50 protein-coding genes, 1 tRNA gene and 1 pseudogene (2 of these 52 running past the window's edge) are annotated in these 56,496 nt (G+C 71.8%); 17 read left to right on the top strand and 35 right to left on the bottom strand.

Annotated elements, in window-relative coordinates; genetic code table 11:
- The 3 genes in view from ACFYYH_RS17275 to ACFYYH_RS17265 are tightly spaced (at most 5 nt apart) and all read left to right on the top strand, a layout consistent with a single transcriptional unit that may run on beyond the window.
- Positions 1 to 665 carry the end of a branched-chain amino acid ABC transporter permease gene (locus ACFYYH_RS17275; protein ID WP_388551431.1) on the top strand. 1,126 nt of this gene lie to the left of the window's left edge, so the window shows 665 of its 1,791 coding nt (coding positions 1,127–1,791); the start codon falls outside the window, past its left edge; its stop codon occupies positions 663 to 665.
- 5 nt (positions 666 to 670) lie between these two features.
- Positions 671 to 1,564 carry an ABC transporter ATP-binding protein gene (locus ACFYYH_RS17270; protein WP_388551429.1) on the top strand — a complete coding sequence of 298 codons (894 nt, stop codon included), beginning with the start codon at positions 671 to 673 and terminating at the stop codon, positions 1,562 to 1,564.
- Positions 1,561 to 2,277, top strand: a complete 717-nt coding sequence (locus tag ACFYYH_RS17265; RefSeq protein ID WP_388551427.1) for an ABC transporter ATP-binding protein — start codon at positions 1,561 to 1,563, stop codon at positions 2,275 to 2,277. Before ACFYYH_RS17270 ends, ACFYYH_RS17265 begins: the two co-directional genes overlap by 4 nt.
- Positions 2,278 to 2,374: 97 nt before the next feature.
- Here ACFYYH_RS17265 and ACFYYH_RS17260 read toward each other — a convergent pair whose 3' ends face one another.
- Positions 2,375 to 3,028, bottom strand: a complete 654-nt coding sequence (locus ACFYYH_RS17260; protein ID WP_066954595.1) for an ANTAR domain-containing response regulator — start codon at positions 3,026 to 3,028, stop codon at positions 2,375 to 2,377.
- Between the two features lie 98 nt (positions 3,029 to 3,126).
- On the opposite strand from ACFYYH_RS17260, the gene ACFYYH_RS17255 reads away from it, so the two are divergent.
- Positions 3,127 to 3,201: transfer RNA gene (locus tag ACFYYH_RS17255), tRNA-Leu, on the top strand.
- Between the two features lie 115 nt (positions 3,202 to 3,316).
- Positions 3,317 to 4,099, top strand: coding sequence for a transcriptional regulator (locus ACFYYH_RS17250; RefSeq protein WP_388551425.1), 783 nt, complete (start codon positions 3,317 to 3,319; stop codon positions 4,097 to 4,099).
- A gap of 77 nt (positions 4,100 to 4,176) precedes the next feature.
- Here the strand turns inward: ACFYYH_RS17250 and pyk are convergent, their stop codons facing one another.
- Positions 4,177 to 5,610 carry a pyruvate kinase gene (gene pyk / locus ACFYYH_RS17245; protein WP_388551423.1) on the bottom strand — a complete coding sequence of 478 codons (1,434 nt, stop codon included), beginning with the start codon at positions 5,608 to 5,610 and terminating at the stop codon, positions 4,177 to 4,179.
- 276 nt (positions 5,611 to 5,886) lie between these two features.
- On the bottom strand, positions 5,887 to 6,606 hold the full coding sequence (locus ACFYYH_RS17240) for an SIMPL domain-containing protein (RefSeq protein WP_388551421.1): 720 nt from the start codon (positions 6,604 to 6,606) through the stop codon (positions 5,887 to 5,889).
- A 297-nt stretch (positions 6,607 to 6,903) separates the two neighbouring features.
- On the opposite strand from ACFYYH_RS17240, the gene ACFYYH_RS17235 reads away from it, so the two are divergent.
- Entirely contained in the window at positions 6,904 to 8,715 is a 1,812-nt protein-coding gene (locus ACFYYH_RS17235) for a bifunctional metallophosphatase/5'-nucleotidase (RefSeq protein ID WP_388551420.1), read from the top strand.
- Positions 8,716 to 8,777: 62 nt separating this feature from the next.
- Here the strand turns inward: ACFYYH_RS17235 and ACFYYH_RS17230 are convergent, their stop codons facing one another.
- The 4 genes and pseudogenes from ACFYYH_RS17230 to ACFYYH_RS17215 all read right to left on the bottom strand — a co-directional run bounded on the left by ACFYYH_RS17230 (position 8,778) and on the right by ACFYYH_RS17215 (position 14,748).
- Entirely contained in the window at positions 8,778 to 10,187 is a 1,410-nt protein-coding gene (locus ACFYYH_RS17230) for a lysine N(6)-hydroxylase/L-ornithine N(5)-oxygenase family protein (RefSeq protein ID WP_388551418.1), read from the bottom strand.
- Between the two features lie 370 nt (positions 10,188 to 10,557).
- On the bottom strand, positions 10,558 to 13,068 hold the full coding sequence (gene pepN, locus ACFYYH_RS17225) for an aminopeptidase N (RefSeq protein ID WP_388551416.1): 2,511 nt from the start codon (positions 13,066 to 13,068) through the stop codon (positions 10,558 to 10,560).
- Positions 13,069 to 13,214: 146 nt separating this feature from the next.
- Positions 13,215 to 13,553, bottom strand: a pseudogene (locus tag ACFYYH_RS17220) (chorismate mutase); the annotation flags it as partial.
- 385 nt (positions 13,554 to 13,938) lie between these two features.
- On the bottom strand, positions 13,939 to 14,748 hold the full coding sequence (locus tag ACFYYH_RS17215) for a S1 family peptidase (protein WP_388551414.1): 810 nt from the start codon (positions 14,746 to 14,748) through the stop codon (positions 13,939 to 13,941).
- Positions 14,749 to 15,115: 367 nt separating this feature from the next.
- Here ACFYYH_RS17215 and ACFYYH_RS17210 point away from each other — a divergent pair, with 367 nt between their 5' ends.
- Both ACFYYH_RS17210 and ACFYYH_RS17205 read left to right on the top strand, forming a co-directional pair.
- The gene (locus tag ACFYYH_RS17210) at positions 15,116 to 16,078 is read left to right on the top strand and encodes a hypothetical protein (protein ID WP_388551412.1); all 963 of its coding nucleotides are present in this window, start codon (positions 15,116 to 15,118) and stop codon (positions 16,076 to 16,078) included.
- Positions 16,079 to 16,104: 26 nt separating this feature from the next.
- Positions 16,105 to 17,604 carry an ankyrin repeat domain-containing protein gene (locus ACFYYH_RS17205; protein ID WP_388551410.1) on the top strand — a complete coding sequence of 500 codons (1,500 nt, stop codon included), beginning with the start codon at positions 16,105 to 16,107 and terminating at the stop codon, positions 17,602 to 17,604.
- A gap of 81 nt (positions 17,605 to 17,685) precedes the next feature.
- Here ACFYYH_RS17205 and ACFYYH_RS17200 read toward each other — a convergent pair whose 3' ends face one another.
- The 8 genes from ACFYYH_RS17200 to ACFYYH_RS17165 form a co-directional block, all read right to left on the bottom strand.
- Positions 17,686 to 18,072: a barstar family protein gene (locus ACFYYH_RS17200; protein ID WP_388551408.1), complete on the bottom strand. Its 387-nt coding sequence runs from the start codon at positions 18,070 to 18,072 to the stop codon at positions 17,686 to 17,688.
- A gap of 21 nt (positions 18,073 to 18,093) precedes the next feature.
- Positions 18,094 to 18,483, bottom strand: coding sequence for a ribonuclease domain-containing protein (locus ACFYYH_RS17195; protein WP_388551406.1), 390 nt, complete (start codon positions 18,481 to 18,483; stop codon positions 18,094 to 18,096).
- Between the two features lie 237 nt (positions 18,484 to 18,720).
- Entirely contained in the window at positions 18,721 to 20,247 is a 1,527-nt protein-coding gene (locus ACFYYH_RS17190; protein ID WP_388551404.1) for a DEAD/DEAH box helicase, read from the bottom strand.
- Between the two features lie 91 nt (positions 20,248 to 20,338).
- Positions 20,339 to 20,542: a cold-shock protein gene (locus ACFYYH_RS17185; protein ID WP_015607926.1), complete on the bottom strand. Its 204-nt coding sequence runs from the start codon at positions 20,540 to 20,542 to the stop codon at positions 20,339 to 20,341.
- 195 nt (positions 20,543 to 20,737) lie between these two features.
- A complete protein-coding gene (locus tag ACFYYH_RS17180) occupies positions 20,738 to 21,253 on the bottom strand; it encodes a pyridoxamine 5'-phosphate oxidase family protein (RefSeq protein ID WP_388551402.1) in 516 nt (171 codons plus the stop codon).
- A gap of 332 nt (positions 21,254 to 21,585) precedes the next feature.
- Entirely contained in the window at positions 21,586 to 23,046 is a 1,461-nt protein-coding gene (locus ACFYYH_RS17175) for a glutamate synthase subunit beta (RefSeq protein ID WP_388551400.1), read from the bottom strand.
- Positions 23,039 to 27,598: a glutamate synthase large subunit gene (gltB, locus tag ACFYYH_RS17170; RefSeq protein WP_388551398.1), complete on the bottom strand. Its 4,560-nt coding sequence runs from the start codon at positions 27,596 to 27,598 to the stop codon at positions 23,039 to 23,041. Before gltB ends, ACFYYH_RS17175 begins: the two co-directional genes overlap by 8 nt.
- Positions 27,599 to 28,174: 576 nt before the next feature.
- Complete coding sequence (locus ACFYYH_RS17165) at positions 28,175 to 28,903, bottom strand: VIT1/CCC1 transporter family protein (RefSeq protein WP_388551396.1); 729 nt, start codon at positions 28,901 to 28,903, stop codon at positions 28,175 to 28,177.
- A 203-nt stretch (positions 28,904 to 29,106) separates the two neighbouring features.
- On the opposite strand from ACFYYH_RS17165, the gene ACFYYH_RS17160 reads away from it, so the two are divergent.
- The 7 genes from ACFYYH_RS17160 (at position 29,107) to ACFYYH_RS17130 (ending at position 37,452) form a co-directional block, all read left to right on the top strand.
- Positions 29,107 to 30,369 carry an ADP-ribosylglycohydrolase family protein gene (locus ACFYYH_RS17160; RefSeq protein ID WP_388551394.1) on the top strand — a complete coding sequence of 421 codons (1,263 nt, stop codon included), beginning with the start codon at positions 29,107 to 29,109 and terminating at the stop codon, positions 30,367 to 30,369.
- Between the two features lie 161 nt (positions 30,370 to 30,530).
- Positions 30,531 to 31,940 carry an ADP-ribosylglycohydrolase family protein gene (locus tag ACFYYH_RS17155; RefSeq protein ID WP_388551693.1) on the top strand — a complete coding sequence of 470 codons (1,410 nt, stop codon included), beginning with the start codon at positions 30,531 to 30,533 and terminating at the stop codon, positions 31,938 to 31,940.
- Positions 31,941 to 31,944: 4 nt separating this feature from the next.
- Positions 31,945 to 33,156 (top strand): ADP-ribosylglycohydrolase family protein, encoded by a 1,212-nt coding sequence (locus ACFYYH_RS17150; RefSeq protein ID WP_388551691.1) that lies wholly within the window; start codon positions 31,945 to 31,947, stop codon positions 33,154 to 33,156.
- Positions 33,153 to 34,538 carry an ADP-ribosylglycohydrolase family protein gene (locus tag ACFYYH_RS17145; RefSeq protein ID WP_388551392.1) on the top strand — a complete coding sequence of 462 codons (1,386 nt, stop codon included), beginning with the start codon at positions 33,153 to 33,155 and terminating at the stop codon, positions 34,536 to 34,538. Before ACFYYH_RS17150 ends, ACFYYH_RS17145 begins: the two co-directional genes overlap by 4 nt.
- A complete protein-coding gene (rbsK, locus tag ACFYYH_RS17140; protein WP_388551390.1) occupies positions 34,535 to 35,416 on the top strand; it encodes a ribokinase in 882 nt (293 codons plus the stop codon). The genes ACFYYH_RS17145 and rbsK overlap by 4 nt, the downstream gene beginning before the upstream one ends.
- Entirely contained in the window at positions 35,417 to 36,649 is a 1,233-nt protein-coding gene (locus ACFYYH_RS17135) for a CaiB/BaiF CoA transferase family protein (protein ID WP_388551388.1), read from the top strand.
- A complete protein-coding gene (locus tag ACFYYH_RS17130; RefSeq protein ID WP_388551386.1) occupies positions 36,646 to 37,452 on the top strand; it encodes an HpcH/HpaI aldolase/citrate lyase family protein in 807 nt (268 codons plus the stop codon). Before ACFYYH_RS17135 ends, ACFYYH_RS17130 begins: the two co-directional genes overlap by 4 nt.
- 110 nt (positions 37,453 to 37,562) lie before the next feature.
- On the opposite strand, the gene lgt is transcribed toward ACFYYH_RS17130, so the two are convergent.
- The 11 genes from lgt to hisI form a co-directional block, all read right to left on the bottom strand.
- Entirely contained in the window at positions 37,563 to 38,537 is a 975-nt protein-coding gene (lgt, locus tag ACFYYH_RS17125; RefSeq protein WP_388551385.1) for a prolipoprotein diacylglyceryl transferase, read from the bottom strand.
- Positions 38,538 to 38,606: 69 nt separating this feature from the next.
- Positions 38,607 to 39,635, bottom strand: coding sequence for a DsbA family protein (locus ACFYYH_RS17120; protein ID WP_388551384.1), 1,029 nt, complete (start codon positions 39,633 to 39,635; stop codon positions 38,607 to 38,609).
- Positions 39,636 to 39,711: 76 nt separating this feature from the next.
- On the bottom strand, positions 39,712 to 40,524 hold the full coding sequence (gene trpA / locus ACFYYH_RS17115) for a tryptophan synthase subunit alpha (protein WP_388551382.1): 813 nt from the start codon (positions 40,522 to 40,524) through the stop codon (positions 39,712 to 39,714).
- A complete protein-coding gene (gene trpB, locus ACFYYH_RS17110; protein ID WP_388551380.1) occupies positions 40,521 to 41,759 on the bottom strand; it encodes a tryptophan synthase subunit beta in 1,239 nt (412 codons plus the stop codon). The genes trpA and trpB overlap by 4 nt, the downstream gene beginning before the upstream one ends.
- 356 nt (positions 41,760 to 42,115) lie before the next feature.
- Positions 42,116 to 42,331 (bottom strand): tryptophan biosynthesis modulator TrpM, encoded by a 216-nt coding sequence (gene trpM / locus ACFYYH_RS17105; RefSeq protein ID WP_388551378.1) that lies wholly within the window; start codon positions 42,329 to 42,331, stop codon positions 42,116 to 42,118.
- Positions 42,332 to 42,338: 7 nt separating this feature from the next.
- Positions 42,339 to 43,148, bottom strand: coding sequence for an indole-3-glycerol phosphate synthase TrpC (gene trpC / locus ACFYYH_RS17100; protein ID WP_388551377.1), 810 nt, complete (start codon positions 43,146 to 43,148; stop codon positions 42,339 to 42,341).
- A 115-nt stretch (positions 43,149 to 43,263) separates the two neighbouring features.
- On the bottom strand, positions 43,264 to 43,848 hold the full coding sequence (locus tag ACFYYH_RS17095; RefSeq protein WP_388551690.1) for a DUF2752 domain-containing protein: 585 nt from the start codon (positions 43,846 to 43,848) through the stop codon (positions 43,264 to 43,266).
- 89 nt (positions 43,849 to 43,937) lie between these two features.
- Entirely contained in the window at positions 43,938 to 44,261 is a 324-nt protein-coding gene (locus ACFYYH_RS17090; RefSeq protein WP_388551375.1) for an HGxxPAAW family protein, read from the bottom strand.
- A gap of 108 nt (positions 44,262 to 44,369) precedes the next feature.
- Complete coding sequence (locus tag ACFYYH_RS17085; RefSeq protein WP_388551373.1) at positions 44,370 to 45,074, bottom strand: TIGR02234 family membrane protein; 705 nt, start codon at positions 45,072 to 45,074, stop codon at positions 44,370 to 44,372.
- 14 nt (positions 45,075 to 45,088) lie between these two features.
- Positions 45,089 to 46,591, bottom strand: coding sequence for an anthranilate synthase component I (locus ACFYYH_RS17080; protein ID WP_388551371.1), 1,503 nt, complete (start codon positions 46,589 to 46,591; stop codon positions 45,089 to 45,091).
- Between the two features lie 37 nt (positions 46,592 to 46,628).
- Positions 46,629 to 47,039, bottom strand: a complete 411-nt coding sequence (hisI, locus tag ACFYYH_RS17075) for a phosphoribosyl-AMP cyclohydrolase (RefSeq protein WP_388551369.1) — start codon at positions 47,037 to 47,039, stop codon at positions 46,629 to 46,631.
- Positions 47,040 to 47,123: 84 nt separating this feature from the next.
- On the opposite strand from hisI, the gene ACFYYH_RS17070 reads away from it, so the two are divergent.
- On the top strand, positions 47,124 to 47,756 hold the full coding sequence (locus ACFYYH_RS17070) for a TIGR03085 family metal-binding protein (RefSeq protein WP_388551367.1): 633 nt from the start codon (positions 47,124 to 47,126) through the stop codon (positions 47,754 to 47,756).
- A gap of 23 nt (positions 47,757 to 47,779) precedes the next feature.
- Here the strand turns inward: ACFYYH_RS17070 and ACFYYH_RS17065 are convergent, their stop codons facing one another.
- The 9 genes from ACFYYH_RS17065 to hisD form a co-directional block, all read right to left on the bottom strand.
- On the bottom strand, positions 47,780 to 48,718 hold the full coding sequence (locus ACFYYH_RS17065; RefSeq protein ID WP_388551688.1) for an alpha/beta hydrolase: 939 nt from the start codon (positions 48,716 to 48,718) through the stop codon (positions 47,780 to 47,782).
- 395 nt (positions 48,719 to 49,113) lie between these two features.
- Positions 49,114 to 49,869 (bottom strand): imidazole glycerol phosphate synthase subunit HisF, encoded by a 756-nt coding sequence (gene hisF, locus ACFYYH_RS17060; protein ID WP_388551366.1) that lies wholly within the window; start codon positions 49,867 to 49,869, stop codon positions 49,114 to 49,116.
- The gene (locus ACFYYH_RS17055; protein WP_388551364.1) at positions 49,866 to 50,270 is read right to left on the bottom strand and encodes a RidA family protein; all 405 of its coding nucleotides are present in this window, start codon (positions 50,268 to 50,270) and stop codon (positions 49,866 to 49,868) included. The genes hisF and ACFYYH_RS17055 overlap by 4 nt, the downstream gene beginning before the upstream one ends.
- On the bottom strand, positions 50,267 to 50,992 hold the full coding sequence (priA, locus tag ACFYYH_RS17050; RefSeq protein WP_388551687.1) for a bifunctional 1-(5-phosphoribosyl)-5-((5-phosphoribosylamino)methylideneamino)imidazole-4-carboxamide isomerase/phosphoribosylanthranilate isomerase PriA: 726 nt from the start codon (positions 50,990 to 50,992) through the stop codon (positions 50,267 to 50,269). The genes ACFYYH_RS17055 and priA overlap by 4 nt, the downstream gene beginning before the upstream one ends.
- Before the next feature lie 17 nt (positions 50,993 to 51,009).
- The gene (gene hisH / locus ACFYYH_RS17045) at positions 51,010 to 51,681 is read right to left on the bottom strand and encodes an imidazole glycerol phosphate synthase subunit HisH (RefSeq protein ID WP_388551362.1); all 672 of its coding nucleotides are present in this window, start codon (positions 51,679 to 51,681) and stop codon (positions 51,010 to 51,012) included.
- Positions 51,678 to 51,845, bottom strand: a complete 168-nt coding sequence (locus ACFYYH_RS17040; protein WP_388551360.1) for a hypothetical protein — start codon at positions 51,843 to 51,845, stop codon at positions 51,678 to 51,680. The genes hisH and ACFYYH_RS17040 overlap by 4 nt, the downstream gene beginning before the upstream one ends.
- The gene (gene hisB, locus ACFYYH_RS17035) at positions 51,842 to 52,435 is read right to left on the bottom strand and encodes an imidazoleglycerol-phosphate dehydratase HisB (protein WP_388551358.1); all 594 of its coding nucleotides are present in this window, start codon (positions 52,433 to 52,435) and stop codon (positions 51,842 to 51,844) included. The genes ACFYYH_RS17040 and hisB overlap by 4 nt, the downstream gene beginning before the upstream one ends.
- Positions 52,432 to 53,553 (bottom strand): histidinol-phosphate transaminase, encoded by a 1,122-nt coding sequence (locus tag ACFYYH_RS17030; protein ID WP_388551357.1) that lies wholly within the window; start codon positions 53,551 to 53,553, stop codon positions 52,432 to 52,434. Before ACFYYH_RS17030 ends, hisB begins: the two co-directional genes overlap by 4 nt.
- A complete protein-coding gene (hisD, locus tag ACFYYH_RS17025; protein ID WP_388551355.1) occupies positions 53,550 to 54,899 on the bottom strand; it encodes a histidinol dehydrogenase in 1,350 nt (449 codons plus the stop codon). The genes ACFYYH_RS17030 and hisD overlap by 4 nt, the downstream gene beginning before the upstream one ends.
- A 194-nt stretch (positions 54,900 to 55,093) precedes the next feature.
- Between hisD and ACFYYH_RS17020 the strand changes: the two genes are divergently transcribed.
- Positions 55,094 to 56,496, top strand: the 5' portion of a protein-coding gene (locus ACFYYH_RS17020) for an oxidoreductase (protein WP_388551353.1). It continues 199 nt past the right edge of the window; the window shows 1,403 of its 1,602 coding nt (coding positions 1–1,403); the start codon lies at positions 55,094 to 55,096; the stop codon falls past the right edge of the window.

The following is a 56,496-nucleotide window of genomic DNA, read 5'->3' as shown; positions in this document are numbered from 1 at the left end:
ACGGCTCCTCAGGACCCGACATCACCAACGGGCCCAACGGCATCCCCAACATCCCGGACCTGGAACTCTTCGGCTTCAACCTCGGAGAGCCCCACACGGTCCTCGGAGTCGAACTCGGCAGGTTCTCCAACTACTACCTGCTGATGCTCTTCTTCACGATCATCGTCGTGACCGTGTTCCGCCGCTCCGACCAGTCCCGCATCGGACGCGCCTGGGTCGCCATCCGCGAGGACGAGACCGCCGCACGGGCCATGGGCATCAACGCCTTCCGGCTCAAGCTGCTCGCCTTCGCCCTCGGCGCCACCCTCGCCGGCATGGCCGGCACCGTACAGGCCCACGTGACCTTCACCGTCACCCCCGCCCAGTACAAGTTCGTCGAAGCCGTACCGCCCAACTCTGCCTTCCTGCTGGCCGCCGTCATCCTCGGCGGCATGGGCACCGTCAGCGGACCCCTCATCGGCGCCGCGCTCCTCTACCTCATCCCGGCCAAGCTCCAGTTCATGTCCGACTACCAGCTCCTGCTCTTCGGCATCGCACTCATCCTGCTGATGCGCTTCCGCCCCGAAGGCCTCATCGCCGACCGCAGGAAGCAGCTCGAATTCCACGAAACCGGCCAACTGGACGCGCCCAAGGGCGACGTCGGCCTCAGCAAGGCGGGGGTGTGAACCACATGACCAACGACACCGCCACCACCACCGTGGCCCCCGGGAGCGACACACCGGAACCCGTGCTCCACGCCTCCGGGGTCACCATGCGATTCGGCGGGCTCACCGCCGTACGCGATGTCGAACTCACCGTCAACAGCGGCGAGATCGTCGGTCTCATCGGCCCCAACGGCGCCGGCAAGACCACCTTCTTCAACTGCCTCACCGGGCTGTACGTCCCCACCGAGGGCACCGTCTCCTACAAGGGCGCCGTACTCCCCCACAAGTCCCACCTCGTCACCCAGGCCGGCATCGCCCGCACCTTCCAGAACATCAGGCTCTTCGCCAACATGACCGTTCTGGAGAACGTCCTCGTCGGCCGCCACACCCGCACCAAAGAGGGTCTCTGGTCCGCGCTCCTGCGCGGCCCCGGCTTCAAGCGGGCCGAACGCGAATCCGAAGAGCGCGCCATGGAACTCCTCGAATTCACCGGCCTCGCCGCCAAGCGCGACCACCTCGCCCGCAACCTCCCCTACGGAGAACAGCGCAAGCTCGAGATCGCGCGCGCCCTCGCCAGCGAACCCGGACTGCTGCTCCTCGACGAACCCACCGCGGGCATGAACCCCCAGGAGACCAGGACCACCCAGGACCTCGTCTTCGCCATCCGCGACCAGGGCATCGCCGTCCTCGTCATCGAGCACGACATGCGCTTCATCTTCAACCTGTGCGACCGCGTCGCCGTCCTCGTCCAGGGCGAGAAGCTCGTCGAGGGCACCTCCGAAGTCGTCCAGGGAGACGAACGCGTCGTCGCCGCCTACCTCGGCACGCCCTACGAAGGCGCACCCGGCGCGGACGAAGTCGCCGAAGTGGAGGACGCGGAAGCACAGAGCACGTCCGGCACAGAAGGAGAGAAGCAGTGACCGCACTCCTCGAAGTCGAGGACCTCAAGGTCGCCTACGGCAAGATCGAAGCCGTCAAGGGCATCTCCTTCAGCGTCGAGGCCGGCCAGGTCGTCACACTCATCGGCACGAACGGCGCGGGCAAAACCACCACCCTGCGCACGCTCTCGGGGCTCCTCAAGCCCTCCGCCGGAAAGATCACCTTCGACGGCCGGCCCCTCAACGGGGTCGGAGCCCACAAGATCGTGGCCCTCGGCCTGGCCCACTCCCCCGAAGGACGCCGGATCTTCCCCCGGCTCACCATCGCGGAGAACCTCCAGCTCGGCGCGTTCCTGCGCAAGGACAGCGCCGGGATCGCCGAGGACATCCAGAAGTCCTACGACCTCTTCCCGATCCTCGGGGAACGGAGGAAGCAGGCGGCCGGCACGCTCTCCGGCGGCGAACAGCAGATGCTCGCCATGGGGCGCGCCCTGATGTCACGGCCCAAACTGCTCATGCTCGACGAGCCCTCCATGGGCCTCTCCCCGATCATGATGCAGAAGATCATGGCCACCATCAGCGAACTCAAGTCGCAGGGCACCACCATCCTGCTCGTCGAACAGAACGCGCAGGCGGCGCTCTCCCTCGCGGACGAGGCCCATGTCATGGAGGTCGGCAAGATCGTCCTGTCCGGCAGCGGACAGGTCCTCCTGCACGACGAATCCGTACGCAAGGCCTACCTCGGCGAGGACTGACCCGAGCCGCACGGCCCGCGCGCACCAAGCAGGAGGCCCGCCCCGACGGTTCGGGGCGGGCCTCCGGCGTCTACGAGGGGCGGGGGTCACTACTCCCCTACTCCCCCTTGGACGCCTTCTTCTCCTTGGCGTCCTCGATGACCGCCTCCGCCACCTGCTGCATCGACAGCCGCCGGTCCATCGACGTCTTCTGGATCCACCGGAACGCCGCCGGCTCCGTCAGCCCGTACTGCGTCTGAAGGATCGACTTCGCCCGGTCCACCAGCTTCCGCGTCTCCAGCCGCTGCGTCAGATCCGCGACCTCGCGCTCCAGCGTGCGCAGCTCCGTGAACCGCGACACCGCCATCTCGATCGCCGGCACCACATCGCTCTTGCTGAACGGCTTCACCAGATACGCCATCGCCCCGGCGTCCCGGGCCCGCTCCACCAGATCGCGCTGCGAGAAGGCGGTCAGCATCAGCACCGGCGCGATGGACTCCTCGGCGATCTTCTCCGCCGCGGAGATCCCGTCCAGGACCGGCATCTTCACATCCAGGATCACCAGATCCGGCCGGTGCTCCCGCGCCAGCTCCACCGCCCGCTCACCGTCACCGGCCTCGCCGACGACCGCGTAGCCCTCTTCCTCAAGCATCTCTTTCAGATCGAGACGGATCAGCGCCTCGTCCTCGGCGATGACGACACGCGTCGTCAGCGGCGGAACGTGCGACTTGTCGTCATCGTCGACGGGCTGGGGCGACTCGGGGGCGGTCACGGGGGCTCCTCGTTCAGACAGGATGCTGCTCCCCATGAGCCTACCGAGCTGCGGTAAAGTAGGCCCGAGCGGGGGACCCGCCTCCCTTGCATTCTGAGGCCCCAGTACTCCAACTGGTTAGAGAGGCCGCTCTCAAACAGCGGACAGTGTGGGTTCGAATCCCACCTGGGGCACTTTCCTCAGATTCCCAGGTCGTATGGAATCACATCACACCCCGCATACGCTTGTTCGGGTGATCCTGGGGCATTCCGCGGCCACCGGCCGGTTTCACCGGCGAGGCTGGGCCTCATGTACGACCTCCCCACACGCCGAAGCGCGTTGGCTCTGGCCGGTCAGGGCCACAGTCTCACCGCCGTCAGCAGACGGACCGGCATTTCACGCGCGGCGATCCGCTCCTGGCAGCGCCGTGTCGACCCGCTCCCCCGGATGGCCGCGCAGGCCCACCCCTGCCCGAGGTGCGGCCCCGTGCCGGGCACCCCGGCCGATCCGGCCTCGTACGGCTATCTCCTGGGCCTCTATCTCGGCGACGGCTGTGTGAGCGCGCACCGGGGCGGCGGCCACTACCTGCGGATCGCGTGTGCCGACGCCTGGCCCGGCCTGATCGAAATGTGCCGGACCGCCCTCACCGCCGTCCGGCCGGAGGACCGTGTGTGGGTGCTCCGGAAAGCAGGGTGCGTCATGGTCACCAGCTATGGGCGCCACTGGCCGTGTCTGTTCCCCCAGCACGGGCCGGGCAGGAAGCACGAGCGGCCCATCGTGCTCGAAGCCTGGCAGCGGGAGATCGTGGGCACGTACCCCTGGGAGTTCATACGGGGGCTGATCCATTCGGACGGCTGCCGGATCACCAACTGGACCGAGAAGGTCATCGGCGGCGAGCGCAAGCGGTACGAGTATCCCCGCTACTTCTTCTCCAACGCCTCCGCCGACATCCGGCGGCTCTTCACCGACGCCCTCGACTCCGTCGGCGTCGAGTGGAAGCCCGCCAACCAGAGCCGGACGGTCCAGAACGTCTCCGTCGCCAGGCGCGCGTCCGTCGCCCTGATGGACGCGCGCGTCGGCCCCAAGCACTGAATCCCGGGCACTGAATCCCGGGCAGCAGACCCCCGGCAGTAGATCCCCGGCACTCAATCCCGGGCACCGGACACCGGCTACTTCGGGCTGTCGTCCTCGCCGACGTGGTGGACCCGGACCAGATTGGTCGAGCCGGAGACTCCCGGCGGGGAGCCGGCCGTGATCACGACGATGTCGCCCTTCGCGCAGCGGCCGATCCGGAGGAGCTGCTCATCGACCTGGTCGACCATCGCGTCCGTGGAGTCGACGTGCGGGCCGAGGAAGGCCTCGACCCCCCAGGTGAGATTGAGCTGGGCGCGGGTGGCGGGGTCGGGGGTGAAGGCCAGCAGGGGGATCGGCGAGCGGTAGCGGGAGAGACGGCGCACGGTGTCGCCGGACTGGGTGAAGGCCACCAGGAACTTCGCGCCAAGGAAGTCCCCCATCTCGGCTGCCGCGCGGGCGACCGCGCCGGCCTGGGTGCGGGGCTTGCTGCTCTCGGTGATCGACGGGAGCCCTTTCGCGAGGATGTCCTCCTCGGCCGCCTCGACGATTCGGCTCATCGTCTTGACGGTCTCGATGGGGTACTTCCCGACGCTGGTCTCGCCGGAGAGCATGACGGCGTCGGTCCCGTCGATGACGGCGTTGGCGACATCGGAGGCCTCGGCGCGGGTGGGCCGGGAGCTCTCGATCATCGAGTCGAGCATCTGCGTGGCGACGATGACGGGCTTGGCGTTGCGCTTGGCGAGCTTGACGGCCCGCTTCTGCACGATCGGGACCTGTTCGAGGGGCATTTCGACACCGAGATCGCCGCGGGCGACCATGATGCCGTCGAACGCCGCGACGATGCCGTCGATGTTCTCGACGGCCTGCGGCTTCTCGATCTTGGCGATGACGGGAATCCGGCGGCCCTCCTCGTCCATGACGCGGTGGACGTCGTGGATGTCGGCTCCGCTGCGTACGAAGGAGAGCGCGATGACATCGGCGCCGGTGCGTACCGCCCAGCGGAGGTCGTCGACGTCCTTCTCGGAGAGCGCGGGGACGGAGACGGCGACGCCGGGGAGGTTGAGGCCCTTGTGGTCGGAGACCATGCCTCCCTCGACGACGAGGGTCCGGACATGGGGTCCTTCGACGGAGGTGACTTCGAGGGTGACCTTGCCGTCGTCGACGAGGATGCGCTCCCCGGGGGTGACATCGGCGGGGAGTCCGTCGTAGGTGGTGGCGCAGATGTGCCGGTCGCCTTCGAGGGGTTCGACGGTGATGGTGAATTCATCGCCGCGTTCAAGGAGTACGGGTCCTTCGCGGAAGCGGCCGAGGCGGATCTTCGGACCTTGGAGGTCCGCGAGGATTCCGACGCTGTGGCCGGTCTCGTCGGCGGCTTTCCGTACGCGCTGGTAGCGCTCCTCGTGATCGGCGTAGGTGCCGTGGCTGAGATTGAGGCGGGCGACGTCCATTCCGGCCTCAACCAGTGCTTTGATCTGGTCGTATGAGTCGGTGGCGGGCCCCAGGGTGCAGACGATTTTCGCTCGGCGCATATATCGAGGGTAGGGCTTACCGGCCGGTAGCGAATTGGTCGTGCATGACGACTCAACGGCCTTTATATGAAAGGTTGTTGACAAGTGTTGAATTGTGCGGAGGGTCGCTCCGATGAGCATTTCCTCTGACGGTCGGCTCGTACGCGGAGGCCCTGCTCGGATATGCGGTCATATGCCGGCGCCCGGGTAAGAGGGCATATGCCACCCCCAAAAGGCCGGCCCCCGAGAGCCGGTCCCAGGACGGGTCCATGCCGGGCCCCATGCCGGGCCCCGAGGTCAGGCGCCGAGATCGGGCGGCGTCATCGTGAACCGCGCGTTCACCTGGGCATGGACGGTCTGGCGCTGCGGTTCGAGATCGAGCGCGGGGGTCGCGTCGGCCGCTTCGGCGCCTCCGAAGCCCCGGCTGCGCAGGGCGCCGGGGGCGGGAGGCATTCCGTAGGCGACGGGATTCTCCGCGCCGAGGTCGGCCAGTTCCACCAGGGCGGCGAGCCGGGCGCCGATCGCTTCGGCGTATTCGCGGGCGCGCTGGACCGCTTCCCGTACCGCCTGGCGGCGCGCCTGGCCATGGGCGGGCGAGTCGGGGCGCAGGGCCCACCAGGGGCCGCCGACCTGGGTGAGGTCGAGATCGGCGAGGCGGGTGGTGAGTTCGCCGAGGGCGGTGAAGTCGGCCAGTTCGACGGTGAGATGGACGCGGCCGTGGTACGCGCGGACCCGTTCGCCGCGCCCGTGCTTGGTGAGTTCGGGGCTGATGGAGAAGGCGCCGGTCTCCAGTTTCTCGACGGCGTCGCCGTAGGACTTGATGAGGGTGAGGGCTTCCGCGTTGCGCCGGGTGAGGTCGTCGAGCGCGGTGCGCCGGTCGGTGCCGCGGGCGCCGATGGTGACACCGATCCGGGCGATCTCCGGGTCCACTTCGAGCCGTGCCTCGCCGCGGACGGCGACCCGGGGCGCGTCGGGGGTGCCGTAGGGCGGGGCGGGGGTCGGTGTGTCGGTGGTCATCTGGGGCTCGCTCCCTCGTGCGGTGGTTCTGCCGCGGTTCCGCGGCGGCTCTCCGGCGGTCTCGGGTGGTGCTCGGCCGTGCGTGCCGTACGCCGTATGTACGGGGCGCGGCGACGCGGCGCCGCGGTGCCGCGCGCGGCGGCCGTCGGCGGTCCGGTCGCCCGTACCCCCACTCTCGCACTCGGGTGCGACAGTCGGCAGTCATCTGATCGAAACCTTGCGGGGGTGTTGCGCTCCGGGGTGCGTGAGCCAGAATCTACGCGCGTTGTTCACTGGGCCGAGGGAGAAGAGAACGAAATGCCGCTGAACCGTAGGACGTTCCTGGGCAGCACGGCTGTCGCCGGTGCGGGTGCGGCCCTGGTGGGAGGGGCGGCCGTGCCCGCCGAGGCCACCGGCCGGGGTCATGGTCACGGCCACGGACGTCCGCAGAAGCGGTACTCGTTCACCGTGATGGGGACGACCGATCTGCACGGCAACGTCTTCAACTGGGACTACTTCACGGACAAGGAGTTCGACGACGCCGCCCACAACGACATCGGGCTCGCGAAGATCTCCACGCTGGTCGAGCGGGTCCGCGAGGAGAAGGGCCGCCACAACACGCTGCTGATCGACGCGGGTGACACCATTCAGGGCACCCAGCTCTCGTACTACTACGCCAGGATCGACCCGATCACCGCGAAGCGCGGTCCGGTGCACCCGATGGCGCAGGCGATGAACGCGATCGGCTATGACGCGGCGGCGCTCGGCAACCACGAGTTCAACTACGGCATTCCGGTGCTGCGCAAGTTCGAGGAGCAGTGCCGTTTCCCGCTGCTGGGCGCCAACGCGCTGGACGCCAAGACGCTGAAGCCGGCCTTCGCGCCGTATGTGATCAAGAAGCTGCGTACCCCGCACGGCCGTGAGGTGCGGGTGGCGATCCTCGGACTGACCAACCCGGGTATCGCGATCTGGGACAAGGCGAACGTCCAGGGCAAGATGACGTTCCCCGGCCTGGAGGAGCAGGCGGCGAAGTGGGTGCCGAAGCTGCGGTCCATGGGCGCGGATGTGGTCATCGTGTCCGCGCACTCGGGTACGAGCGGTACGTCGTCGTACGGCGACCAGGTGCCGTACGTGGAGAACGCGGCGGCGCTGGTGGCCGAGCAGGTGCCGGGCATCGACGCGATCCTGGTCGGCCACGCGCACTCGGAGATCGCGGAGCGCCGGGTGGTCAACAAGGCCACGGGCAGGGAAGTGGTGCTGTCCGAGCCCGCCAAGTGGGGCCAGCGGCTGACGCTCTTCGATATCGAGCTGGTGTGGGAGCGCGGCTCGTGGCAGGTCGAGAAGGTCGGGGCGAAGATCCTGAACTCGAACGCGGTCCCCGAGGACAGGAAGATCACCGGGCTGCTCGCGGACGAGCACCGCAAGGTGGTGGCCTATGTCAACCAGGTGATCGGTACGTCCACGGTCGCGATGTCCACGGTGGACGCGCCGTGGAAGGACGAGCCGCTGATCGATCTGATCAACCATGTCCAGGTGGAGACGGTGAAGGCGGCGCTGGCGGGCAGCGAGTGGGCGGCGCTGCCGGTGCTGTCGCAGGCGTCGTGCTTCTCGCGGTCGGCGTCGATCCCGGCCGGTGAGGTGACCATCAAGGACGCGGCGGGTCTCTACCCGTTCGAGAACACGATGGAGGCGCGCCTGCTGACGGGCGCCCAGATCAGGGAGTATCTGGAGTTCTCGGCGCGGTACTACGTCCAGACCCCGGCGGGTGGGCCGGTGGACACCTCGAAGCTGACGAACGCCGGGGGCACGCCGGACTACAACTACGACGTGGTGTCGGGTGTGACGTACGAGATCGACATCGCGAAGCCGGCGGGTTCGCGGATCGTCGATCTCCAGTTCGACGGCAAGGCTCTGGACCCGGCGGCGACGTTCGTGCTGGCGGTGAACAACTACCGGGCGAGCGGCGGCGGCAACTTCCCGCATGTGGCGGCGGCCCAGCAGCTCTGGTCGAACTCGGACGAGATCCGTAACACGATCATCTCGTGGGTGCAGACGGCGGGCACCGTCGACCCGGCCGCGTTCGCCTCGGTGGACTGGAAGCTGACGCGGGACGGTACGCCGGTCTTCTGACCCGCGAGGGCGGCGTCGGCCGGCACCGGTGATCGGTGATCGGCCGGCGCCGGGCGCGGCCGTCAGCGGACTTCGGTGAGCGGGACCAGATCCCTCGGTGCGGGCACCGGGCGGGTCCGGTCCCGTGCGTCGAGTCCGAAGCTGGTGAACGCGGTGCGCCGGGGCAGCGGGTAGGGCTCGGTGCCGGTGAGGTGGTTGAGGATGGTGGCGCCGCGCCAGGCGGCGAGCCCCAGATCGGGTGCGCCGACGCCGTGGGTGTGCCGTTCGGCGTTCTGCACATAGACGGAGCCGGTGACCGCGGGGGCGAGCGTGACACGGTGGTGCTCGTCGACCCGCAGGCGCTCCGAGCCGTCGCGCTCCAGATACGGGTCGAGTCCGGCGAGCAGCGCGTCGAGGGGGCGTTCGCGGTAGCCGGTGGCGAGGACGACGGCGTCGGTGGTGATCCGGGTCCTGGTGCCCTGCTGGACGTGTTCCAGATGGAGTTCCACCTTGGTGGTGGCGACGCGTCCCGCGGTGCGCACGGAGACTCCGGGGGTGAGGACGGCGTCGGGCCAGCCGCCGTGGAGGGTGCGCCGGTACAGCTCGTCGTGGATGGCGGCGATGGTGCAGGCGTCGATGCCCTTGTGGAGCTGCCACTGCCGGGGGACGAGTTCGTCGCGTACGCGCTCGGGCAGGGCGTGGAAGTAGCGGGTGTAGTCGGGGGTGAACTGTTCCAGGCCGAGCTTGGAGTACTCCATGGGCGTGAACGCCTCGGTACGGGCCAGCCAGTGGATCCGCTCCAGTCCGGTGGGGCGGGCGCGCAGCAGGTCGAGGAAGACCTCCGCGCCGGACTGTCCCGACCCGATGACGGTGATGTGTCCCGCGGAGAGCAGCCGGTCGCGGTGGTCGAGGTAGTCCGCGGAGTGGATGACGGGGACCGTGGGTGCCTCGGCGAGGGGCCTGAGGAGTTCGGGGACGTACGGCTCGGTGCCGATGCCGAGCGCGAGGTGGCGGGCGTAGGCGCGGCCGAGGGCCTCGGCGTCGCCGCCCCCGTCGAGCTGGGTGAAGTCGACTTCGAACACGGCGTGTTCGGCGTTCCAGCGGACGGCGTCGACCTGGTGGCCGAAGTGGAGTCCGGGGAGCTGGCCGCTGACCCAGCGGCAGTAGGCGTCGTATTCGGCGCGCAGGATGTGGAAGCGTTCGGCGAGGTAGAAGGGGAAGAGCCGGTCGCGGGCCCTGAGGTAGTTGAGGAAGGTCCAGCGGCTGGCGGGGTCGGCGAGGGTGACCAGGTCCGCGAGGAAGGGCACTTGCAGCGTGGCGTCCTCGATGAGCAGTCCGGGGTGCCAGCGGAAGCCGGGGCTCTGGTCGTAGAAGGCGGTGTCGAGGCCTCCGTGCACACCGTCGGCGAGGGCGGCGAGGGAGAGGTTGAACGGCCCGATGCCGATGCCCACGAGATCGTGGGGGTGGTCGAGGGGGGTGGAGTGGACGGTCATCGGCGGGGGCTGCCTTCCACGGGTCGGGCACCCGGGGGTCCGGGGGCGGTGGTGGTGTCCGTGAAGCACAACGAGCAGGTCCCGCGCGGGGTATGGGCGTCGGTGAAGGACGGCTGAAAACGCCCCGCCCCGGGATCCGTCGTCCGCGCGGGGCGGAACGACGGATTCCGGGGCGGTACGACGGACCCCGGGCCGGTACGGAGGCTCCGGGGCGGGAGGCGGTCCGACGGGCGGGCCGAGGTGCCGGGCGGCCCGTCCTGTCAAGCGGGCATCCCGCCACAGTCGGGCTGTCCGCCGGGCGAGCTGTCCTCGGACGGGCTGTCCGTCTGGCGGGCAGGCCCGTCGGCCGGCTCCCCCCGCCTGCGGCCGGTCAGGCGCCGCGGACCTTCAGTGCCCGGCGCAGATCGTCGAGCTGGTCCGCGAGTTTGCGGCGCAGGGCCGGGATCATCTCCGTACCGTCCAGGCATTCCTCACCGAGGCGCAGTGATTCCTGGTCGACGGCGTGGACGGGGAAGGCGTAGCGCCCGGCGGCCTCCGCGATGGCGGGGCCGCGGCGCCCGGCGAGGGCGACCGCGTCGGGGTAGAAGCGGGCGACGTACTCCTGGACGAGTTCGGCCTGCTCGGGCTGCCAGAAGCCCTTGGCGGTGGCGGTGAACAGGTAGTTGGAGAGGTCGTCGGAGCCGAAGAGCCGTCCCCAGGCCTCGGCCTTGGCGGCGGGGTCGGGCAGCGCGGCCCGGCACTGTGCGGCGCCTTCCTGGCCGGTGGCGCTGGGATCGCGGTCGAGGTCGGCGTCGATGGTGGCGGTGTCGACGGCGCCGAGGACGGCGAGCCGGGCGAGGATGCGCCAGCGCAGCTCGGGGTCGAGTTCGGGGCCGCCGGGGACGCTGTCCGAGCCGAGCCAGTCCTGGAGGGTGTCGGGCTGGGTGGCGGCGTCGATGCAGTGGCGTACGGCGGTGAGGCGCAGCCCGGGGTGGTTGCCGTCCTCGGTGCGGCGGATGAGGTCGCGGCAGATCGCGGTGAGGGTGGCGAGTGCCGCGGGGCGTTCGTCGGGGCCGAGGTAGCGGTTGGTGATCTGGTCGGCGGCGAAGACGAGGACGCCCTGGACGAGGGCGAGGTCGGTCTCCAGCGGGAGGTGGGCGCGGGCCGCGTCGAGGTAGACGGCGGGGGCGAGTTCGCCGTCGCGGACCATGTCACGGGCGGCGTTCCAGATGACGGCGCGGGTGAGGGGGTCGGGGATGCCCGAGAGGGAGCGCAGGGCGGTGTCCCAGGACGCCGTGTCGAGGCGCACCTTGGCGTAGGTGAGATCGCCGTCGTTGAGGACGAGGAGGTCGGGGCGGCGTCCGGGGTGGGCGGTGGTCGCCTCGGTCAGCGGCAGGTCGAGTTCGATGAGGTCGCGTACGACGAGCCGGTCCGGTTCCACCACGTCGATGTCGTAGGTGCCGACGGCGACGCGGTGGGGGCGGCTGCCGTCGTGTACGACGTCGAGGGTCCAGCCGTTGCCGGTGCCGCCGACGACGGGGGTGAGGGTGTCGACGCCGGTGGTGCGCAGCCACTGGTCGGCCCAGGTGTGGACATCGCGGTCGGTGGCCTGGGCGAGCGAGTCGATGAAGTCGGCGAGGGTGGCGTTGGCGAACTTGTGCCGGGCGAAGTGGATGTTGATGCCGGCGAGGAAGTCCTTCTCGCCGAGCCAGGCGACGAGCTGGCGCAGCGCGGAGGCGCCCTTGGCGTAGGAGATGCCGTCGAAGTTGAGCATCGCGGACGCGGTGTCGGGGACGGCGGCGGGGTCCGGGGCGACGGGGTGGGTGGAGGGGCGCTGGTCGGCGTCGTAGCCCCAGGACTTCCTGCCGATGCCGAACTCGACCCAGGTGTCGGTGAAGCGGGTGGCCTCGGTGAGGGTCTGATAGCCCATGTACTCGGCGAAGGACTCGTTGAGCCAGATGTCGTCCCACCAGGTGAGGGTGACGAGGTCGCCGAACCACATGTGGGCCATCTCGTGGGAGATGACCATGGCCCGGGTCTGCCGCTCGGTGTCGGTGACGGCGGAGCGGTAGACGAACTCGTCGCGGAAGGTGACGAGGCCGGGGTTCTCCATGGCGCCCGCGTTGAACTCGGGGACGAAGGCCTGGTCGTAGGAGTCGAAGGGGTAGGGCTCCTGGAACTTCTCGTGGTAGCGGTCGAAGCAGGCGCGGGTGATGTCGAGGATCTCGTCGGCGTCGGCGGCGAGATGGGGGGCGAGGGAGCGCCGGCAGTGGATGCCGAAGGGCAGTCCGGCGTGTTCGGTGCGTACGGAGTGCCAGGGGCCGGCGGCGACGGCGACGAGATAGGTGGAGATGAGGGGGGTCGGGGCGATGGTCCAGTGGCGCCCGCCGGCCCGTGGTGTCTCGGCGGAGGGCCGGGCGATGCCGTTGCCGAGGACGGTCCAGCCGTCGGGCGCGGTGACGGTCAGCTCGAAGACAGCCTTGAGGTCGGGCTGGTCGAAGGCGGCGAAGACGCGCTGGACGTCTTCCATGAAGAGCTGGGTGTAGACGTAGGTCTCGCCGTCGCTCGGGTCGGTGAAGCGGTGCATGCCCTCGCCGGTGCGGGAGTACCGCATGTCGGCCTCGATACGGAGTTCGTGCTCCCCCTCGTCGAGTCCGGTGAGCGCGAGCCGGTTGCCGCTGAGTCCGGCGGGGTCGAGTGTCCGGCCGTCGAGGGTGACGGAGCGCAGCGCGGCGGGCTTGAGTTCGACGAAGGTGTCTCCGGCGGCCCGTGTGGTGAACTGGATGACGGTACGGGAGTCGAAGGTGTCCTCGCCGGTGGTCAGATCGAGAGCGATCGAGTACCGGTGGACAGCGAGGAACTGGGCTCGGGTCTGCGCTTCGTCGCGCGTCAGTACGGACATGGGGGACATGCTGCCCGATGAGGTGCGGGCCGCACAGTAGGGGTGTTTCCGCTTTCAGCGCACGCGGCAGGGGTCTCTCCGCTCCGGGCGCGCGTACCGGGCGCCCCGGCGCGGCGCTCGGCCGCCCCGGCCGTCGTGCGCCGGTGCTACCGGTGGCCGGTGGGGGCTCCGGCGCCGGCTCCGCCGTCCCGTGTCTCGCCCGCGATCGTCTCGTGGTGGCGGATCACCTCGGCGATGATGAAGGTGAGGAGTTTCTCCGCGAAGGCCGGGTCGAGTCTGGCGCTCTCGGCGAGCTGGCGGAGCCGGGTGATCTGGCGGGCCTCCCGGGCCGGGTCGGCGGGCGGGAGGCGGTGTTCCGCCTTGAGGAGGCCGACCTGCTGGGTGCATTTGAAGCGCTCGGCGAGCATATGGACGACGGCGGCGTCGATGTTGTCGATGCTCTCGCGCAGGCGGTCCAGTTCGGCGCGTACGGCGTCCTCGGTGCCGGGGCCCTCGGTGCCGGGGCCCTCGGTACCGGCGTCCTCGGTACCGGCGTCCTCGGTACTGGCGTCCTCGGTGCCGGGGTGTGCGGTGCCGGAGTCTTCGGCGCGGTGGTCTTCGGTGGGGGGACGGCCGGTGCCGGGGTCGCTCGTGGTCATGGTCCGGCAGCTTAGACGGGCCGGTGGGTGCGGGCCGGTCGGTGATCAGGATGCGGGACCACGGGCGACGCGGGCGGGCGGGCGCGGGGGCTCGCGCAGGAGGGGCGGGGGCGGGGATCACGCCCCCGCCCCCGCCCCTCCTCGACGCGCCGAGTACTCCCGGCGCCACGGATCCCGGGACGCCACGGACTCCGACGTGCTACGGGTTCACGTCGAAGGCGCGGTCAGGGATTCAGAGGGTCGACGCGGCCGAGGCGATGGCGGACGCGAAGGTCGAGACCTCGGTGTAGACACCGGGGTAGTTGGGCCGGGCGCAGCCGTTGCCCCAGCTCACGATGCCGACCTGGACGAAGGCTCCGGCGTTGTCCTTGCGGAACATCGGGCCACCGGAGTCACCCTGGCAGGTGTCCGTGCCGCCCTGGGCGTAACCGGCGCAGATCTCCTCGCCGACTATGACGTCACCGCCGTACGAGGCGTCGCAGCTCGCGTCGGAGACGAACGGGACGGACGCCTTGAGCAGGTAGCGCTGCTGGCCGCCGCCCTCGGTCGCGGCGCCCCAGCCCGCGACGGTGAAGGTGCCGGTGTTGTACTGCGTGGTGGTGGCGATCTTCAGGGTCGGCAGGTTGATCGGCTGGGCGAGCTTGATCAGCGCCCAGTCCTTGCCGACGCCGTTGTAGCCGGGGGCCTGGTAGACCTTGGTGGAGCGGACCTTGACGGCGCTGGAGCTCTGGAGGTCCACGACACCGGCGGTGGCGGTGATGCTGGTGTTGTTGCCGGATCCGTTCACACAGTGGGCGGCGGTCAGGACGACGGTGGGCGAGTACAGCGCGCCACCACAGCCCATCGAGAGCCGGACCATGAAGGGGAATTCGCCCTGCGCGGCGCGGGTGCCGCCGACGACGGGCGGCGCGACCGGCGCGACGGCCTGGGTCTTGGCGACCGGCGCGGGAGCGGCGGACGCGGTGGACGGGTTCAGGCTGAAGGCGGCGAGGACGACGGCGCCGACGGCGGCAGATCTCTTGAGGGCACTCAGAAGCTTCATCGGGCTGCCTTTCGTGGGGGGCTGGTGGTGGGGGTGGTGCTCGATGGCCGTACGTGGGGTCCGCCGTCCCGCGGGGACCGGGTCAACGCGCGTTGCGCTGGCCTGACATGGGCCCGACAAGAAAGCGTGATCCGGATTATGGGGAGGAGTTCAGCCACGCCACAAGAACCTGTTTTCGGCCAGAGGAGCGCCGCATATGCCGGTCGGCGTCCGGTGAGCGGACACCGGCGCCCTTTGCGGCGTGCTTGTGCCGGATCGTCCGTCCGTCCGCGCCCCTCCCCCGGATCGCTCCGCCGGATCTCCGCCACCGCCCCGTAGAGTGGATTCCGGTTGACCGGGTTGACCGTCCTCGCAGGGGGGTACGGACGTGACGAACGGCGGCGAGGTCGTGCACGGGTATCCGCATCTCGACACGGCACGGGCGGCGATCACCGCGCTCTACCAACGGCTCTCGCCCGAGGGCATCCGCTCGTACGCCTCCAGCGTCGCCCCGGCCGATGTCGCCTTCTCCGACGTGGACGATCTCCATCTCGGCACCCAGCGGGTCGCGCACGCCCTGGTCCAGCAGCTCCGGCTGCCCGACGCGCGCGTGATCGTGAGCTTCCGCGACATGGAGCAGGCGGCGAGTGTCGAGCTGACCTCGGGCCCCGAGTACTTCATCGAGCTGAACAACCGCTTCAGGACCCACCGCCGGGACATCGGCGCGGCCCTCGCCCACGAGATCACCCATGTCCTGCTGCACCGGCTCGGGCTGAGCTTCCCCGGCACCCGCGACAACGAGATCCTCACCGACACGGCGACGACCTATCTGGGCGCGGGCTGGCTGCTGCTCGACGCCTACCGCGAGGACCGTGACTCCAGCCAGAAGCTCGGCTATCTCACCCCCGAGGAGTTCGGCTATGTGCTCGCCAAGCGGGCCATGGTCTTCGACGAGGATCCCCGTATCTGGTTCACCAGCCCGCAGGGGTACACGTCGTATACGAAGGGCAGGGCGCAGGCGCTGCGCGACGAGCAGCAGCCGCCGCTGACGACCGCGGGCTGGACGGGCCGGCACCGCTACGCCAAGGACCGCCGCTACGCCCTCGACCACCTGGGCGGCGACCACCCGGGCGGCGGCCGTCCGGGCGGCGGGAACGCCGACGGCCGCGCGGGCGGGGCGGCGGACCCGCCGGGCGACCCGGGCTCGCCGTACGCCTTCGAACGGCAACCGGACGGACTGCGCGTCTCGTTCCCCTGCCCCACCTGCCTCCAGCGCATCCGGGTACCGGTCCGCGGACGGGTGCGCGCGCGGTGCGGGCTGTGCCGGACGGTCCTGGACTGTGACACCTGAGCGAGGGGGGAACGTAGAGTCGAAGCATGACGAAAGAGCCGACAGCGGGCGTCGCGGACCTGTTCGAGGCGGTGGGTGACGGCGCGGACGACACCGTCGTACGGCTGCTCAGAGCGGGGGTGCCCGCCGAGGCGACCGACGAGGACGGCGAGACGGCCCTCTACCGCGCGGCGGTCAGCGACCGGGCGGGCGCGGTGCGGCTGCTGCTCACGGCGGGCGCCGACCCGAACCGGGCGAGCGGGCAGGAGGGCTGGGACCTGCCGCTGTGCGGAGCCGCGTGCGGTGGGCACACCCAGGTGGTCCGGGCCCTGCTCGGCGCCGGCGCCCGGCCCGACAGCCGGGAGGAGTTCGATCTCACGGCGCTCGTGTGGGCGGTCCGCCAGGGGTTCGCGGACACGGCGGAAGCGTTGCTGGAGTACGGCGCCGACCCCGATCTGCCGGGCCCCGGCGGTGCGTCGCCGCTGCTGCTGGCGGCCCGTCACGGCTCCCCGGGGACCGTACGGGTCCTGTTGCGGTACGGCGCGGGCGCGCACGAGGAGGCGCTCGCCGAGGCACGGCGCTGGATGGCGCTCGATGTGGAGCGGGAGCTGCGGGACGGGCTGCTGCGCGCCTACGGCGACGGATACGAGACGGTGGTGCGCCGGATCGAGGAGGACGGCTCGGTGACCGTCGTCGTCGAACTGCTGCGGGACGGCAGGCCGGTGGCCGGGCAGGAGCAGCGGACCGGGCACGCCGCCGTCGCGACGCTCCTCGAAGCGGAGCTGGGTCTGGTCACCCCGCACGAGGAGCTGGCGGAGCGCGCCCTGAGCTGCGGGGATCCCGGCCGGGACGACTGGATCGAGTCGGTCTCCGCGCTGTGGCGGCGCGGCGACGAGGAGACCTTCGGCGCGGCGGTGGCCTGGTGCGCGAGTGAGGAGCCGCTGCGGCAGGCCTTCGGCGCGGACGTCCTGGCGCGGCTGGGCGCGGCGGACGGGGCGAGTCCGTTCACGGACCGGGCGGTGCCCCTGCTGCGTGAGCTGTCGCGGCGCGCCGTGGAGCCCGAGCTGGTACGGGCCGTGGTGACGGGCCTGGGCCAGCACGGTGACCCGGCCGCGCTCCCGGAGATCCTGCGGCACACCGGCCATCAGGACACGGGGGTCAGACGCCGGGCGGCACTGGCCCTGACCGGGCTCGTCCCGGGTGACCACCGAGACGGTGTCTGGGCGCTGACCCTGCTGAGCAGGGACGCGGACGCGTCGGTCAGGGACCGCGCGGTGCTGGCGCTGGCGGATGTGGACGCGGACACCCGGGAGGTCCGTGAGGCCCTGGCGGCCCGGCTGAACGACCCGGATCCCGAGACGGCCGCGAGGGCGGCCCGGGGGCTGGCGGTACGTCAGGACCCGCGCGCGACCGAGGCGCTGGCCCGCATCCTCAGGGACGAGGACCCGCGGGGCCGCGCCCGCGAGACGGCGGTGGACGCGGTGCGTTATGTGCGCGACGGCCGGGAGCGCCGCCGCCTGGAACGCACCCTTCCCCGCCGCCACTGACATCACGCCCGGGGCGCCCCGTGGGCGCGCCGGACGGGCACGGACCGGGCGGGCGGCGCCGCCCGCCCGGTCCGTGGCCGTTCAGCCGAGACGCAGTACTCCGGGAGCCTCCTCCTCAATGAGCTGGACCAGCTCGTCGAAGACGGTGGGGCCCCGGCCGGCCAGGACGTCGTCCAACTCCGCCTGGATGGCGGCCTTGTTGTCCGGGTGCGCGCGCTCCAGCCGCCGCTGGAGCGTGCGTACGGTCTCCTCCTGGCCGAGTGCCCGGCGCGAGAGGTCGTGCCGGCGCCATTCGATGACGAAGTCGCCGTCGTCCGGCGTTCCGCACCCGCCGCGCAGACAGTCCGCGAGCGCGTCGAGATTGCGCCCGAAGTATCCGCCGGGCCCGTTCACCGCCGCCCCGATCACCTGCCAGAAGCGGTCGAGGTCGGTGACCTCCGCCCCGTCGATCACATATGTCACCGTCATGGGACGGAGGTTACCTTCCGGTCAGCAGCCGTAGTTGACGAGCGAGAACGAGGCGTAGTGGTTGGAGGTGTAGTAGTCCTCGTTGTTCCTGTTGCCCGTGACGATACGGCGCGCGCCGCGGTCGGAGGAGCCGGGAGTCTTGACGGTGTACTCGTGGTAGTAGCCGTTGGACTGGCTCGGCAGGATGCCTTCCCTGTTCTGGAAGACGCCGCCGTCCTGCCGGTACGGGAAGGGCCCGCCCGCGTCGATGAGACGGAGGGTGTCATGGGCCTGAACGGGCAGCCGGGAGTAGCAGATGCTGCCGACGGCGGCGGGGGCCGCGGTCGCGGTGGCGGTGACTCCGCCGACGAGGAGCGTGGACGCCAGGGCGGCGACACCACCGAGGGTGGCGATACGTGGGGGAATTCGCATGGCCTCATGATGACGCGCGTAGACCTGTACACGTCAATCCCAACGCCCGTGAATTTCCGCGAAGTTAACCCTGTGCACCGGTCCGGCCGCTCGCCGTACACCCCCCGGCAGGGCCGTCCGCGCCCCGGCCGGGGGACTCGGAACGCGGCAACGCCCGTGCCCGGCCACGCTTTTCGCGAGGCCGGGCACGGGCGTCGGTGCTGATGGGGTGCCGGTGCCGGTCGGGAGCGGGGCCGGTCAGGCCGCCGTGCGGCGGCCGCCCTCGGCGCCCCGGCCCGGACGGCCGCGGCGGCCACGGCTGCCGCGCGCGGCGCCGCCGAGGCGTGCCGCGCCACCGCCCGTGCCGGCGCCGGTCCGTGCCGGCCGGGAGGTGCGTGTCTTCTGCTTCGCCTGGACGACGGGCTGCGGCACCTCGATGGTGACGGCCACCCCGGAGGGCTCCCGCGCACCCGTGAGCCGCGCCAGCTCCTCGTCCGTCGACTTGATCCGCGCCGACCTGGGGGCGATCCCCGCGTCGGACATCAGCCGGGTCATCTCCCGCCGCTGCTCGGGCAGCACCAGCGTCACCACACTGCCGGACTCCCCCGCCCTGGCGGTGCGCCCGCCCCGGTGGAGATAGTCCTTGTGGTCGACGGGCGGGTCGACGTTCACGACCAGGTCGAGATCGTCCACATGGATACCGCGCGCCGCGACATTGGTCGCGACGAGACAGGTGACCAGACCGTTCTTGAACTGTTCGAGCGTCCGGTTGCGCTGCGGCTGGGAACGGCCGCCGTGCAGTCCCGAGGCCCGTACACCGCTCGCCAGCAGCCGCTTGACCAGCCGGTCCACGGACCGCTTGGTGTCGAGGAAGAGCAGTACCCGTCCGTCACGCGCGGCGATCCGCGTCGTGATCTCCTTCTTGTCCGTCTCGTCCAGGACATAGAGGACATGGTGTTCCATCGTGGTGACCGCGCCCTGGGACGGGTCGACCGAGTGGACCACGGGGTCCGTCAGGTACTGGCGTACGAGCCGGTCGATATTGCGGTCGAGGGTGGCCGAGAACAGCATCCGCTGCCCGTCCGGCTCGACCTGCTTGAGCAGCGCCGTGACCTGCGGCATGAAGCCCATGTCGGCCATCTGGTCGGCCTCGTCGAGCACGGTGATCGCGACCTGGTCGAGCCGGCAGTCGCCACGCTCGATGAGGTCCTTGAGCCGTCCCGGCGTGGCGACCAGCACCTCGGCGCCACGCCGCAGCGCGCCCGCCTGCTTGCCGATCGAGAGCCCGCCGACGACCGTGGTCAGCTTCAGATTGACGGCGGTCGCGTACGGGGTGAGCGCGTCCGTCACCTGCTGCGCCAGCTCACGCGTGGGTACGAGCACCAGCGCGAGAGGAGCGCGCGGCTCGGCGCGCCGGCCCGCGATACGGGCGAGCAGCGCGAGGCCGAAGGCGAGGGTCTTGCCGGAGCCGGTGCGCCCCCGGCCGAGGATGTCCCGTCCCGCGAGGGAGTTCGGCAGCGTCGCGCCCTGAATGGGGAACGGCTGGGTCACCCCCTGTGCGGTCAGGGTCTTGAGCAGGCCCGCGGGCATGTCCAGCTCGTCGAACGCCTCGACGGCCGGCAGCGCGGGGGTGATGGTTTCCGGCAGCGTGAATTCCTGCGGACGGGCGGCGGCGCGCCGGGCGGGTGCCTTGGCCGTGCCTTTCGCGGGTCCCTTGGCGCGGGAGTTCACCGGGCGCTTGCCGGCGGGGCGGGCGGCACGCTCGTGCCGCTCGGATCGAGTCATTCGGAAAAGCCTTCCTGGGCCTGAGGACAGCGCGAGCCGGGGCCCGCACCTGCGTGGTGCGGGCCCCGGCTGCGAGGTACGCGTCCGGAAATTAGGCCGGGACGATGTTCTCCGCCTGCGGGCCCTTCTGGCCCTGCGTGACGTCGAACGAGACCTTCTGGCCCTCCTGGAGCTCACGGAAGCCCTGGGTGGCGATGTTCGAGTAGTGGGCGAAGACGTCGGCGCCGCCGCCGTCCTGCTCGATGAAGCCGAAGCCCTTTTCCGAGTTGAACCACTTCACGGTGCCAGTAGCCATGTCATTCTCCTAAAACAGGTGCAGAGCCGGAAATCCGCACTTCACGGATTCCTCGTCGCCGCATTGAGCCCCATCCGGAGAAGCCGGCAAAAACAATAATGCGCCTGAGGAACATTCCCGTCAGGCGCACATAAAGTTCATGGGTACCAAAACTGCAACGCGCTCAGCCTAGCACGCTCCGGCGCCGGACACCGATCAGGTGCCCTCCTCGCGCGGCGGCCCGTCGCCGTTCCCCCGCCGTACGGTGCGCGGGGGCCGCCCGGGGTGCCAGATCCGTACGACCAGCTCCTCGCCCTCGACCGCGGTCCTGACGGCCTCGGAGAGTTCCAGGCGGAAGAGGTGGAACGGCCGCGGCGCGCCGGTCCGCTCCGCGAAGCGCGCGACCAGGCTCCCGTCGGTGACCGCCACGGCCCGCCCGCCGATCCTGGCGTCCCCGTCGGCCGTCCCGCCGGCCGTCCCGTCGCCCGCGCCCGGATTCGCCTGCACGGCGCACCGGGGGTCGCGCAGCAGATCCCGCGCCTTGAGGGAATTCGGCATCATGCCGAGCCACAACTCCCCGGAGAGAAAGGTTACTTCGAGCCCCGACAACCGCGGGGAGCCGTCCTTGCGGAGGGTGGCGAGGACATGGTGGCGATACGTCTGGAACCGCCGTCGCACGATCCCGGCGAAGTCGGGCTCCGCGGACTCGAAATCCGCCCAGGTGAAAGTCATGGCACCAGCCAACCGCCCATACCCGACATCTTCTGTCCGGAATGACCGGCGATTTCTCACGGGACCGGCCGGGGACGAGACCGCCGCGCCCGGCAGGCGGCGCCCGTCGACCGCCGCCCGGTGCCGCGTGCCACGGCGCCTGCCATCGGTCCGGTCGGGGACAGGGGGCAGGCGCCGCGCCTTGCGGGTCGGTCCGGGAGACGCTCCCCGGGCCGACACCGCCCGTACGCCGTTGTACGGGAGTCTTCTGGGAGGGACGGATCAGGCGGGACCGGGGCGGACCGCGCGGCAGGCGGACCACACTGGGCGGACCGCGGACCGCGGACCGCGCGTCAGACGGTCAGCGCGCGGTCCGTCGGGCGGATCGGGGCGGGCAGTTCGCTGGCGCCGGTGAGATGGCGGTCCACCCCGCGCGCCGCCGAGCGGCCCTCGGCGATGGCCCAGACGATCAGCGACTGGCCGCGGCCCGCGTCACCGGCGACATACACACCGGGGACATTGGTCGCGAAGTCCGCGTCCCGCGCGATGTTGCCGCGCTCGTCCAGCTCCAGACCGAACTGCTCGACCAGCCCGTTCGCCTGGTCCGTACCGGTGAAGCCCATCGCGAGCGTGACGAGCTGGGCCGGGATCTTCCGGTGCGTACCGGGCTTCTGCGCCGGCTTGCCGTCCTTGAACTCCACCTCGACGAGGTGCAGGAACTGGACGTTGCCGTCCTCGTCGCCCTCGAAGTGGGTGGTGGAGACGGAGTAGACCCGCTCGCCGCCCTCCTCGTGCGCGGAGGTCACCTTGTAGAGCATCGGGAACGTCGGCCACGGCTGGTGCGGGGCGCGCTCGTCGCCGGGCCTCGGCATGATCTCCAGCTGGGTGACGGAGGCGGCGCCCTGGCGGTGGGCCGTACCGACACAGTCCGCGCCGGTGTCGCCGCCGCCGATGACCACGACATGCTTGCCCTCGGCGGTGATCGGGGCGACCGTCAGATCGCCCTCCTGCACCTTGTTGGCGAGCGGCAGGTACTCCATCGCGAAGTGGATGCCCTTCAGCTCACGGCCGGGTACGGGCAGATCGCGCGAGACGGTGGCTCCGGCGGCGATGACCACGGCGTCGTAGCGCTTGCGCAGCTTCGCCGCGTCGATGTCCCGGCCGACCTCGACCTCGGTGCGGAACTTGGTGCCCTCCGCGCGCATCTGCTCGATGCGCCGGTTGATGTGCACCTTCTCCATCTTGAACTCGGGGATGCCGTACCGCAGGAGCCCGCCGATCCGGTCCGCGCGCTCGTACACCGCGACGGTGTGTCCCGCGCGGGTGAGCTGCTGGGCGGCGGCCAGTCCGGCCGGGCCCGAGCCGATCACGGCGACGGTCTTGCCGGAGAGCCGCTCGGGCGGCTGCGGGGTGACATCGCCGCTGTCCCACGCCTTGTCGATGATCGAGACCTCGACGTTCTTGATGGTGACGGCGGGCTGGTTGATCGCCAGCACACACGCCGACTCGCAGGGCGCGGGACAGAGCCGCCCGGTGAACTCCGGGAAGTTGTTGGTGGCGTGCAGCCGCTCGCTCGCCGCCGTCCAGTCCTCGCGGTAGGCGTAGTCGTTCCACTCGGGGATCAGATTCCCCAGCGGACAGCCGTTGTGGCAGAACGGGATGCCGCAGTCCATGCAGCGGCCCGCCTGCTTGCTGATGATCGGGAGCAGCGCGCCCGGGACGTAGACCTCTTTCCAGTCCTTGACGCGGTCCTCGACGGGGCGGGTCTCGGCGACCTCGCGCCCGGTGGTGAGAAAGCCCTTCGGGTCAGCCATGGGTCGCCGCCTCCATCATCTTCTCGGTGGTCTCGGTCTCCGAGAGACCGGCCAGCTCGGCGGCGTCCTTGGCGGCGAGCACTGCCTTGTAGGTGGTCGGGATGATCTTGCTGAAGCGGTCCACCGCGGTGTCCCACTCGGCCAGCAGTTTCCCGGCGACGGTGGAGCCCGTCTCCTCCTGGTGGCGGCGCACCACATCGTGCAGCCACTGCTTGTCGGTGTCGTCGAGCGGTCCCACGGCGGGGAGGTTCCCGGCGTTGACGTTGTCCGGGTCGAGGTCGACGACGTACGCGACACCGCCGGACATGCCGGCCGCGAAGTTGCGTCCCGTCTCCCCGAGGACGACGGCGTGGCCGCCGGTCATGTATTCGCAGCCGTGGTCCCCCACGCCCTCGGAGACCACCGTGGCGCCGGAGTTGCGGACGCAGAAGCGCTCGCCGGTGCGGCCGCGCAGGAACAGTTCGCCGGCGGTCGCGCCGTAGGCGATGGTGTTGCCCGCGATGGTGGAGTACTCGGCGAGATGGTCGGCGCCGCGGTCGGGGCGGACCACGACCCGGCCGCCGGACAGACCCTTGCCGACGTAGTCGTTGGCGTCGCCCTCCAGGCGCAGGGTCACCCCGCGCGGCAGGAACGCGCCGAAGGACTGTCCGGCCGAGCCGGTGAAGGTGATGTCGATGGTGTCGTCGGGCAGGCCCGCGCCGCCGAACTTCCTGGTCACCTGGTGGCCGAGCATGGTGCCCACGGTCCGGTTGATGTTCCGGATGCCGATCTGGGCGCGTACGGGCTGGGCGGTCTCGGCGCTGTCCGCGTTCAGCGCGTCGGCGGCGAGCTTGATCAGCTCGTTGTCGAGGGCCTTCTCCAGTCCGTGGTCCTGCTCGACCGTACGGTGGCGTACGGCGTTCCCGGGCAGTACCGGTACATGGAAGAGCGGCTTGAGGTCGAGGCCCTGGGCCTTCCAGTGGTTCACGGCGCGCTCGGTGTCGAGCAGCTCGGCGTGGCCGACGGCCTCTTCGAGGGTACGGAAGCCCAGCTCGGCCAGGATCTCCCGGACCTCCTCGGCGATGAACTCGAAGAAGTTGACGACGTACTCGGCCTTGCCGGAGAACCGCTCGCGCAGCACCGGGTTCTGGGTGGCGATCCCGACCGGGCAGGTGTCGAGGTGGCAGACGCGCATCATGACGCAGCCGGAGACGACGAGCGGCGCGGTCGCGAAGCCGAACTCCTCGGCGCCGAGCAGCGCGGCGATGACGACATCGCGGCCGGTCTTGAGCTGTCCGTCGGTCTGGACGACGATCCGGTCGCGCAGCCCGTTGAGCAGCAGGGTCTGCTGGGTCTCGGCGAGGCCCAGCTCCCAGGGGCCGCCCGCGTGCTTGAGCGAGGTGAGCGGGGAGGCTCCCGTACCGCCGTCGTGGCCGGAGATCAGCACGACGTCGGCGTGGGCCTTGGAGACGCCCGCGGCGACCGTGCCGACACCGACCTCGGAGACCAGCTTCACATGGATACGGGCCTGCGGGTTGGCGTTCTTGAGGTCGTGGATGAGCTGGGCGAGGTCCTCGATGGAGTAGATGTCGTGGTGCGGCGGCGGGGAGATCAGTCCGACCCCGGGGGTGGAGTGCCGGGTCTTGGCGACCCACGGGTAGACCTTGTGGCCGGGGAGCTGGCCGCCCTCGCCGGGCTTGGCGCCCTGCGCCATCTTGATCTGGATGTCGTCCGCGTTGACCAGGTACTCGCTGGTGACGCCGAAGCGTCCGGAGGCGACCTGCTTGATGGAGGAGCGGCGCGCGGGGTCGTAGAGCCGGTCCGCGTCCTCGCCGCCCTCGCCGGTGTTCGACTTGCCGCCGAGCTGGTTCATGGCGATGGCGAGCGTCTCGTGCGCCTCGCGCGAGATGGAGCCGTACGACATGGCGCCGGTGGAGAAGCGCTTGACGATCTCGGAGACCGGCTCGACCTCGTCGAGGGGGACGGGGCCGCGGTCCGGCGCGAAGCCGAACAGACCGCGCAGCGTCATCAGCCGCTCGGACTGCTCGTTCACCCGGTCGGTGTACTTCTTGAAGATGTCATAGCGGCGCGAGCGCGTGGCGTGCTGGAGGCGGAAGACCGTCTCGGGGTCGAAGAGATGCGGCTCGCCCTCGCGGCGCCACTGGTACTCGCCGCCGATCTCCAGCTTGCGGTGGCTGGCGGAGATCCCGGAGGCCGGGTAGCCCTTGGCGTGGCGGGCGGCGACCTCCTGGGCGACGACATCGAGACCGGCACCGCCGATCTTGGTGGCGGTGCCGTTGAAGTACTTGTCGACGAAGGCCTGGTCGAGGCCGACGGCCTCGAAGACCTGTGCGCCGCGGTAGGAGGCGACCGTCGAGATGCCCATCTTGGACATCACCTTGAGGACGCCCTTGCCCAGGGCGTGGATCAGATTGCGGATGGCCTGCTCGGGCGCGAGTCCCTCGATGAACGTACCGGCGCGGACGAGGTCCTCGACGGACTCCATGGCGAGATACGGGTTGACCGCGGCGGCTCCGTACCCGATGAGCAGCGCGACATGGTGCACCTCGCGGACGTCGCCGGCCTCGACCAGCAGCCCCACCTGGGTGCGCTGCTTGGTGCGGATGAGGTGGTGGTGCACGGCGGCGGTGAGCAGCAGCGAGGGGATCGGGGCGTGCTCGGCGTCGGAGTGCCGGTCGGAGAGCACGATGATCCGGGCGCCGCTCTCCAGGGCGGCGTCGGTCTCGGCGCAGATCTCCTCGATCCGGGCGGCGAGGGCCTCTCCGCCGCCGCCGACCCGGTAGAGACCGGAGAGCGTCGCGGCCTTCATGCCCGGCATGTCGCCGTCCGCGTTTATGTGGACGAGCTTGGCCAGCTCGTCGTTGTCGATCACAGGAAAGGGCAGGGTGACACTGCGACAGGACGCGGCGGCCGGCTCCAGCAGATTGCCCTGGGGGCCGAGCGAGGAGCGCAGCGAGGTGACCAGTTCCTCGCGGATGGCGTCCAGCGGCGGGTTGGTGACCTGCGCGAAGAGCTGGGTGAAGTAGTCGAAGAGCAGCCGGGGGCGGGCGGAGAGCGCGGCGATCGGCGAGTCGGTGCCCATGGAGCCGATCGGCTCCGCACCGGTCCGTGCCATCGGCGCGAGCAGGACGCGCAGCTCCTCCTCGGTGTACCCGAAGGTCTGCTGGCGGCGGGTGACCGAGGCGTGGGTGTGCACGATGTGCTCGCGCTCGGGGAGGTCCTCCAGCTCGATCTCGCCGGCCTCCAGCCAGTCCTGGTACGGCTTCTCGGCGGCGAGGTCCGCCTTGATCTCGTCGTCCTCGATGATGCGGTGCTCGGCGGTGTCGACGAGGAACATCCGGCCGGGCTGGAGCCTGCCCTTGCGGACGACCTTGGCGGGGTCGATGTCGAGGACGCCGACCTCGGAGGAGAGGACGACGAGGCCGTCGTCGGTCACCCAGTAGCGGCCGGGGCGCAGACCGTTGCGGTCGAGGACCGCGCCGACCTGGGTGCCGTCGGTGAAGGTGACACAGGCCGGGCCGTCCCAGGGCTCCATCATCGTGGCGTGGAACTGGTAGAAGGCGCGCCGGGCGGGGTCCATGGAGTCATGGTTCTCCCATGCCTCGGGGACCATCATCAGCACGGAGTGCGGCAGCGACCGGCCGCCGAGGTGGAGCAGTTCGAGGACCTCGTCGAAGGTCGCGGAGTCGGAGGCGTCCGGCGTGCAGACCGGGAAGATCCGCTCCAGCTTCTCGGGGCCGAAGAGGGCGGAACCGAGCTGGGACTCGCGGGCGCGCATCCAGTTGCGGTTGCCCTTGACCGTGTTGATCTCGCCGTTGTGGGCGACGAAGCGGTACGGGTGGGCCAGCGGCCAGCTCGGGAAGGTGTTGGTGGAGAACCGTGAGTGGACCAGCGAGATCGCGGTCGCGAAACGGCGGTCGGAGAGGTCGGGGAAGAACGGTTCGAGCTGCCCGGTGGTGAGCATCCCCTTGTAGACGATCGTCCGGGCGGAGAGGGACGGGAAGTAGACCCCGGCCTCGCGCTCGGCGCGCTTGCGCAGCAGGAACGCCTTGCGGTCGAGGGCGATGCCCGTGCTCGTGCCGTCCGCGACGAAGAGCTGGCGGAAGGCCGGCATCGTGGCGCGCGCGGTGGCGCCGAGCAGCTCGGGGGCGACGGGGACCTCGCGCCAGCCGAGGATGTCCAGGCCTTCCTCGAAGGCGATCGACTCGATGCGGGCGACGGCCTCGGTGGAGTCGGCGGCGGGCAGGAAGGCGATGCCCACGGCGTACGAGCCGGCGTCGGGCAGCGGGAAGCCGGCGACCTCGCGGAGGAAGGCGTCCGGGACCTGGAGGAGGATTCCGGCGCCGTCGCCGGAGTCGGGCTCGGATCCGGTGGCACCTCGGTGCTCCAGATTGCGCAGTACGGTCAGCGCCTGCTCCACCAGCGCATGGCTGGCAACACCGGTCAGGGTGGCCACGAACCCGACGCCACAGGCGTCGTGCTCGTTACGGGGGTCGTACATGCCCTGAGGGGCAGGGCGACCGTCCATGGGCGACCAGGCGTCGGAACGCATCGGCTCTCCCGTCGTCGTTATTTGGCATATGCGAGTACCGAGGGACGACGCTGGCCCTCCAAGAAATTTCACGCAGGTTACATGATGGGTGGCTTCTCGGGAAGCGGATGGCCCGTTCCATCATGTGGACACCGCCCATAGCGGTGGATGTGGGGAGCAGGCGGACAGATCGTCGTCCGCCCGGGATGGCGGAGCAGGCCTCATTGCCCGCGGCGCCTACGGCTCATGCCCGGTCATTAACGACTCGAAACCGCTGAGTAACGGCTCGCTGTGTGGCGCCTGGCGTAGTGTCTCATCCCCGTGCCGCGCGCACCCGGGGACGTACGTCACAGGGTGGGGGTTTTGTGCCCGTACCGCAAGGCCGGACGGGGGCTGGTGGGGGCCGTTCGGGGGCGGGTGCGCGCTCCCGGTGCCCCGGGGTGTTACGCGGACATGGCGCGCGGACGACGGGAACCCGCCCCGGCGGCGACGCGGAGGCGGGTCGGTCCGGTGTCGAGGCGAACGGCGGGCCGGGACAGCGGGAGCGGCCGGTGGGCCGGCGGGCCGGGGACGTGCCCGGCGAGGGCGGCCGGTGGGTCAGACCGCCGCGCCGAACAGGGCTCCGAGGCCATAGGTCATCGCCGCGGCCGCACCGCCGAGCACAAGCTGCCGCAGCCCGCTGTACCACCAGCTCCGCGCGGTCACCCGGGCCACCAGCGCGCCGCAGGCGAACAGCCCGGTCAGCGCCAGCGCCACCGCGGGCCACAGGGCCGTGGCGCCCAGCAGATACGGCAGTACGGGCAGCAGCGCGCCCAGCGCGAAGGAGCCGAACGACGACACGGCGGCCACCGTCGGCGAGGGCAGATCGTCGGGGTCGATCCCCAGCTCCTCGCGCGCGTGTATCTCCAGCGCCTGCTCGGGGTCCGCCGAGAGCTGCCGGGCCACCTCACGGGCGAGCGCGGGCTCGACGCCCCGCGTCTCGTAGAGCGCCGCCAGCTCCTCCATCTCGTCCGCCGGATGCTTGCGCAGCTCCCGGCGCTCCACGTCCAGCTCCGCCTGGACCAGCTCACGCTGGGAGGCGACCGAGGTGTACTCGCCCGCGGCCATCGAGAAGGCGCCGGCCGCGAGACCCGCGAGACCGGTGATCACGATCGTCTGCTGGGAGACCGCGCCCCCGGCGACACCGGTCATCAGCGCGAGGTTGGAGACCAGTCCGTCCATCGCGCCGAAGACCGCGGGACGCAGCCAGCCGCCGTTCACATCGCGGTGCGTGTGATTGTCGCGGTGCGCCTCGTGGAGCGTGGCCTCGGTCTCGATGATGGACATGCTTCTCCCCTTCCCGGAGACGGCCCCGGACTCCTGAGCGGACCGGTCCCGATCTCCCGACGCTTCGAAAATACGCACGGAAAAGCGCTCCCGCCAGCAAGGAAGGCCGTACTTACCAGGCATGACAGGCCATCGGCGCGACAGCCCGCCGCCCGTGTCACCCGGGTGACAGCGGCGTTTCCCGGACTCCCCGGGCGCCCGGCGTGGCACAGATCCAGGAACACCGGCTCGCGCGAAAGGGCCACACGATGGAGTCCGCCGCGAGCGATCCCGCCGCCCCTCCCTTCCCGCACGGGTACGACGAGCCCGAGGCCGACGGACACGGCCGTCCCGCCACCGGGAGCGCCGCCGGGAGCGCCGCCGGGAGATACAGCCGGTCCGCCCCGGTCGCGTACGGCCGGTCCGCCCCCGGCGGATACGGCAGGTCCGCCCCCGGTGGGAGGGACGCGCTCGCCGTACTCCGCGACCGGGGCCGCGGCGCCCTGCTGGGGCTGGCCGTCGGGGACGCGCTCGGCGCCCCGGCGGAGAACATGCGGCCCTCCGAGATCCGCCGCCGCTGGGGCCGTATCGAGGGTTTCGTGGCCGACAGCCCGGCGGGCACGGACGACACGGAGTACGCCATCTTCTCCGGGCTGCTGCTCGCCCGGCACGGCTCGGCGCTGACCGTCGCCCATGTCGAGCGGGCCTGGCACCGCTGGATCGCGGATCTGGACGAGGGGCCGTTCCGGGGAGCGGGCTTCAGCGAACGCGGCACGCTGGAGAATCTGCGGCGCGGACTCGCGGCCCCGATCACGGCCCAGCACCGTCATGCGTGGAGCGACGGTCTCGCGATGCGGGCGGCCCCCTTCGGCGTCTTCGCGGCGGGCCGCCCCCGGGAGGCGGCCCGGCTGGTCTCCGTGGACGGCAGCGTCAGCCATGACGGCGAGGGCATCTACGGCGGCCGTGCGGTGGCGGCGGGCGTCGCCGCGGCGATGACCGGCGCGGGACCGGACTCGGTGGTCGCGGCGGCGCTCTCCGTCGTCCCCATGGACTCCTGGACGGCCCGCACCCTGCGCCGGGGGGTCGTCGCCGCGCGCCGTGAGTACCCGGACACCCTCACCCTGGAGCGCGCGGTCCGCTCCTCGGTGGTGATCGGCGGCTACCCGTGGACCGATCTGGCCCCCGAGGCGGTGGGGCTGGCCTTCGGCGCGTTCGCCGCGGCCCGCGGCGACTTCCGCGCCTCCGTCCTGACCGCCGTCAACATGGGCCGTGACGCGGACACCACGGCGGCGGTGGCGGGCGCCCTGGCCGGTGCGGTGTCGGGTGCGCGCGCGATCCCGCCCGAGTGGTCCTCGGTCATCGGCCCCGCGCGCGGGAGCTGTCTGCCCTCGATGCGCGGCTACCACGTCCTGGACATCGCGGATCTGCTGACGCCGGACGAAGAAGACGAGGCTGAGGCCGAGGTCGAGGTCGAGGTGACCCCATGACCGGAGGCCCCATGACCGGAGGCGTCGTGGCCGGAGGCGTCGTGGCCGGAGGCGTCGTGGCCGGAGGCGTCGTGGCCGGAGGCGTCGTGGCCGGTGGTCCCATGGCCGGCGGCTCCATGACCGGGGGCGTCATGACCGGTGGCCCCGTGGCCCGTGACCTGATGACCGGTGGCCCCGTGGCCCCGGCGGCGGGGCCCCTGCCGCCGGTACGGGCAGGACGGGACGCCGGCCGGCCGGGACGGGCATGGGCGCGGGCGGCCCCGTCCGCCGGGGACGGGGCCGCCGGGGACCACGGCGGTGGACGGGACCCGCTGCGGCGGATCGAGGGGCTGCTGCTCGGACTGGCCGCCGGGGACGCCGCCGGATGGCCCGCCGCCCGGCACCGCGCCGCGCGGATGCCCGAGTGGACCCGGCGGCTCACCCGCGAACTGGACACCTTCGCCGAGCAGAACGCGACCACCACCCTCCCCGTCCCCATCGCGCTCAACCAGCCCCCCGAGCCGCTGCGGCTCGGCCCCTCCGACGACGCCGAATGGGCCGCCTTCGCCGCCGAGACCGTCCTCACCGCCGCCGGGGACCACTTCGGCGGTCTCGGCACCGACCGCCGGATGCGCGCCGCCGTCGATCTCTCCTGGAACTCCCTCGCGGGCGAGATCGCCGCCGCCGCCAACCGCGCCCCCGAGGTGGAGTCCGCCGTACCGCCCCTGCGGGCCCGGATCTCCGTACGCGCGGGCCTCGGCAATCTCGCCACCGGGCTGCGCCCGCCCGCCACCGGCCACGACAACCCGCACTTCTTCGACGACGCGGCCTGCGTACGGGCCGCCGTGCTCGCCGTCGTCCACCCCGGCGACCCGTCCGCCGCCGCCGATCTCGCCGAGTTCGACGCCCGGTACACCCAGGACGGCGACGGGGTGCACGGCGCCCGCGCCATGGCCGCCGCCGTCGCGAGCGCGCTCGGCGGCGCGGACACCGAGACGGCCGTGGACGCCGCTCTCGCCCAGCTGCCCGGGAGCACGGAGATCGGCCGCAACGCCCGGCACGCCCTCAAGCTGGCCCGTGACGTCGCCCAGGAGCCGGCGGGTGCCTTCGCGCTCGTACCGCTGCTGGAGCATCAGATCGTCGACCATGTCTACAGCTACGGCATCGCCGCCGCCGAGACCGTACCCGTGGCCCTCGCCCTCACCCTCGCCGCCCGCGGCCAGGTCACCGGCGCGGTGCCCTCCGCCGCCTGTCTCTCCCGGGTCGCCGACTCGGCCCCGGCCCTCGCCGGGGCGCTGACCGGCGCGCTCGGCGGCGGCGACACCGTACCCGCCACCTGGCGGGACGCCTGCCGCACCCTCGCGGGATGCGCCCTGCCCCGGCTCGCCAGAACCGATCTGGTGGAACTCGCCGGGCTGCTCACAGCCACGGAACTGACCGCTCCGGGTGGACAATTCCGGCATGACGACGCTGAGCACTCCCCCCGCACCGGCCCCGGACCCGAGCCCGGCGGCCACCGCGACCGGCTCGCCCGGCACCCGCGCCACCCCGGGTACGCCGACCGCGCGCACGGCGACGCGCACCCTCGCTGACCGGATCACCGGCTGTCTGATCGGCGCGGCCGTCGGTGACGCGCTCGGCGGCCCGGTCGAGGGGTACTCCCCCGAGCAGATCGTCGAACGCCACGGCGGCCGCGTCTGCGGCATCGTCGGCCCCTGGAACGAGGACTGGCGCACCGCCCGCCCCATCGCGCCGTACCACAAGGGCGACGGCCATGTCACCGACGACACCCTGATGACCCATGCGCTGGTCCGCGTCTACGAGAGCGTCCGCGACCATCTCGACGCGTACGCGGTCGCCGACCATCTCGTCCCCGATCTGATGACCACCCCCCGCTGGATCCCCGAGCTGGAGACCGAGGCACTGCTCCTCCAGCGGATCTTCCTCGCCGAGAAGTGGATGGTCGCCCGGCTGCACTACGGGCACGCCGACCCGCGCGAGGCGGGCACCGGAAACATCGTCAACTGCGGTGCGGCCATGTACATGGCTCCGGTGGGACTGGTCAACGCGGCGCACCCGGCCGCCGCCTACGCCGAGGCGATCGATGTCGCGGGCGCGCACCAGTCGTCGTACGGGCGGGAGGCGGCGGGGGTGTTCGCGGCGGCGGTCGCGGCCGCGTGTCTTCCGGACGCCACGCCCGCGACCGTCGTCGAGACCTGTCTCTCGCTCGCGAAGGACGGCACGCGCGCGGCGATCCGGGCGGTCCGCGATGTCGCCTCCCGGCACCGCGACCCGGAGTCCGCGCTGCGCGGCCTGCGGGAGGCCGTCGCCCCCTTCGACACGGTCGGCCCCCACTACCGGAATCCGTCGCTGGGCGCCCGCCGCCCCTCCCGGGTGCACTCCGTCGAGGAACTCCCCATCGCGCTGGGGATGCTGCTGATCGGCGGCGGCGACTACCACCGTACGGTGCTGGGCTCGGTCAACTACGGACGGGACTGCGACTCGATCGCCACGATGAGCGGCGCGCTCGCCGGGGCGCTGGGCGGCGAGTCCGCGATCCCGGCCGACTGGGCGCGGCGCGTGGCCGACGCGAGCCGGCTCGATCTGCACGCTCCGGCGCGGGCGCTGACGGAGGTGGCGTACGAGGTCTTCACCCGCGACACGGAACGCCGGCGCGCGCACGAGAGCGCGTTCGCCCGGATGACGGACGCCCGGCTGGTCGACGCCCCGCTCGACCCCGCCGACGCCACCGACGCCGCCGCGCACCACGCCCACCACGCGCGGACGCGGCCGGCGGCGGCGCGATGACCGGCCTCCGCGTGACCTGGGTGCAGCCCGAGGATCTGATCGGCCATGAACTGCGCCAGGCCTCGGAGGACGGCCGTGACGCGACGGCCGTCGCCCATCGCTGGCACACGGCGGGCGGCGCCCCGGCCCCGCCCCGCGCGGGCGCCTCCCCCGCCCCCGCGTCCCCCGGGCTGCGGACGCTGGCCGGGGAACTGCTGGACGAACTGGCGCGGCTCCCGTCGCCGCGGGAACGGTACGAGCCGACGGAACTCCCCGCGATCAGAGCGGCCTGTCCGGCCTGGCCCCCGGACCGTGACGCCTCGCCGCGCGGTGGTACCACCGTCGACCGTCTGCACGCCGCCTGGCTCGGCCGGGCCGCCGGCTGTCTGCTGGGGAAGCCGGTCGAGAAGCTGCCTCTCCGGGGCATCCGGGCCATCGCCCGCGCCACCGGCAACTGGCCGCTGCGCACCTGGTTCACCGCCGAGGGACTGCCCGGGGACATCGCCGCCGCGTACCCCTGGAACCGCCGTTCCGCGCCGACCTCGCTCGCCGAGAACATCGACGGCATGCCCGAGGACGACGATCTGAACTACCCGCTGCTCAATCTGCTGCTCCTGCGCCGTCACGGCCGGGACTTCACCACCGCGGACGTCGCCCGGCTCTGGCTGGACGAACTGCCCGCCGGACGGACGTTCACCGCCGAGCGCGTCGCGTACCGCAATCTGCTCTGCGGGATCGAGCCCCCGCACACCGCCCGGTACCGCAACCCGTTCCGGGAGTGGATCGGCGCGGCGATCCGGGCCGACGTGCACGGCTGGACGCACCCCGGCGACCCCGGCGCCGCCGCCGCGCAGGCCCACCGGGAGGCGACGCTCACCCACACCGCCAACGGCGTGTACGGCGCGATGTTCACCGCGGCCACCGTCGCCGCGGCGGCCGGAACCGGCTCCGCCGGGCCCCAGGACGTGCACGCCTGCCTCCGGGCCGGGCTGTCCGTCGTACCGCCCGGCTCCCGGCTCGCCGAGGCGGTCCGCCTCGGGATCACGGCCGCCCGCGTCCAGCCGGACTTCGCGGCGGTCGTCGATCTGCTGCACTCCGTCCACGGTCACCACCACTGGGTCCACTCCGTACCCAACGCCGCCCTGCTCGCCGCGGCGCTCACCCACGCCGACGGCGACTTCGCCGGCTCCATCTGCCGCGCCGTGTCGGGCGGCTGGGACACCGACTCGAACGGCGCCACGGCCGGATCCGTCGCCGGGCTCCTCGCCGGCCACCCGGCGCGGCTGCCCGAGCGGTGGACGGCCCCGCTCAAGAACCGTCTGACCACGTCCGTCGCCGGTTTCGACGGCACCGGCTTCGACACGCTCGCAGAACTCACCCACAGGGAGGCGCTCCGCCCATGACCGGCATCGTGGTGCTCGGCAGCACCAATATGGATCTCGTCGCGTATGTCGCGCGCGCCCCGAAGCTCGGGGAGACCGTCACCGGGCGGGAGTTCCGCACGGTCCCCGGCGGCAAGGGGGCCAACCAGGCGGTCGCCGCCGCCCGCGCGGGCGGCCGGGTGGCGATGATCGGCGCGGTCGGGGAGGACGAGTTCGGCGAACGGCTGCGGCACACGCTCACCGCCTCCGGCGTCGACACGGACCTGCTGCGCACCGCCGAGGGGCCGTCCGGGACCGCCCATGTCGTCGTCGACGACGAGGGTGGCAACGCGATCGTGGTGATCCCCGGCGCAAACGGCACGGTCACCCGTCTCGTCCCCGGCGACGAGACGGTCATCGCCGCCGCCGACGCCCTGCTCCTCCAGCTCGAACTGCCGCTGAGCGCGGTCCTGGCCGGGGCGGAGGCGGCCCGCCGCCACGGCGTACGGACCGTCCTCACCCCGGCCCCCGCCCAGCCCCTGCCGCCCGGCCTGCTCGCCACCGTCGATCTGCTGGTCCCCAACGAGCACGAGGCGGCGACCCTCACCGGGATCGCCGACGCCCATGCCTCGGCGCAGGCGCTGCTGCGGCAGGTCCCCGAGGTCGTGATCACCCTGGGCGCCGCGGGCAGCCTCCACGCGGCCAGGGACGCCGGGACCGTGCGCGTGCCCGCGCCCCGGGTCGAGGCCGTGGACACCACCGGTGCGGGCGACACCTTCGTGGGCGCCCTCGTCGTCGCGCTCGGCGAGGGCCGTCCCATGCCCGAGGCGATGCGCTGGGCCTCGGCCGCCGCCGCGCTCTGCGTCCAGCGCCCCGGGGCGTCCACCTCCATGCCGTACCGCACCGAGATCGAGGCCTGAATGACCGCGTCCGCCCCCACCCCCGCCCCGCACGCCCCCGGCGGTGCTCCCGCCCCTCTCGCCGGTCTGCGCGTACTCGATCTCGCGACGCTCTTCGCGGGTCCGCTCGCCGCCACCCTGCTCGGTGACTTCGGCGCGGACGTCATCAAGGTCGAGCACCCCACCCGTCCCGACCCCTCGCGCGGTCACGGCCCCGCCAAGGACGGGGTGGGCCTGTGGTGGAAGCTGCTCGGCCGCAACAAGCGCGCCATCACCCTGGACCTCTCCACCCCGGGCGGACGCGATCTGCTGCTCCGGCTCGCCGCCGACGCGGATGTGGTCATCGAGAACTTCCGGCCGGGCACCCTGGAGAAGTGGGGCCTCGGCTGGACCGAACTCTCCCTGGCCAACCCCCGTCTGGTGCTCACCCGGGTGACGGGCTTCGGGCAGTTCGGCCCGTACTCCCACCGCCCCGGATTCGGCACGCTCGCCGAGGCCATGAGCGGCTTCGCGGCCGTCACGGGCGAGCCGGACGGCCCGCCCACGCTGCCGCCCTTCGGCCTCGCCGACTCCATCGCCGCGCTGGCCACGGCGTACGCGGTGATGACCGCGCTCGGCGGCCGGGCCCTGACCGGCCGTGGCCAGGTGGTCGATCTGGCGATCATCGAGCCGATCCTGACCGTGCTCGGACCGCAGCCGCTCTGGTACGACCAGCTCGGCCTGGTCCAGCCCCGTACCGGCAACCGCTCCACCAACAACGCCCCGCGCAACACCTACCGTGCCTGCGACGGCTCCTGGCTCGCGGTCTCCACCTCGGCGCAGTCGGTCGCGGAGCGGGTGATGCGGCTGGTGGGCCGCCCCGAGCTGATCACCGAGCCCTGGTTCACCAGCGGGAGCGGCCGGGCGCGCCACGCGGACGTGCTGGACGAGGCGGTCGGCGGCTGGATCGCCCGGCACACCCGGGCCGAGGCGATGGCGGCGTTCGAGCGGGCCGAGGCGGCGATCGCGCCCGTGTACGACATCCGGGACGTGATGGACGATCCGCAGTACCGGGCGCTGGACAGCGTCACCGAGGTGCCCGACCCGGAGCTGGGGCCGCTGCGGATGCAGAACGTCATCTTCCGGCTCTCCGAGACCCCGGGCGCCATCCGCTGGGCGGGCCGCCCCCATGGCGCGGACACGGAAGCGGTCCTCGCCGAGCTGGGCCTCTCCGCGTCCGAGATCGACGCGCTCCGGGCGGACGGCGCGCTGTGACCATCCCGCTCACCTGGCTCTATGTCCCCGGGGACCGTCCGGAGGTGATGGCGAAGGCGCTGTCCTGCGGTGCGGATGTGGTGATCGTGGACCTGGAGGACGCGGTCGCTCCCGACCGCAAGGAGTACGCGCGCGCCGCCACCGCCGAGCTGCTGTCCTCGCCGCACCCCGTGCCGGTCCATGTCCGGATCGCCGACGAGCGCGACCTTCCGGCGCTCGCGGGCCTCCCTGGGCTGGCCGGGCTGCGGCTGCCGAAGGTGACCCGTGCCGCCGACATCCACCGCGCGGCGGCACGGGCGCCGGACATCGCGCTGTACGCCCTGCTCGAATCGGCGCTCGCCCTGGAGCACGCCCATGCCATCGCGGGCGCGCACCCGTCGATACGCGGCATCGCCCTGGGCGAGGCGGACCTCCGCGCCGATCTGGGGGTACGGGAGGACTCCGGCCTCGACTGGGCCCGCAGCCGGGCCGTGGTGGCGGCCCGCGCGGCGGGGCTGGCCCCGCCGGTCCAGTCGGTGTTCCCCGACGTCCTCGACACGGACGGCCTCGCGGCCTCCTGCCGCCATGGGCGGGCCCTGGGGCTGCTGGGCCGCGCGGCCATCCACCCCCGTCAGCTCCCGGTCATCGAGCGGGCCTATCTCCCCACACCGCAGGAGGTCGGGGAGGCCGAGGAGATCGTCGAGGCGGCGGCGGCCGACGCGGGCGCCCACGCGCTTCCGGACGGCCGGTTCGTCGACGCCGCGATCGTGGCGGCGGCCAGAAGGACCCTCTCCCTGACCCACCGGGGCCAGGCCGTGTTCTAGACCTGGCCGGCGGATCTTCGTTCCAGGCCTGGCCGGCGGATCTTCGTGGGCCCGGAACGCCGGAGCCGCCGGACCCCGTGGGTCCGGCGGCTCCTGGGTGATCCGTGCCGTCAGGCCTTCTCGGCCGGTTCTGCGGGTCCGGCCGTCGCGGTGTCCGGGACGGCGGCGGGATCCGTCTCCGGGCTCTTGTCCGCGCCGTCCGCGCTCCCGTCCGCGCTCTTGTCCGTGTCGGCCCCGTCGGCTCCGTCCTTCGGCGTCTTCTCGCCGCTCTCGCGCTCCGGCTCCACGATCTCCTCGCGGCCGGGCCGTACCCGCGCCGAGACGAGGAAGTAGACGACCGCCAGGACGAAGACGACGGCCGCCGTCCAGACGTTCAGCCGGACGCCGAGCACATGGTGCGCCTCGTCGACCCGCATGTACTCGATCCAGGCCCGGCCCGCGCAGTACGCCGCGACATAGAGGGCGAACACCCGGCCGTGTCCCAGCTTGAAGCGGCGGTCGGCCCAGACGATCAGCAGCGCGACACCGAGGCACCACAGCGACTCGTACAGGAACGTCGGGTGGTAGAGGCCCCCCTCGCGGTTCGTGCCCGCGGAGATCTCCAGCGCCCACGGCAGATCCGTCGGTTTTCCGTACAGCTCCTGGTTGAACCAGTTGCCCCAGCGCCCGATGGCCTGCGCGATGACGATCCCCGGCGCGATGGCGTCCGCGTACGCCGGCAGGGGGATGCCACGGCGGCGGCAGCCGATCCAGGCACCGACCGCGCCCAGCGCGATCGCACCCCAGATACCGAGGCCGCCCTCCCAGATCTTGAAGGCGTCGACCCAGTCCTCACCGTCGCTGAAGTACAGCTGGTAGTCGGTGATCACATGGTAGAGCCGCCCGCCGATCAGGCCGAAGGGCACCGCCCAGACGGCGATGTCGGCCACGGTGCCGGGTTTGCCGCCCCGGGCGACCCAGCGCTTGCCGCCGTACCAGACGGCGACGAAGACACCGATGATGATGCAGAACGCGTAGCCGCGCAGCGGAAGCGGTCCGAGATGGAGCACTCCGGTCGACGGGCTGGGAATGTAGGCAAGGTCCATGGCAGAACCGACCGTACAGTGCCGGGCGGGATCTGAGGCAACCCGCCCGGCAACTTCTGGATAACGAGGTCAGACCGCGGGGGACGGGACGGCGGCCGCCGCGGGACCCGCTCCGGAGGGCGCGGCGGGATCCGCGCCGGAGAGGGAGGAGCCGGGCCCCGGACCGGGGGCCGAGGCGCCGGACCCCACGCCGGGGACGGAGACGGGGGCCGGGGAGCCGGACTCCGCGCCCGGTCCCGCCCCGGGACCGGAGGCCCCGTCGGAGGCCGGGTCCGAGCCGGGCGCCGAGGGTGTCCGCGTCCCGGCCTTCTTGCCCTTGTTCGCCGCCGCGACCCATTTCCGCAGATTGTCCGGGGTGATGCTCTCGTCACCCTTCTTCGGGAACACCGGCTCCCCGTTGAGCAGCACGGTCGGTGTCCCGGAGAATCCGCCCGTCCTGAACGCCGCCGCGGACTTGTTCACCCAGTCGTCGTGCGTGCCCTTCTCCACACACTGGCGGAATCCCGGCGCCGACTTCAGCCCCTCGACCTTGCCCGCCAGCTCCAGCAGCCGGCTGTTCCTGGCGAAGGCGTCGCTCGTCTCCGGCGGCTGGTTCTGGAACAGCACATCGTGGTACGGCGAGAACTTGCCGACGTCCTGGGCGCACGCCGCGGCGTTGGCCGCGCGCAGTGAGCCGCTGCCGCCCATGTTGCCGTCGATGATCGTGGCGAGGTGGTACTCGACCTTGAGCGAGCCCGCCCGCTCCAGCTCGTGGACCGTGTCCCGGAAGGCGTTCTCGAACTGGGCGCAGGCCGGACAGCGGAAGTCCTCCCACACCGTGAGCGTGGACGGCGCGTCCGGCGCCCCCACGGGGATCGCCAGATCGTCGGTGCCCTTGAGCCCGGACGGCGCGCTCACCGGTCCGGCCCCGCTGTCGCCCTTGCCCTTGCCGACCTCCGAGGCGACGACACCGATCACCCCGACCGCGCCGAGCACCCCGACGACCGCCACCGACATGACCAGGGTCCGCCTGCGCCTCTCCCGCACCTTGTCCGCTTCACGTGCCTGCTGGAGCCGCTCTCTCGCGGTCCGCTTTACCTCACGGTTCTTCTCGCTCACGCCCACAGCAACGAACCGGGAAGGCGCGTGCGCACCTTCCCGGTCCCAGGTCCACCCGTACGTGTGAGACGAACCGTCAGCGCTTGCGAACGCCCACGGCCAGCTCGGCCGCCAGCTCCCGTACCGCCGCCAGCCCGGCCGCCGTGCCGGGCGCGTCCAGCATCCGCTTCACGAACGCCGACCCCACGATGACCCCGTCCGCGAAGCCGGCCACCTCGGCCGCCTGCCCCGCGTCGGACACACCGAGCCCGACACAGACCGGCAGTCCGGTGGTGGCACGGGTGCGCAGCACCAGGTCCTTGGCCTCCAGACCCACCGACTCGCGCGTGCCGGTGACGCCCATCAGGGACGCCGCGTAGACAAAGCCGCTGCCCGCCGAGGTGATCCTGGCCAGCCGCTCGTCCTTGCTGCTGGGCGCCACCACGAAGACCGTCGCCAGCCCGTGCTTCTCGGCGTGCTCGCGCCACTCCGCCGACTCCTGGACCGGCAGGTCCGGCAGGATGCATCCGGCGCCGCCGGCCTCGGCCAGCTCGGCGGTGAAGCGCCCGACGCCGTACCGGTCGATCGGGTTCCAGTACGTCATCACCAGGACCGGCTTGCCGGTCGCCTCATGGGCCTCACGGACCGTACGCATCACATCGGCGATCTTCACGCCGCCCCGCAGCGCGATGTCGTCCGCGGTCTGGATCACGGGCCCGTCGAGCACGGGGTCGCTGTGCGGCAGCCCCACCTCGACCACGTCCGCGCCGCCGTCGAACACCGCCTTCACGGCCTCGATACCGTCGTCCACGGTCGGAAACCCGGCCGGCAGATAGGCGATCAGCGCGGCCCTGTTCTCGGACTTCGCCGTCGCGAGCGTGTCGCTCAGCAGCTCGATGTTCCCGCTCACTTGGCGTTCTCCCCGTCGTACAGCCCGAAGTAGCGGGCAGCCGTGTCCATGTCCTTGTCACCGCGTCCGGAGAGATTGACGACGATCAGCCCGTCCTTCCCCAGCTCGCGTCCCAGCTCCAGCGCGCCGGCCAGCGCGTGCGCGCTCTCGATCGCCGGGATGATGCCCTCGCTGCGCGACAGGAGCCGCAGGGCCCGCATCGCGTCGTCGTCGGTCACCGCGCGGTACTCACCGCGTCCGCTGTCCTTGAGATACGCGTGCTCGGGGCCGATGCCCGGGTAGTCGAGACCGGCCGAGATCGAGTACGGCTCGGTGATCTGGCCCTCCTCGTCCTGGAGCACGTACGACCGCGATCCGTGCAGGATGCCGGGCTCGCCCGCGGTCAGCGTCGCGGCGTGCTCGCCGCTCTCGATCCCGTGCCCCGCGGGCTCGCAGCCCACCAGCCGTACGCCCGCGTCGGGGATGAACGCGTGGAAGAGCCCGATCGCGTTGGACCCGCCCCCGACACAGGCGACGGCGGCGTCGGGCAGCCGTCCGGCGCGCTCCAGGAGCTGACGCCTGGCCTCCACTCCGATGACCCGGTGGAAGTCGCGCACCATCGCGGGGAAGGGGTGCGGACCGGCGACCGTGCCGAACAGATAGTGGGTACGGTCCACATTGGCGACCCAGTCGCGGAACGCCTCGTTGATGGCGTCCTTGAGGGTCTTGCTGCCGGACGCGACGGGGACGACGTCGGCGCCGAGCATCCGCATCCTGGCGACGTTCAGTGCCTGGCGCCGGGTGTCGATCTCGCCCATGTAGATGGTGCATTCGAGCCCGAAGAGCGCGCAGGCGGTGGCGGTCGCGACGCCGTGCTGTCCCGCGCCGGTCTCGGCGATCACCCGGGTCTTGCCCATGCGCCGGGTCAGCAGCGCCTGCCCCAGCACATTGTTGATCTTGTGGGAGCCGGTGTGGTTCAGATCCTCGCGCTTGAGGAACATCCGGACCCCGCCGGCGTGCTCGGCGAACCGCGGGACCTCGGTCAGCGCGCTGGGCCTGCCCGTGTAGTTGACCAGCAGCTCGTTCAGCTCGGCGGCGAAGGCGGGATCGCCCTTCGCCTTCTCGTACTCGACGGCGACCTCGTCGACGGCGGCGACGAGTGCCTCGGGGATGAACTTGCCGCCGAAGGCGCCGAAGTACCCCTCGGCGCTGGGGACATGACCGTCGGGGTCGGGAACGAAGAACTCGGAAGACACGCGGGGGACTCCTCTGGAGGCAGACGAACAGGACGCACCGTATGCGCCAGGGGCGGGGCGGTCCCGCGCGGCCGACATGCCGACATGCGGCCACGGGGGGACAGGGCCCGGGAGATCGGGACGGTCCGGGAGGTCCGGGAGCCGGTGGCGGAGCCACCGATTCCGGGACGGCGACGGCCGCCGCCGCGCGCACGGCACACCCGTCGGGCGGCCGTGCGGGGCGGCAATCGGAACCGCCACACCGTCCGGAGACCGGCCGCCGGAGCGACCGCGGGACCGTTCACCGCGGAACTCGTGCGCCGCGGAACGCCGTCGTACGGAACGGACCGCCGTCGTAGGGAACGGAGCCGTACGGATCAGCGCGCGGACACCGCGTCCACGGCCGCTCGCCACGCCCGGGGCGCGGCCGGGCGCCATCGCATGCCGTTGACCTGACCCGGCTCGTCACCGATGACGTACCGGACCCGCCGGCCGTGCACCCGTCGCGCCGGCGCACGGCACCCGCGCGGGCGGCAGCCACGCGCCAGCGCCGCGTGCGGCGTGTGCGGAAGGGCGACGGCGACGGTGTTCACGGCGGGGTCAGTCCCTCCCGTGCCGCAGCGCCGGATGGGCACCGGCCGCGACGAGATCGGCCACCGCGGCCTTCGGGTCACGCCCGGTCACCAGCGACTCGCCGACCAGTACGGCGTCGGCCCCGGCGTTGGCGTACGCGATCAGGTCGTGCGGTCCGCGCACCCCCGACTCGGCGATCTTCACGATGCCGGCCGGGATCTCGGGGGCGACCCGCTCGAACGTGCCGCGGTCCACCTTGAGGGTCTTGAGATCGCGCGCGTTGACACCGATGATCCTGGCGCCCGCGTCCACGGCCCGCTCGACCTCCTCCTCGTCGTGCACCTCGACGAGCGGGGTGAGCCCGATGGACTCGGCCCGCTCGATCAGGGAGACCAGCGCCTGCTGGTCGAGCGCGGAGACGATCAGCAGCACCAGGTCGGCTCCGTACGCACGGGCCTCCCAGAGCTGGTACGAGGTGACGATGAAGTCCTTGCGCAGGACCGGGATGTCGACCTTGGCCCGTACCGCCTCCAGATCGGCCAGCGAACCGCCGAAGCGCCGCTGCTCGGTCAGTACGGAGATGACGGCGGCGCCGCCCGCCTCGTAGTCGGCGGCGAGCCCCGCCGGGTCCGCGATCGCGGCCAGCGCGCCCTTGGACGGGCTGGAGCGCTTGACCTCGCAGATCACCTGGACGGATTCGCCACTCAGGGCGGCCACGCCGTCCTTGGCCTCGGGAGCCCTGGCCGCGCGCTGCTTCAGCTCATCGAGGCCGACGCGCGCCTGCCGCTCTGCGAGGTCGGCGCGGACGCCTTCGATGATCTCGTCGAGCACACTCACGCGAGGGGCCCCCTTTCCTGGACGGGTATGGGATGAGGATCAGCCATATCGATGCTAGCCGGAAGTGGCCGAAGGGTTCGCATCCGGTTGGCCGAGCATCCCACTGCCTGGGCGTTCAGGGTGCGAGCGACGAGCCGAAGGGAAGGTTTCTGATCACCGTGAAGAGCAGGATCACCCCGCCCAGCGCCCACCACCAGAGGGGCGCGAGGGTGATCCGCACCGGTAGCCCCTTCCCCGCCCGCACCACCCAGACCATCCAGACCACGGCGAAGACCGCGTAGCCGGCGACCGCGAGCGCGTTGGCGCCCAGGGCGGTGACGGGGTCGCCGTGCGCGACGGCGTAGGCACTGCGCAGTCCGCCGCAGGCGGGGCAGTGGAGCCCGGTCAGCCAGTAGAGCGGGCAGACGGGATAGTGGCCGGTTTCATTCGGGTCGACCAGACCGACATAGGTCCAGGCCGAGGCGATCGCGCCGAAGACGCCGAGCGGCGGGAGAAGCCTCCGCACGAGGGACCTCGGGGGCCCGCCGGGCACCGGCACGGACCGCACGACCGGCGCGGGCGGCACGGACGGGGCGGGCGGCGCAGACGGCACGGCCGGGGCGGCAGGGGCGTTCACCGCGGGCACCGGCACGGACGGCACCGCCAGTGCGGGCGGCAGGGGCGGCGCGGCCGGGGACCGGTCCTGCGCGGGGGTCGGCATGGCATCCACCCGGTGATTGTCGCCGCTCGTACGGAAAGACGCAGCCCGGTCGCGCCGGACTGCGTCTGGGGTGCGGAGCGCCGGCCCGCTCAGGCGGTCTGCGTCTGGGGCTCGCTCTGCGCCTCGGCCTTGGCGCTCTCGCCCGCCGCCTGGGCCTGTGCCTGCGCCGCGGCCTGCGGCCGGCCGGCCAGCTCCCGGGCGCGTACCAGCTCCTCGGACTCCTTGGGCATGCCCAGACCCGCGGCCTTCATCGCCAGACCGACGACACCACCGAGCAGGATGATGGCGATACCGGCCCAGAACCCGAGCGAGTTCGCCGCCACCATGAAGACTCCCGAGACGCAGAAGCCGATGAAGGCGATGGTGACACCGGTCCAGGCCGCCGGGGTGTGTCCGTGGCTGCTGCCCGCCATGAGTTGCTCCTCGTTCCTGTTGCGCTGTGTGAGTCGTGAGTCGGACGCTCAACGGACATTGTCCCGCATCGGCAACCCGTTCGGCCCCGGGGGGTCGGGCGGTGTGGTTCAGCTCTCCCGTGCGGGGTTCCGTACGGGGTCCTCACCCGTCGGGTCCTCGCCCCGGTCCAGGGCCTTCCACAGGTCCTCGGGACGGTCGGGGTCCACGACGGGCGCCCGCCGCCCCGCGCGCCCGGCGGAGCCGCCGGAGCCCGCTCCGCCGGCCCGCTCGTACCGCCCGGACATCGCGGGCCACTGCCTGCCGTAGAGCAGCGCCAGCACGCCCGTGAGCAGGATCAGCACCCCGCCCGCGGCGGTCACGTACGGCCAGGCGGTGTGGCTCAGCCCGTCCACCGTCGCGGCGGTGTCCCCGGTGGTCCTGGCGGCCAGTTCGTCCAGCGCCGAGCTGTCCGAGGCGCCGAGGAACGCCGCGAGGGCCGCTCCCGCGCCGCTCAGCGCCAGCAGGGCGGCGACCAGCAGCCGCCCGGCCCTGCGGACGGCGAAGACCGCGACGAGCGCCGCGAGACCGACGACGGCGAGCGCGGCGGGCACTCCCGTGACATCACGGCCGTTGGCGTCGAGCGGCACGGAACCGCCCCCGACGGCCGCCGTGCCCTCCGCCCAGGTCTGGCCGGAGGCGATCAGCGCCACGGCGGCGCCGACGGCGCCGAGGAACAGGGCCGCCGCGAGAACACGGCGGCCGCCGCTCGTCGCGGTGGCCCCCGGAGCGGCGGTACGGGGCTGGGGTACGGGTACGGCACTCACGTACCCCACTATCCCCTACCGTGTCACCCGCCGTTCAGGCGGTTGGCGGTATGCACGGCCCGGAGCACGGCTGCCGCCTTGTTGCGGCACTCGATGTCCTCGGAGACCGGATCGGAGTCGGCCACGACACCCGCTCCCGCCTGCACATACGCCGTGCCGTCCCGCAGCAGGGCGGTCCGGATGGCGATGGCCGTGTCCGAGTCGCCTGCGAAGTCGAGATAGCCGACACAGCCGCCGTACAGTCCGCGCCGGGTGGGTTCCAGCTCGTCGATGATCTGCATGGCGCGCGGCTTGGGCGCCCCGGAGAGGGTGCCCGCGGGGAAGCAGGCGGTCAGGACGTCGAAGGCGGTACGGCCCTCGGCGACCCGCCCGGTCACGGTGGACACGATGTGCATGACGTGCGAGTACCGCTCGACCGACATGAAGTCCACCACCTCGACGCTGCCGGGGGCGCAGACACGGCCCAGGTCGTTACGGCCGAGGTCCACCAGCATGAGGTGCTCGGCGCGCTCCTTGGGGTCGGCGAGCAGTTCCTCGGCGAGGGCCTGGTCCTCCTTCGGGGTGGCGCCCCGGTGCCGGGTCCCGGCGATCGGATGCACCATCGCGCGCCCGTCCTCGACCTTGACCAGGGCCTCCGGGCTGGAGCCCACGACATCGAAGGTCCTGCCGTCCTCGTGCGGGAAGCGGAAGAGATACATGTACGGCGACGGGTTGGTGGCCCGCAGCACCCGGTAGACGTCCAGGGCGCTCGCGCTGACGGGCGTCTCGAAGCGCTGCGAGGGCACGACCTGGAAGGCCTCGCCCGCCCTGATCCGTTCCTTGATGTCCTCGACGGCGGCCCGGTAGTCGGGGCCGCCCCAGAGCGCGGTGTACTCGGGCAGCTCGGACTCGGGCAGCGCGGCCGGCGCGGAGTGGAGCGGCTCGGCGAGATCGGCGGCCATGGCGTCGAGCCGGGCGACGGCGTCCGCGTACGCCTCGTCGACCCCGGTGTCCAGGTCGTTGTGGTTGATCGCGTTGGCGATCAGCAGGACCGTGCCGTCCCAGTGGTCGAGCACGGCGAGGTCCGAGGTGAGCAGCATGGTCAGCTCGGGGATGCGCAGATCGTCGCGCGCGTGCTCGCCGATCCGCTCCAGCCTGCGGACGATGTCGTAGCCGAGATAGCCGACCATGCCCCCGGTGAAGGGCGGCATGCCGGAGGAGAGGCCGCGGGGGGTGTGCAGGGTCTCCACGGTGGCGCGCAGGGCGGCCAGCGGATCACCGTCCACGGGGACCCCGACGGGCGGGGTGCCGAGCCAGTGGGTGTGTCCGTCGCGTGCGGTGAGCGTGGCGGCGGACCGTACCCCGATGAAGGAGTACCGGGACCAGGAGCGGCCGTTCTCCGCGGACTCCAGCAGAAACGTCCCGGGACGCTCGGCGGCGAGCTTGCGGTACAGGCCGACCGGGGTGTCGCCGTCCGCGAGGAGGCGCCTGCTGACGGGGATCACACGGCGGTCCACCGCCAGCTTGCGGAAGGTCTCAAGGTCCATGGCGGCTGACCCTACTCGGTGGGAAGGAGCCGGACATTCACCGTCCGAGCGGCAGGACGTCCGCGTCGAAGCAGGTGCGCGCGCCGGTGTGGCAGGCGGCCCCCACCTGGTCGACCTGGACCAGAACGGTGTCGGCGTCGCAGTCCAGGGCGACGGACCTGACGTGCTGGACATGGCCGGAGGTGTCGCCCTTGACCCAGTACTCACGGCGGCTGCGGGACCAGTAGGTGCAGCGGCCCGTGGTCAGGGTGCGGTGCAGGGCCTCGTCGTCCATCCAGCCGAGCATCAGCACCTCGCCGGTGTCGTACTGCTGGGCGATGGCCGGGAGCAGTCCGTCGGGCGTGCGCTTGAGCCGGTCCGCGATCGCGGGGTCGAGTCCGCCGCTCGGGCCGGGGGCACCGGCGCCGGTGGTACGGGAGGTGCTGGACGTGCCGGACGTGCTGGTCATGAGTTCATTGTGCCGCGCCCGCGCCCCGTACCGGGCCCGGTGTCCACTGGGCGGACGGGACACGGCCACCGTAGGGTGGGGGCCATGTCGACCCATGCCAAGCGTGAACGGCTTCTGCTCGCAGACCTGTTGGAGGCCGCGGGCCCCGAGGCGCCGACCCTCTGCGACGGCTGGCTGGCCCGGGACCTCGCGGCCCATACGGTGGTGCGCGAGCGCCGCCCCGACGCGGCGGGCGGGGTGCTGGTGCCCGCGCTCAGGAACCGGCTGGAGCGGGTGCAGGCCGAGTACGCCGCGAAGCCGTACGAGGAGCTGATCCAGCTCATCCGTACGGGACCGCCGCGGCTGTCCCCGTACGGCATCAAGCAGATCGACGAGGCGGCGAACGCGATCGAGTTCTACGTCCACGCCGAGGACGTCCGGCGGGCGCAGCCCGACTGGACGCCGCGCGAGCTGGACCGGGTCTTCGCGGACACGCTCTGGTCCCGGGTGGAGAAGGGCGGCCGGATGCTGGGGCGCAGGTCCCCGGTGGGGCTGGTGCTGCGCCGCCCGGACGGCCAGACGGCCGTGGCCCACCGCGGCACACCGGTGGTGACGGTCACCGGTGAGCCGGGTGAGCTGGTGCTCTTCGTGTTCGGACGGCAGAGCGTCGCGGATGTGGAGCTGGAGGGCGACCAGGACGCGGTCGCCAAGCTCCGCGAGGCGAAGCTCGGTATCTAGAGCAGTCCGCGGTCAGTTCGCGATCAGTTCGCGGGGGCAGGGGTGAGCGGGCAGGCGCCCCGGTACTCCGCGATCGCCGGGCCCGGCAGCGGCAGGGGGCAGAGGAACCGCTCGTAGCGCCGGTCGTTGTCGATGAAGCGCTTCAGCCAGGACACGCTGTACTTCGCGATCGTGGTGTTCTCCGTGGCCGGGGTCCGGTGGACAGCGCCCCTCAGCTCCAGATACGCCTTGTCCAGCACGGCGGGCAGGGACGCGTAGAACGGCTCGGAGTGGGTCGCGACGGGCGCGACCGTGTCGCCGTCGGCCCCGATCACCAGGGTGGGCGTGCGGACCTCGGGCCAGGTGGTGTCCAGGTTCCAGCCGGTCAGGGGGATGGCCGCCTTGAGCGAGGGACGGCTCTTGGCCGCCGCCAGGGAGCCTCCCCCGCCCATCGAGTGGCCCATGACGCCGAGCCGGGTGCGGTCGACCCGGTCCCTCACCGGGGATTCACCCGTCAGATGGTCCAGTGCGGCGAGGAGTTGACGTCCCCGGCCGGCGGGCTGGTCGAGCACCGTGAGGGTGTCGATGGTGAAGACCACGAATCCCTGGGAGGCGAGCCTCGGTCCGTACCAGGCGACGGTCGACCGACTGGCGGTGAAGCCGGGCGAGACGGCCACCGCGCCGAAGGTGCCGTCGGCGGTGGACGTCGGGTAGTGGATGGTGCCGCCGCCGAAGCCCCTGACGCTCGACCGTGCCACCCGGAGCTGGGAGACGGCGTACGGGCCGAGGGGAGCCTCGACGGAGGCCACGGTCGGCGCGGGACCGCGCTCGTACGGATTGTCCGCGGTCGGAGCGGTCCGCGCGGCCGACACCACGGCACGGGCGGACGCGGCAGGAACGGGGGCGGCAGGAACGGGGGCGGCAGGAGCGGGGGCGGCAGGAGCGGGGGCGGACGCGGCGGACGCGCCCGTCGTGCCGGGCATCAGCGCGGCGAGGAGAGCGGCCGTCGCGACCGCCGCCGCCGACAGGCTCCGGACGGTGCGTACGCGGGCGGGGACGGGAACGGGGACGCGGGCGAGGGGACGCGTCGGCGGGTGCTGCTGCACGGTGGGGGGCCTCTCGGTCGTGACGGAGCCACACCGGAAGCCGTCGGACGCACCGGAGTGGAACCGCGATTGTCACTGGCGGTTCCACTCTCCCGGCGCGTCCGCCCCGGACGCACCGGCGAGTTCACCGGTCTTCACCAGCGGTCGCCGGTCTTCACCGGGTCACACAAACGGATGATGACGTGCCGTCAACGCACCCGTCCGCCGGCACCCGCGGGAGTGCCCCTCCCAGCGGCCCCGCCCAACGGCCCTGCCCGGCCCGACGGACCGGCTCAGCGCACCGGATGGCCCGCTTCCCGCAGCGCGGTCTTGACCTCCGAGATCCGCAGATCGCCGAAGTGGAAGACGGAGGCCGCCAGCACGGCGTCCGCGCCCGCGTCGATGGCGGGCGGGAAGTCCGCGAGCCGGCCGGCGCCCCCGGACGCGATGACGGGCACGGTCACATGCCGGCGCACGGCCGCGATCATCTCCGTGTCGTAGCCGTCCTTCGTACCGTCCGCGTCCATCGAGTTGAGCAGGATCTCCCCGGCGCCCAACTCGCCCGCCCGGTAGGCCCATTCGACGGCGTCGATCCCGGTGCCCCGGCGTCCGCCGTGGGTCGTGACCTCGAACGAGCCGGACGGTGTGCGCCGCGCGTCGACCGACAGCACCAGCACCTGCCGTCCGAAGCGCTCGGCGATCTCCCGGATCAGCTCGGGCCGGGCGATGGCGGCGGTGTTGACGCCGACCTTGTCCGCGCCGGCCCGCAGCAGCTTGTCGACGTCCTCGGCGGTGCGGACTCCCCCGCCGACGGTGAGCGGGATGAAGACCTGCTCGGCGGTGCGGCGCACCACGTCGTAGGTCGTCTCACGGTCCCCGGACGAGGCGGTGATGTCGAGGAACGTCAGTTCGTCGGCGCCTTCGGCGTCGTACAGCTTGGCCATCTCGACGGGGTCGCCGGCGTCGCGCAGGTTCTGGAAGTTGACGCCCTTGACGACCCGGCCGTTGTCCACGTCCAGACAGGGGATGACCCGTACGGCGAGGCTCATGAGGCACCTCCCCGGTACGCCTCGACCTCGACCTCGACGACAAGGCTCGGGTCGATCAGACCGGCGACGACGATCATCGAGGCGGCGGGCCGCACGGCGTCGAACAGTTCCTTGTGGGCGCGGCCGACCTCGTCGGCGTCCCTGGCATGGGTGAGATACATCCGCGTACGGACGACATGGCCGATGTCGAGGCCCAGCTCCGCCAGCGCCTTGACGGCGACGCCGAACGCGGTCCTCGTCTGGTCGTACGGGCCGCCCTCCGCGATCCTGCCGTCGACCACCGAGGTGCAGCCGGACACCAGCACCAGACCGTTGGGGAGCTCGACCGCGCGGGAGTAGCCGAAGGACTCCTCCCAGGGGCCGCCGGACGAGATCCTCCGTACCCCGGCTCCGTCGGTCATCCGTTCACCGCCGTCAGCGCCTCTTCCAGGGTGAACGCCTTGGCGTAGAGCGCCTTGCCGACGATCGCGCCCTCGACTCCCACGGGCACGAGGGAGGCGATGGCGCGCAGATCGTCCAGCGAGGAGACCCCGCCGGAGGCGACGACCGGCTTGTCGGTCGCGGCGCAGACGTTCTTCAGCAGCTCCAGATTGGGGCCCTGGAGGGTGCCGTCCTTGGCGATGTCGGTGACGACGTAACGGGCGCAGCCCTCGGAGTCCAGCCGGGCCAGGATCTCGTAGAGGTCGCCGCCGTCACGAGTCCAGCCCCGGCCGCGCAGGGTGGTGCCGCGTACGTCGAGGCCGACCGCGATCCGGTCGCCGTGCTCGGCGATGATCCGGGCGACCCACTCGGGGGTCTCCAGCGCGGCCGTGCCGAGGTTGACCCGGGTGCAGCCGGTGGCGAGGGCCGCGGCGAGCGAGGCGTCGTCGCGGATACCGCCGGAGAGTTCGACCTTGATGTCCATGGCCCGGGTGACCTCGGAGATCAGCTCGCGGTTGTCGCCGGTGCCGAACGCCGCGTCGAGGTCCACGAGATGCAGCCACTCGGCGCCGGAGCGCTGCCAGGCGAGGGCGGCTTCGAGGGGGGAGCCGTAGGACGTCTCCGTACCGGACTCGCCGTGGACGAGCCGTACGGCCTGGCCGTCGCGGACATCGACGGCGGGGAGGAGTTCGAGCTTCGGCACAAGAGCCTCGGGTGACATCAGAGGGTTCCGATCCAGTTGGTCAGCAGCGTGGCACCGGCGTCGCCGGACTTCTCGGGGTGGAACTGGGTGGCCCACAGTGCCCCGTTCTCCACGGCGGCGACGAATGGCTCGCCGTGCGCGGACCAGGTGACCCTGGGAGCGCGGATCTTGGGGTTGGTGACTTCCAGGTTCCAGTCGTGCACCGCGTACGAGTGGACGAAGTAGAACCGGGCCTCGGGGTCGAGTCCGGCGAACAGCTCGCTGTCCGGCGGTGCCTGGACGGTGTTCCACCCCATGTGGGGGACGATCGGCGCGGTGAGCGGCGCGACCGTGCCGGGCCACTCGTCGAGGCCCTCGGTCTCCACTCCGTGCTCGATGCCCCGCTCGAAGAGGATCTGCATCCCGACACAGATCCCCAGGACGGGACGGCCGCCCGCGAGTCTGCGTCCGATGATCCAGTCGCCCCGGGCCGCGGTGAGCCCCTTCATACAGGCGGAGAAAGCGCCGACCCCGGGGACGAGCAGCCCGTCGGCGTTCATCGCGCGGTCGAAGTCACGGGTGATCTCGACATCGGCGCCGACCCGGGCGAGGGCCCGCTCCGCGGAGCGGACATTGCCGAAGCCGTAGTCGAACACGACGACACTCTTGGGGCTCTTGCCGCTCTTGCCGCTCTTGCTGGTCTCGGTCATTCCCAGATCCCTTGGATACGCAGGACCCCGGCGACCAGACAGAGCACGGAGCAGAGCGCGAGCAGCACGATCACGCCCTTGGGCAGCTTCTGCTTGGAGAAGGAGTAGACACCCCCGGCCAGAAACAGTCCCACGACGATCAGAATGGTCGACAGACCGGTCACAGGGCGCCCTTGGTCGAAGGAAGAATGCCCACCGCGCGCGGGTCGCGCTCGGAGGCGTACCGCAGGGCACGCGCCAGGGCCTTGAACTGGCACTCCACGATGTGGTGCGCGTTCCGCCCGTACGGGACATGGACATGCAGCGCGATCTGGGCCTGGGCCACGAAGGACTCCAGGATGTGCCGGGTCATGGTGGTGTCGTACTCACCGATCATCGGCGCCATGTTCTCGGGCTCGGTGTGCACCAGATACGGACGCCCCGAGAGGTCCACCGTCACCTGGGCGAGCGACTCGTCCAGCGGGACCGTGCAGTTGCCGAACCGGTAGATGCCGACCTTGTCGCCGAGGGCCTGCTTGAAGGCGGCGCCGAGGGCGAGCGAGGTGTCCTCGATGGTGTGGTGCGAGTCGATGTGCAGATCGCCCTCGGTCTTCACCGTGAGGTCGAACAGACCGTGCCGGCCGAGCTGGTCGAGCATGTGGTCGTAGAACCCGACCCCCGTCGACACGTTCACTTCGCCCCTGCCGTCGAGATCGATCTCGACGACGACGGAGGTTTCCTTCGTACTGCGTTCCACACGGCCGATGCGGCTCATGCGCTCTGCTCCTTCTTCAGATCACGTACCGCGTCGAGGAACGCGTCGTTCTCGGACGGGGTGCCCGCGGTGACCCGCAGCCGGCCCGGTACGCCGTTGTCACGGACCAGGACACCCCGGTCCAGAATCCGCTGCCAGGCCGTGTGGGAGTCCTCGAAGCGGCCGAACTGGACGAAGTTCGCGTCCGACTCGGTGACCTCGTAACCGATCGCCCGCAACTCCCCGACCAGCCGGTCCCGCTCGGCCTTGAGCGTCTCGACGTACCCGAGCAGCGTATCGGTGTGCTCCAGCGCGGCGAGCGCGGTGGCCTGGGTGATGGCGGAGAGGTGGTACGGCAGGCGCACCAGCTGCACGGCGTCGACCACGGCCGGGTGCGCGGCGAGATAGCCGAGGCGCAGCCCCGCCGCCCCGAAGGCCTTGGACATCGTGCGGGACACCACGAGATACGGCCGGTCCTCCAGGAGCGGCAGCAGGGAGGCCCGGTGGCTGAACTCGACATAGGCCTCGTCCACCACGACGAGCGACGGCCGCACCGTCTGCGCGGCCTCGTACAGCGCGAGGACCGTCCCGGCGTCGACCGCCGTGCCCGTGGGGTTGTTGGGCGAGGTGATGAAGACGACATCGGGCCGGTGCTCGGCGAGCGCCTCGCGCGCCGCGTCCACGTCGATGGTGAAGTCCTCGGTGCGCGGTCCCGAGATCCAGCCGGTGCCGGTGCCGCGCGCGATGAGGCCGTGCATCGAGTACGACGGCTCGAAGCCGATCGCCGTACGGCCGGGGCCGCCGAAGGCCTGGAGCAGTTGCTGGATGACCTCGTTGGAGCCGTTGGCGGCCCAGACGTTCGCGGCGGTCAGCGGGTGCTTGCCGGTACGGGTGAGATACGCGGCCAGTTCGGTGCGCAGCTCGACCGCGTCCCGGTCGGGGTAGCGGTTGAGCCCCCGGGCGGCCTCGCGGACCCGCTCGGCGATCCGCTCGACCAGCGGCTCGGGAAGCGGGTAGGGGTTCTCGTTGGTGTTGAGCTGTACGGGGACATCGAGCTGGGGGGCGCCGTAGGGGGACTTGCCGCGCAGTTCGTCCCGTACCGGCAGGTCGTCGATGCCGAAGGGCCGGGGACTGGTCATGCGCCGGGCACCTGCCGTCCACGGTCCCGGTGCGGCTCGCCTCCGGCGAACCGCGCCCTGACGGCCGCGCCGTGGGCCGGCAGGTCCTCCGCCTCCGCGAGCGTCACCACATGGTGGGCGACCTCGGCGAGCGCCTTCTCGCTGTAGTCCACGATGTGGATCCCGCGCAGGAAGGACTGGACGGAGAGCCCCGAGGAGTGGCAGGCGCAGCCGCCGGTCGGCAGGACATGGTTGGAGCCCGCGCAGTAGTCGCCGAGCGAGACCGGGGAGTACGGACCGACGAAGATCGCGCCGGCGTTGCGGACCCGCCCCGCCACCTCGGCGGCGTCGGCGGTCTGGATCTCCAGGTGCTCGGCGCCGTACGCGTCGACGACCCGCAGGCCGTCCTCGACGGAGTCGACCAGGACGACCGCCGACTGGCGGCCGGAGAGCGCGGGGACCACCCGGTCCTCGATATGGCGAGTGGCCGCCACCTGCGGCTCCAGTTCCTTCTCCACCGCGTCGGCCAGCTCCACCGAGTCGGTGACGAGGACGGCCGCGGCGAGCGGGTCGTGCTCGGCCTGGCTGATCAAATCGGCGGCGACATGGACGGGGTCGGCGGTCGCGTCGGCCAGGATCGCGATCTCGGTGGGGCCCGCCTCGGCGTCGATGCCGATCCGGCCGGTGAAGTACCGCTTGGCGGCGGCGACCCAGATGTTGCCGGGCCCGGTGACCATGTTCGCGGGGGCGCACTCCTCGGTGCCGTACGCGAACATCGCGACGGCCGTGGCACCGCCCGCCGCGTACACCTCGTCGATCCCGAGCAGCGCGCAGGCGGCCAGGATGGTCGGGTGCGGCAGACCGCCGAACTCCCGCTGGGCGGGGGAGGCCAGTGCGATGGACTCGACCCCCGCGACCTGCGCGGGCACCACGTTCATGACGACGGAGGACGGATAGACGGACCGGCCGCCCGGGGCGTAGAGCCCCACGCGCTCGACCGGGACCCACTTCTCGGTGACCGTGCCGCCGGGGACGACCTGGGTGGTGTGCGTGTCGCGGCGCTGGGCGCGATGGACCAGTTCGGCCCGCCGGATCGACTCCTCCAGCGCGGCGCGGACGGCGGGGTCGAGCGCCTCCAGCGCGGCGCCGAGAGCGGCCACGGGCACCCGTACCCGCTCCAGCGTCACACCGTCGAACCTCTCCGCGTACTCGATCAGCGCCGCGGTGCCCCGATGATGCACGTCCTCGCAGATGGGCCGCACCTTCTCCAGGGCGGCCTCCACATCGAACTCGGCTCGGGGCAGCAGGTCACGCAGGGCTCCACCCTCGGGGAGGGCGTCACCGCGCAGATCGATTCGTGAGATCACGGGGTCAATTCTCGCAGACCGGATCAGGCCGCCGGACGCCCGTATCACTGGCTGATACATGCCACGCGAGGCACACCTCACCACTAGCGTTCAGCGCGTCACTCAGAGGGAAGAACCGTTGTACGGACCATCCGACAACCTTCCGTGAATGGTTCGTGACCATCTGCACATCATCAGGGGAAGCGGAGGCGGCAGTGACCGAGCCGCAGGACGACGAATCTCCCGACTGGCTCAGCGCGGCGGAACTGGGTATGTGGCAGTCGTTCCGCAACGGCAGCACCTACGACCTGAGCACCTCGGACCCACTGCTGAACGATCCCTTCTCGCCGCTCCCCTGGGGCACCGGGCGCAGAGTGCGCGCCCGTGTCATCGCCCTGCTGCTGCTCAGCGGGCCCGCGGCGCTCCCCGGCCGGGTCGCGGCGCTCAAGCTGCGCGGGGTCCAGATCACCGGGACGCTCAATCTCGCGGGCGGCACGATCGCGCCGTACGTCGAGCTCAACCACTGCCGCTTCGAGAACGAGGTGGTCCTGCCCGAGTCGCACTTCACCACCCTGCGGATGGTGGGGTGCGCGATACCCCGCCTCGAAGCGGCCCGGCTGCGCACCGAGGGGGACCTGCATCTGCCTCGCTGCCGGGTCGACCGGGGCATCCGGCTCACCGACGCGCAGATCGGCACGGATCTGCTGATCAGCCAGATCGATGTACGGCCCGACCGGCTGGGCCGGGCGATCACCGCCGACGGGATGTCCGTCGCCCAGGATCTCCAGGCCGATCAGATCGAGACATACGGCGAGGTCAGTCTGCGGGGCGCGAAGGTCGGGGTGTCGCTGAGCCTGCGCGGCAGCCGGCTGCGCGCCGCCCAGGACGGGCGCGCGCTGAACGCTCCGCAGCTCACGGTGGAGCGGTCGCTCCATATGACGGGCGCGTGGGTGAGCGAGGCGACCGGCCGGCCCGGGACCACGCCGCCGCACGGCGTCGGGCGCGTCTCCAGCCCGCTGCACGGCACCCGGTTGCAGCCGTTCGAATGCCGGGGCGGGGTGCGGCTGGACGACGGCCGGTTCGGGGACGCGATCGACGTGGACCAGGCACGGTTCTTCTTCTCGGCCACGGACGAGTTCTCGATGCGCAGGATCGTCACTCCCGAACTGCGGTTCAAGTGCGAACGCCCGGAGGAGGGCAGGGTCGTCCTCAGCGGCGCGAAGATCGTCACCCTGGTCGACATGTCGACGAGCTGGCCGGGGCCCGGCGGTCTGGCGATGGGCGGCTTCGTCTACGAGAACCTCGTCCCGTTCGGGCACTTCCCGCTGCTCCGGCGGCTGGAGTGGGTGGCGGCCGCGACCCCCGAGTACTCCCCCGAGCCGTACGAGCGGCTGGCGCAGGTGCTGCGCAACAGCGGCGAGGACGCGGACGCGCGCGAGGTGCTGCTCGCCAAGCAGCGACGGCGCCGCGAGACGCTGCCGCTCGCCGCGAAGCTCTGGGGATACCTCCAGGACTGGACGGTGGCGTACGGCTACCGCCCCGGCCGGGCGGCACTGTGGATGGCGGTGCTGTGGGGCGCGGGCACGATCGGCTTCGCGCATCACGCCCCGCCGTCGAT

It is taken from the genome of Streptomyces sp. NPDC002018 (assembly GCF_042890865.1).
In the GTDB taxonomy this organism is placed as follows: Bacteria; Actinomycetota; Actinomycetes; order Streptomycetales; family Streptomycetaceae; genus Streptomyces.
The sequence above is the reverse complement of the archived record's forward strand: the minus strand, read 5'-3'. Positions and strand labels throughout refer to the sequence as shown.

What these genes read in the sequence shown, in the direction of transcription:
- ACFYYH_RS17270 (WP_388551429.1), top strand. Translation starts at nt 671, where the DNA reads ATGACCAACGACACCGCCACCACCACCGTGGCCCCCGGGAGCGACACA.
- ACFYYH_RS17250 (WP_388551425.1), top strand. Translation starts at nt 3,317, where the DNA reads ATGTACGACCTCCCCACACGCCGAAGCGCGTTGGCTCTGGCCGGTCAG.
- pyk (WP_388551423.1), bottom strand. Translation starts at nt 5,610, where the DNA reads ATGCGCCGAGCGAAAATCGTCTGCACCCTGGGGCCCGCCACCGACTCA.
- ACFYYH_RS17240 (WP_388551421.1), bottom strand. Translation starts at nt 6,606, where the DNA reads ATGACCACCGACACACCGACCCCCGCCCCGCCCTACGGCACCCCCGAC.
- ACFYYH_RS17235 (WP_388551420.1), top strand. Translation starts at nt 6,904, where the DNA reads ATGCCGCTGAACCGTAGGACGTTCCTGGGCAGCACGGCTGTCGCCGGT.
- ACFYYH_RS17230 (WP_388551418.1), bottom strand. Translation starts at nt 10,187, where the DNA reads ATGACCGTCCACTCCACCCCCCTCGACCACCCCCACGATCTCGTGGGC.
- pepN (WP_388551416.1), bottom strand. Translation starts at nt 13,068, where the DNA reads ATGTCCGTACTGACGCGCGACGAAGCGCAGACCCGAGCCCAGTTCCTC.
- ACFYYH_RS17215 (WP_388551414.1), bottom strand. Translation starts at nt 14,748, where the DNA reads ATGAAGCTTCTGAGTGCCCTCAAGAGATCTGCCGCCGTCGGCGCCGTC.
- ACFYYH_RS17205 (WP_388551410.1), top strand. Translation starts at nt 16,105, where the DNA reads ATGACGAAAGAGCCGACAGCGGGCGTCGCGGACCTGTTCGAGGCGGTG.
- ACFYYH_RS17200 (WP_388551408.1), bottom strand. Translation starts at nt 18,072, where the DNA reads ATGACGGTGACATATGTGATCGACGGGGCGGAGGTCACCGACCTCGAC.
- ACFYYH_RS17195 (WP_388551406.1), bottom strand. Translation starts at nt 18,483, where the DNA reads ATGCGAATTCCCCCACGTATCGCCACCCTCGGTGGTGTCGCCGCCCTG.
- ACFYYH_RS17190 (WP_388551404.1), bottom strand. Translation starts at nt 20,247, where the DNA reads ATGACTCGATCCGAGCGGCACGAGCGTGCCGCCCGCCCCGCCGGCAAG.
- ACFYYH_RS17185 (WP_015607926.1), bottom strand. Translation starts at nt 20,542, where the DNA reads ATGGCTACTGGCACCGTGAAGTGGTTCAACTCGGAAAAGGGCTTCGGC.
- ACFYYH_RS17180 (WP_388551402.1), bottom strand. Translation starts at nt 21,253, where the DNA reads ATGACTTTCACCTGGGCGGATTTCGAGTCCGCGGAGCCCGACTTCGCC.
- ACFYYH_RS17175 (WP_388551400.1), bottom strand. Translation starts at nt 23,046, where the DNA reads ATGGCTGACCCGAAGGGCTTTCTCACCACCGGGCGCGAGGTCGCCGAG.
- gltB (WP_388551398.1), bottom strand. Translation starts at nt 27,598, where the DNA reads ATGCGTTCCGACGCCTGGTCGCCCATGGACGGTCGCCCTGCCCCTCAG.
- ACFYYH_RS17165 (WP_388551396.1), bottom strand. Translation starts at nt 28,903, where the DNA reads ATGTCCATCATCGAGACCGAGGCCACGCTCCACGAGGCGCACCGCGAC.
- ACFYYH_RS17155 (WP_388551693.1), top strand. Translation starts at nt 30,531, where the DNA reads ATGACCGGTGGCCCCGTGGCCCCGGCGGCGGGGCCCCTGCCGCCGGTA.
- ACFYYH_RS17145 (WP_388551392.1), top strand. Translation starts at nt 33,153, where the DNA reads ATGACCGGCCTCCGCGTGACCTGGGTGCAGCCCGAGGATCTGATCGGC.
- rbsK (WP_388551390.1), top strand. Translation starts at nt 34,535, where the DNA reads ATGACCGGCATCGTGGTGCTCGGCAGCACCAATATGGATCTCGTCGCG.
- ACFYYH_RS17135 (WP_388551388.1), top strand. Translation starts at nt 35,417, where the DNA reads ATGACCGCGTCCGCCCCCACCCCCGCCCCGCACGCCCCCGGCGGTGCT.
- lgt (WP_388551385.1), bottom strand. Translation starts at nt 38,537, where the DNA reads ATGGACCTTGCCTACATTCCCAGCCCGTCGACCGGAGTGCTCCATCTC.
- ACFYYH_RS17095 (WP_388551690.1), bottom strand. Translation starts at nt 43,848, where the DNA reads ATGCCGACCCCCGCGCAGGACCGGTCCCCGGCCGCGCCGCCCCTGCCG.
- ACFYYH_RS17090 (WP_388551375.1), bottom strand. Translation starts at nt 44,261, where the DNA reads ATGGCGGGCAGCAGCCACGGACACACCCCGGCGGCCTGGACCGGTGTC.
- ACFYYH_RS17080 (WP_388551371.1), bottom strand. Translation starts at nt 46,591, where the DNA reads ATGGACCTTGAGACCTTCCGCAAGCTGGCGGTGGACCGCCGTGTGATC.
- hisI (WP_388551369.1), bottom strand. Translation starts at nt 47,039, where the DNA reads ATGACCAGCACGTCCGGCACGTCCAGCACCTCCCGTACCACCGGCGCC.
- ACFYYH_RS17070 (WP_388551367.1), top strand. Translation starts at nt 47,124, where the DNA reads ATGTCGACCCATGCCAAGCGTGAACGGCTTCTGCTCGCAGACCTGTTG.
- ACFYYH_RS17065 (WP_388551688.1), bottom strand. Translation starts at nt 48,718, where the DNA reads ATGCCCGGCACGACGGGCGCGTCCGCCGCGTCCGCCCCCGCTCCTGCC.
- hisF (WP_388551366.1), bottom strand. Translation starts at nt 49,869, where the DNA reads ATGAGCCTCGCCGTACGGGTCATCCCCTGTCTGGACGTGGACAACGGC.
- ACFYYH_RS17055 (WP_388551364.1), bottom strand. Translation starts at nt 50,270, where the DNA reads ATGACCGACGGAGCCGGGGTACGGAGGATCTCGTCCGGCGGCCCCTGG.
- hisH (WP_388551362.1), bottom strand. Translation starts at nt 51,681, where the DNA reads ATGACCGAGACCAGCAAGAGCGGCAAGAGCGGCAAGAGCCCCAAGAGT.
- hisB (WP_388551358.1), bottom strand. Translation starts at nt 52,435, where the DNA reads ATGAGCCGCATCGGCCGTGTGGAACGCAGTACGAAGGAAACCTCCGTC.
- ACFYYH_RS17030 (WP_388551357.1), bottom strand. Translation starts at nt 53,553, where the DNA reads ATGACCAGTCCCCGGCCCTTCGGCATCGACGACCTGCCGGTACGGGAC.